Origin of the sequence: Caballeronia pedi (assembly GCF_001544915.2) — a bacterium.
GTDB classification, from domain to species: Bacteria; Pseudomonadota; Gammaproteobacteria; order Burkholderiales; family Burkholderiaceae; genus Caballeronia; species Caballeronia pedi.
The window spans coordinates 57,672-113,917 of sequence record NZ_FCOE02000024.1 but is presented as its reverse complement, the minus strand read 5'-3'; the positions used below and the strand labels follow the sequence as shown (position 1 = coordinate 113,917).

The 56,246-nt window shown below is 64.4% G+C and carries 53 protein-coding genes, 1 tRNA gene and 2 pseudogenes (2 of these 56 cut by a window edge); 37 read left to right on the top strand and 19 right to left on the bottom strand.

Annotated features, from left to right (window positions below; genetic code table 11):
• Positions 1–163: the 5' portion of a glucose 1-dehydrogenase gene (locus tag AWB80_RS28450; RefSeq protein ID WP_061178010.1), read on the bottom strand. Its footprint begins 611 nt before the window's first position; 163 of the gene's 774 nt are visible here — the first part of the coding sequence; the start codon lies at positions 161–163; the stop codon falls past the left edge of the window.
• A gap of 150 nt (positions 164–313) precedes the next feature.
• On the opposite strand from AWB80_RS28450, the gene AWB80_RS28445 reads away from it, so the two are divergent.
• Positions 314–1,198 (top strand): LysR substrate-binding domain-containing protein, encoded by an 885-nt coding sequence (locus AWB80_RS28445; RefSeq protein WP_061178009.1) that lies wholly within the window; start codon positions 314–316, stop codon positions 1,196–1,198.
• Positions 1,199–1,220: 22 nt separating this feature from the next.
• On the opposite strand, the pseudogene AWB80_RS28440 reads toward AWB80_RS28445, so the two are convergent.
• Together AWB80_RS28440 and AWB80_RS28435 are read right to left on the bottom strand one after the other, a co-directional pair.
• Positions 1,221–2,105, bottom strand: a pseudogene (locus AWB80_RS28440) (NAD(P)-dependent oxidoreductase); the annotation flags it as partial.
• A gap of 25 nt (positions 2,106–2,130) precedes the next feature.
• Complete coding sequence (locus AWB80_RS28435) at positions 2,131–3,459, bottom strand: MFS transporter (RefSeq protein WP_061178027.1); 1,329 nt, start codon at positions 3,457–3,459, stop codon at positions 2,131–2,133.
• Positions 3,460–3,689: 230 nt separating this feature from the next.
• On the opposite strand from AWB80_RS28435, the gene AWB80_RS28430 reads away from it, so the two are divergent.
• From AWB80_RS28430 to AWB80_RS28395, 8 genes are all read left to right on the top strand, one after another.
• Positions 3,690–4,610, top strand: a complete 921-nt coding sequence (locus AWB80_RS28430) for a LysR family transcriptional regulator (RefSeq protein ID WP_061178007.1) — start codon at positions 3,690–3,692, stop codon at positions 4,608–4,610.
• Between the two features lie 124 nt (positions 4,611–4,734).
• Complete coding sequence (locus AWB80_RS28425) at positions 4,735–5,838, top strand: tartrate dehydrogenase (RefSeq protein ID WP_061178006.1); 1,104 nt, start codon at positions 4,735–4,737, stop codon at positions 5,836–5,838.
• 2 nt (positions 5,839–5,840) lie between these two features.
• Positions 5,841–7,289 carry an aldehyde dehydrogenase family protein gene (locus AWB80_RS28420; protein WP_061178005.1) on the top strand — a complete coding sequence of 483 codons (1,449 nt, stop codon included), beginning with the start codon at positions 5,841–5,843 and terminating at the stop codon, positions 7,287–7,289.
• Positions 7,289–8,122, top strand: coding sequence for a Rossmann-like and DUF2520 domain-containing protein (locus tag AWB80_RS28415; RefSeq protein ID WP_061178004.1), 834 nt, complete (start codon positions 7,289–7,291; stop codon positions 8,120–8,122). Before AWB80_RS28420 ends, AWB80_RS28415 begins: the two co-directional genes overlap by 1 nt.
• Positions 8,119–9,294 carry an alpha-hydroxy acid oxidase gene (locus AWB80_RS28410; RefSeq protein WP_061178003.1) on the top strand — a complete coding sequence of 392 codons (1,176 nt, stop codon included), beginning with the start codon at positions 8,119–8,121 and terminating at the stop codon, positions 9,292–9,294. The genes AWB80_RS28415 and AWB80_RS28410 overlap by 4 nt, the downstream gene beginning before the upstream one ends.
• 112 nt (positions 9,295–9,406) lie before the next feature.
• On the top strand, positions 9,407–10,462 hold the full coding sequence (locus AWB80_RS28405) for an aromatic ring-hydroxylating oxygenase subunit alpha (RefSeq protein ID WP_061178002.1): 1,056 nt from the start codon (positions 9,407–9,409) through the stop codon (positions 10,460–10,462).
• Positions 10,463–10,484: 22 nt separating this feature from the next.
• On the top strand, positions 10,485–10,655 hold the full coding sequence (locus tag AWB80_RS28400) for a rubredoxin (RefSeq protein WP_061178001.1): 171 nt from the start codon (positions 10,485–10,487) through the stop codon (positions 10,653–10,655).
• On the top strand, positions 10,652–11,821 hold the full coding sequence (locus tag AWB80_RS28395) for an NAD(P)/FAD-dependent oxidoreductase (RefSeq protein WP_061178000.1): 1,170 nt from the start codon (positions 10,652–10,654) through the stop codon (positions 11,819–11,821). Before AWB80_RS28400 ends, AWB80_RS28395 begins: the two co-directional genes overlap by 4 nt.
• A gap of 141 nt (positions 11,822–11,962) precedes the next feature.
• Here AWB80_RS28395 and AWB80_RS28390 read toward each other — a convergent pair whose 3' ends face one another.
• Complete coding sequence (locus AWB80_RS28390; RefSeq protein WP_061177999.1) at positions 11,963–12,892, bottom strand: LysR family transcriptional regulator; 930 nt, start codon at positions 12,890–12,892, stop codon at positions 11,963–11,965.
• A 188-nt stretch (positions 12,893–13,080) separates the two neighbouring features.
• Positions 13,081–13,938, bottom strand: a complete 858-nt coding sequence (locus AWB80_RS28385) for an oxidoreductase (protein WP_061177998.1) — start codon at positions 13,936–13,938, stop codon at positions 13,081–13,083.
• Between the two features lie 120 nt (positions 13,939–14,058).
• On the opposite strand from AWB80_RS28385, the gene AWB80_RS28380 reads away from it, so the two are divergent.
• Both AWB80_RS28380 and AWB80_RS28375 read left to right on the top strand, forming a co-directional pair.
• Positions 14,059–14,994: a LysR family transcriptional regulator gene (locus AWB80_RS28380; protein WP_061177997.1), complete on the top strand. Its 936-nt coding sequence runs from the start codon at positions 14,059–14,061 to the stop codon at positions 14,992–14,994.
• Between the two features lie 91 nt (positions 14,995–15,085).
• Positions 15,086–15,451 (top strand): BON domain-containing protein, encoded by a 366-nt coding sequence (locus AWB80_RS28375; RefSeq protein ID WP_061177996.1) that lies wholly within the window; start codon positions 15,086–15,088, stop codon positions 15,449–15,451.
• A 61-nt stretch (positions 15,452–15,512) separates the two neighbouring features.
• On the opposite strand, the gene AWB80_RS28370 is transcribed toward AWB80_RS28375, so the two are convergent.
• On the bottom strand, positions 15,513–15,875 hold the full coding sequence (locus AWB80_RS28370) for an NUDIX hydrolase (protein ID WP_061177995.1): 363 nt from the start codon (positions 15,873–15,875) through the stop codon (positions 15,513–15,515).
• A 208-nt stretch (positions 15,876–16,083) separates the two neighbouring features.
• On the opposite strand from AWB80_RS28370, the gene AWB80_RS28365 reads away from it, so the two are divergent.
• The 6 genes from AWB80_RS28365 to AWB80_RS28340 all read left to right on the top strand — a co-directional run bounded on the left by AWB80_RS28365 (position 16,084) and on the right by AWB80_RS28340 (position 21,391).
• On the top strand, positions 16,084–16,842 hold the full coding sequence (locus tag AWB80_RS28365) for a DUF2278 family protein (protein WP_061177994.1): 759 nt from the start codon (positions 16,084–16,086) through the stop codon (positions 16,840–16,842).
• Positions 16,843–16,960: 118 nt separating this feature from the next.
• The gene (locus AWB80_RS28360) at positions 16,961–18,199 is read left to right on the top strand and encodes a multidrug effflux MFS transporter (RefSeq protein ID WP_061177993.1); all 1,239 of its coding nucleotides are present in this window, start codon (positions 16,961–16,963) and stop codon (positions 18,197–18,199) included.
• 104 nt (positions 18,200–18,303) lie between these two features.
• Positions 18,304–18,513, top strand: a complete 210-nt coding sequence (locus AWB80_RS28355) for a hypothetical protein (RefSeq protein ID WP_061177992.1) — start codon at positions 18,304–18,306, stop codon at positions 18,511–18,513.
• Between the two features lie 184 nt (positions 18,514–18,697).
• The gene (locus AWB80_RS28350) at positions 18,698–19,615 is read left to right on the top strand and encodes an ABC transporter permease (RefSeq protein ID WP_061177991.1); all 918 of its coding nucleotides are present in this window, start codon (positions 18,698–18,700) and stop codon (positions 19,613–19,615) included.
• Positions 19,602–20,366: an ABC transporter ATP-binding protein gene (locus AWB80_RS28345; protein WP_087131647.1), complete on the top strand. Its 765-nt coding sequence runs from the start codon at positions 19,602–19,604 to the stop codon at positions 20,364–20,366. Before AWB80_RS28350 ends, AWB80_RS28345 begins: the two co-directional genes overlap by 14 nt.
• Positions 20,367–20,443: 77 nt before the next feature.
• The gene (locus AWB80_RS28340) at positions 20,444–21,391 is read left to right on the top strand and encodes an ABC transporter substrate-binding protein (protein WP_244206766.1); all 948 of its coding nucleotides are present in this window, start codon (positions 20,444–20,446) and stop codon (positions 21,389–21,391) included.
• Positions 21,392–21,438: 47 nt separating this feature from the next.
• On the opposite strand, the gene AWB80_RS28335 is transcribed toward AWB80_RS28340, so the two are convergent.
• The 5 genes from AWB80_RS28335 to AWB80_RS28315 are packed head-to-tail and all read right to left on the bottom strand — an operon-like array spanning position 21,439 to position 27,631.
• Positions 21,439–22,653 carry an SfnB family sulfur acquisition oxidoreductase gene (locus tag AWB80_RS28335; protein ID WP_061177989.1) on the bottom strand — a complete coding sequence of 405 codons (1,215 nt, stop codon included), beginning with the start codon at positions 22,651–22,653 and terminating at the stop codon, positions 21,439–21,441.
• Positions 22,654–22,660: 7 nt separating this feature from the next.
• Positions 22,661–23,992 carry an LLM class flavin-dependent oxidoreductase gene (locus AWB80_RS28330; RefSeq protein ID WP_061177988.1) on the bottom strand — a complete coding sequence of 444 codons (1,332 nt, stop codon included), beginning with the start codon at positions 23,990–23,992 and terminating at the stop codon, positions 22,661–22,663.
• Positions 23,989–25,194 (bottom strand): LLM class flavin-dependent oxidoreductase, encoded by a 1,206-nt coding sequence (locus AWB80_RS28325; protein WP_061177987.1) that lies wholly within the window; start codon positions 25,192–25,194, stop codon positions 23,989–23,991. Before AWB80_RS28325 ends, AWB80_RS28330 begins: the two co-directional genes overlap by 4 nt.
• Positions 25,191–26,855: a rhodanese-like domain-containing protein gene (locus AWB80_RS28320; RefSeq protein WP_061177986.1), complete on the bottom strand. Its 1,665-nt coding sequence runs from the start codon at positions 26,853–26,855 to the stop codon at positions 25,191–25,193. Before AWB80_RS28320 ends, AWB80_RS28325 begins: the two co-directional genes overlap by 4 nt.
• 38 nt (positions 26,856–26,893) lie before the next feature.
• Entirely contained in the window at positions 26,894–27,631 is a 738-nt protein-coding gene (locus AWB80_RS28315; RefSeq protein WP_061177985.1) for an SDR family NAD(P)-dependent oxidoreductase, read from the bottom strand.
• 216 nt (positions 27,632–27,847) lie between these two features.
• Here AWB80_RS28315 and AWB80_RS28310 point away from each other — a divergent pair, with 216 nt between their 5' ends.
• Together AWB80_RS28310 and AWB80_RS28305 are read left to right on the top strand one after the other, a co-directional pair.
• A complete protein-coding gene (locus AWB80_RS28310; RefSeq protein WP_061177984.1) occupies positions 27,848–28,105 on the top strand; it encodes a hypothetical protein in 258 nt (85 codons plus the stop codon).
• Entirely contained in the window at positions 28,102–29,076 is a 975-nt protein-coding gene (locus tag AWB80_RS28305; RefSeq protein WP_061177983.1) for an FkbO/Hyg5 family chorismatase, read from the top strand. Before AWB80_RS28310 ends, AWB80_RS28305 begins: the two co-directional genes overlap by 4 nt.
• Here the strand turns inward: AWB80_RS28305 and AWB80_RS28300 are convergent.
• Complete coding sequence (locus AWB80_RS28300) at positions 29,068–29,937, bottom strand: LysR family transcriptional regulator (RefSeq protein WP_061177982.1); 870 nt, start codon at positions 29,935–29,937, stop codon at positions 29,068–29,070. The two genes, AWB80_RS28305 and AWB80_RS28300, sit on opposite strands and share 9 nt — an antisense overlap.
• Before the next feature lie 88 nt (positions 29,938–30,025).
• Between AWB80_RS28300 and AWB80_RS28295 the strand changes: the two genes are divergently transcribed.
• From AWB80_RS28295 to AWB80_RS28285, 3 genes are read left to right on the top strand one after another with little or no spacing between them, the layout of a single operon-like run.
• Complete coding sequence (locus tag AWB80_RS28295; protein WP_087131645.1) at positions 30,026–30,952, top strand: DMT family transporter; 927 nt, start codon at positions 30,026–30,028, stop codon at positions 30,950–30,952.
• Positions 30,953–31,011: 59 nt separating this feature from the next.
• Positions 31,012–31,299 (top strand): type II toxin-antitoxin system CcdA family antitoxin, encoded by a 288-nt coding sequence (locus AWB80_RS28290; RefSeq protein ID WP_061178024.1) that lies wholly within the window; start codon positions 31,012–31,014, stop codon positions 31,297–31,299.
• Positions 31,299–31,619 carry a CcdB family protein gene (locus tag AWB80_RS28285; RefSeq protein WP_061177981.1) on the top strand — a complete coding sequence of 107 codons (321 nt, stop codon included), beginning with the start codon at positions 31,299–31,301 and terminating at the stop codon, positions 31,617–31,619. Before AWB80_RS28290 ends, AWB80_RS28285 begins: the two co-directional genes overlap by 1 nt.
• A gap of 14 nt (positions 31,620–31,633) precedes the next feature.
• On the opposite strand, the gene AWB80_RS28280 is transcribed toward AWB80_RS28285, so the two are convergent.
• Entirely contained in the window at positions 31,634–32,539 is a 906-nt protein-coding gene (locus AWB80_RS28280; protein ID WP_061177980.1) for a LysR family transcriptional regulator, read from the bottom strand.
• A gap of 125 nt (positions 32,540–32,664) precedes the next feature.
• On the opposite strand from AWB80_RS28280, the gene AWB80_RS28275 reads away from it, so the two are divergent.
• The 7 genes from AWB80_RS28275 to AWB80_RS28245 all read left to right on the top strand — a co-directional run bounded on the left by AWB80_RS28275 (position 32,665) and on the right by AWB80_RS28245 (position 40,792).
• Complete coding sequence (locus AWB80_RS28275) at positions 32,665–34,791, top strand: 3-hydroxyacyl-CoA dehydrogenase NAD-binding domain-containing protein (RefSeq protein WP_061177979.1); 2,127 nt, start codon at positions 32,665–32,667, stop codon at positions 34,789–34,791.
• Positions 34,792–34,823: 32 nt separating this feature from the next.
• A complete protein-coding gene (locus AWB80_RS28270; protein ID WP_061177978.1) occupies positions 34,824–36,002 on the top strand; it encodes an acyl-CoA dehydrogenase family protein in 1,179 nt (392 codons plus the stop codon).
• Positions 36,003–36,014: 12 nt separating this feature from the next.
• Positions 36,015–37,154 (top strand): acyl-CoA dehydrogenase family protein, encoded by a 1,140-nt coding sequence (locus AWB80_RS28265; protein WP_061177977.1) that lies wholly within the window; start codon positions 36,015–36,017, stop codon positions 37,152–37,154.
• Positions 37,155–37,170: 16 nt separating this feature from the next.
• Complete coding sequence (locus tag AWB80_RS28260; protein WP_225936682.1) at positions 37,171–37,425, top strand: hypothetical protein; 255 nt, start codon at positions 37,171–37,173, stop codon at positions 37,423–37,425.
• Positions 37,426–37,567: 142 nt separating this feature from the next.
• Complete coding sequence (locus AWB80_RS28255; protein ID WP_061177976.1) at positions 37,568–38,605, top strand: alpha/beta fold hydrolase; 1,038 nt, start codon at positions 37,568–37,570, stop codon at positions 38,603–38,605.
• Positions 38,606–38,630: 25 nt separating this feature from the next.
• Entirely contained in the window at positions 38,631–39,134 is a 504-nt protein-coding gene (locus AWB80_RS28250) for a cytochrome P460 family protein (protein ID WP_061177975.1), read from the top strand.
• A 215-nt stretch (positions 39,135–39,349) separates the two neighbouring features.
• Positions 39,350–40,792 (top strand): sensor domain-containing diguanylate cyclase, encoded by a 1,443-nt coding sequence (locus tag AWB80_RS28245; RefSeq protein ID WP_425266892.1) that lies wholly within the window; start codon positions 39,350–39,352, stop codon positions 40,790–40,792.
• Between the two features lie 7 nt (positions 40,793–40,799).
• On the opposite strand, the gene AWB80_RS28240 is transcribed toward AWB80_RS28245, so the two are convergent.
• The gene (locus AWB80_RS28240) at positions 40,800–41,750 is read right to left on the bottom strand and encodes an amino acid ABC transporter substrate-binding protein (RefSeq protein WP_061177973.1); all 951 of its coding nucleotides are present in this window, start codon (positions 41,748–41,750) and stop codon (positions 40,800–40,802) included.
• A gap of 12 nt (positions 41,751–41,762) precedes the next feature.
• Complete coding sequence (locus tag AWB80_RS28235) at positions 41,763–43,070, bottom strand: dicarboxylate/amino acid:cation symporter (RefSeq protein WP_061177972.1); 1,308 nt, start codon at positions 43,068–43,070, stop codon at positions 41,763–41,765.
• A 210-nt stretch (positions 43,071–43,280) separates the two neighbouring features.
• Between AWB80_RS28235 and AWB80_RS28230 the strand changes: the two genes are divergently transcribed.
• The 3 genes from AWB80_RS28230 (at position 43,281) to AWB80_RS28220 (ending at position 47,859) form a co-directional block, all read left to right on the top strand.
• On the top strand, positions 43,281–44,711 hold the full coding sequence (locus AWB80_RS28230) for a sensor histidine kinase (RefSeq protein ID WP_061177971.1): 1,431 nt from the start codon (positions 43,281–43,283) through the stop codon (positions 44,709–44,711).
• Positions 44,712–44,797: 86 nt separating this feature from the next.
• Complete coding sequence (locus tag AWB80_RS28225) at positions 44,798–46,459, top strand: FAD-dependent oxidoreductase (protein WP_061177970.1); 1,662 nt, start codon at positions 44,798–44,800, stop codon at positions 46,457–46,459.
• Positions 46,456–47,859, top strand: coding sequence for an ATP-binding protein (locus AWB80_RS28220; RefSeq protein ID WP_061177969.1), 1,404 nt, complete (start codon positions 46,456–46,458; stop codon positions 47,857–47,859). Before AWB80_RS28225 ends, AWB80_RS28220 begins: the two co-directional genes overlap by 4 nt.
• A gap of 4 nt (positions 47,860–47,863) precedes the next feature.
• On the opposite strand, the gene AWB80_RS28215 is transcribed toward AWB80_RS28220, so the two are convergent.
• Positions 47,864–49,396, bottom strand: coding sequence for a complex I subunit 4 family protein (locus AWB80_RS28215; protein WP_061177968.1), 1,533 nt, complete (start codon positions 49,394–49,396; stop codon positions 47,864–47,866).
• Between the two features lie 342 nt (positions 49,397–49,738).
• Between AWB80_RS28215 and AWB80_RS28210 the strand changes: the two genes are divergently transcribed.
• A complete protein-coding gene (locus AWB80_RS28210; RefSeq protein WP_061177967.1) occupies positions 49,739–49,987 on the top strand; it encodes a hypothetical protein in 249 nt (82 codons plus the stop codon).
• Between the two features lie 196 nt (positions 49,988–50,183).
• Positions 50,184–51,059 (top strand): glycosyltransferase family 25 protein, encoded by an 876-nt coding sequence (locus tag AWB80_RS28205; RefSeq protein ID WP_061177966.1) that lies wholly within the window; start codon positions 50,184–50,186, stop codon positions 51,057–51,059.
• Positions 51,060–51,068: 9 nt separating this feature from the next.
• Here AWB80_RS28205 and AWB80_RS28200 read toward each other — a convergent pair whose 3' ends face one another.
• Positions 51,069–52,421 carry an NAD(P)/FAD-dependent oxidoreductase gene (locus tag AWB80_RS28200; RefSeq protein WP_061177965.1) on the bottom strand — a complete coding sequence of 451 codons (1,353 nt, stop codon included), beginning with the start codon at positions 52,419–52,421 and terminating at the stop codon, positions 51,069–51,071.
• Between the two features lie 111 nt (positions 52,422–52,532).
• On the opposite strand from AWB80_RS28200, the pseudogene AWB80_RS28195 reads away from it, so the two are divergent.
• Positions 52,533–53,468: pseudogene (locus AWB80_RS28195) on the top strand (LysR family transcriptional regulator); the annotation flags it as partial.
• 44 nt (positions 53,469–53,512) lie between these two features.
• On the opposite strand, the gene AWB80_RS28190 reads toward AWB80_RS28195, so the two are convergent.
• A tRNA-Leu gene (locus AWB80_RS28190) sits at positions 53,513–53,597 on the bottom strand.
• Positions 53,598–53,752: 155 nt separating this feature from the next.
• Between AWB80_RS28190 and AWB80_RS28185 the strand changes: the two genes are divergently transcribed.
• Positions 53,753–54,937, top strand: a complete 1,185-nt coding sequence (locus tag AWB80_RS28185) for a mechanosensitive ion channel family protein (RefSeq protein ID WP_061178022.1) — start codon at positions 53,753–53,755, stop codon at positions 54,935–54,937.
• On the opposite strand, the gene AWB80_RS28180 is transcribed toward AWB80_RS28185, so the two are convergent.
• Complete coding sequence (locus tag AWB80_RS28180) at positions 54,932–55,927, bottom strand: LysR family transcriptional regulator (RefSeq protein WP_061177964.1); 996 nt, start codon at positions 55,925–55,927, stop codon at positions 54,932–54,934. The two genes, AWB80_RS28185 and AWB80_RS28180, sit on opposite strands and share 6 nt — an antisense overlap.
• 96 nt (positions 55,928–56,023) lie before the next feature.
• On the opposite strand from AWB80_RS28180, the gene AWB80_RS28175 reads away from it, so the two are divergent.
• Positions 56,024–56,246: the 5' end (the start) of an oxidoreductase gene (locus tag AWB80_RS28175; RefSeq protein WP_061177963.1), read on the top strand. Its footprint extends 1,805 nt past the window's final position; the window shows 223 of its 2,028 coding nt (coding positions 1–223); it begins with the start codon at positions 56,024–56,026; its stop codon lies beyond the right edge, outside the window.

Below are 56,246 nucleotides of genomic sequence, written 5' to 3'. Positions count from 1 at the left end.
GTGCGGCGATCTCGGCCGCCTTTTGCTCATTGCGATCGTTGATGACGATCGAAGCGCCTGCGCCCGCGAGGCCTCGCGCGAGCGCCAGCCCAATGCCGCGCCCGGAACCGGTGATCAACGCACGTTTTCCGCGCAGGCTGAAGAGTTTGACTGTCTCGTCCATTATTTTGCGACCCATCCTGTGGTGGATGAGCTCTGTCTCCGAATGTGCCTAGTTCACCCGAAGAACCGCGGTTGCGCCAATAGTCTTTCATGACGTTGTTATCATGATTCGTGATGACGGGCTTCACGCGCCCGCGTACTGGGGGATTTCATGGAGCTAAAGCATCTGCGGGCGTTCGTCGCGCTTGCCGAGGAACTGCACTTCGGCAAGGCGGCGCAGCGCCTGTGCATCGTGCAGCCGGCACTCAGCATGCAGATCAAGGCGCTCGAAGAGGACCTGGGCGCGCGGCTGTTCGAACGCGACCGTCACAAGGTCGCCCTCAGCGCGACGGGTCGGTTGTTCTTGCCCGAGGCACGCGCGACGCTGCATCAGGCGGCGCGCGCGGAGCAGACCGCGCGGTTGTCGGCGCGAGGTGAAATCGGCACGTTGCGGATCGCGTTCGTGTCATCGGTTCTGCCGAAACTGCTGCCGGCGCTGATCCGCACGATGCATGCGCGCTATCCGCTCATCACGCTCGAACTGAAGGACATGCCGACGCCCAATCAGATCGCCGCGTTGCAGGACAATCAGCTCGACTTCGGTCTGATACGGCTGCCGGTGAGCGGAAGCGGCCTCGAAATCCGCGTGGTGCTCGAAGAACCCTTCGTCGTCGCGTTGCCGGAAGATCACGCGCTCGCCGAGCTGCCGCTGGTCCGGCCGCCGGATCTTCAGGGCTTTCCCGCGTTCGTGCTTGCGCGGCGTTATGCGCCGGGCTTCCATGACGACATGCTGGTTGCGTTGAAACGGGAAGGTGCGGTTCTGAACATCGCGCAGGAACTCGGCGAGTTCTCGACGATGCTCGCGCTGGTTTCGGCCGGTCTCGGCATCGGCGTGATTCCGGCGGCCGCCGCGACGGCATTGCCGCCGAAGGTCGTGGCGCGGCCGCTGCAGCTTCACGGCCATACGGCGGGCATCGGACTTGCCTATTTGCCGCCGGGCAATGCGCTCAAGCGCGCATTGCTTGATGTGATCGATGTTTGTGGCGGTGGTGCATGACGCTGGGGTGCTGTCGCTTGACTCAAGCACCCAGCAGCTTCGCCAACTCCAGCAACGTCCGATGCGCGCCGCCTTGCTCGACCGCATCCGCATACGTCGCGCGCACGGCGGTGGCGATCGCATCGGCCGCGTTGGTGTCACCGGCCATCGTCACGTAGTAGCCGAGATCCTTCAGCGCGTTCGACATGTGAAACGGCATACCCGTTGGATCGCCCTCCACGAGCGCCGGCCTCAACCGTTCCAGCGCCGCGCCGCCGCCGCCGCCTTTCGCGAGGACATCGACGAAAGTCCGTGCATCGACGCCCGCGCGCTTCGCGCACGCGGCCGCCTCGGAGATCAGCGCGATCGTCCCGAGCGACACGAAGTTGTGCAGCAGCTTCATGCTGTGTCCCGCGCCGAGGCCGCCGACGAGCGTCACGTTCTCCGCATACGTGCGCAACAACGGCTCGATGCGCGCGAACAATTCGGCTGAAGCGCCGACCAGCAGATTCAGCCGCCCTTCATGCGCCTCCTTTGCGGTACGCGTCATCGGCGCATCGACGAAAAGGCCGCCCGCTTCCTCCACGAGCGCCGCCATGCGCGCAGTCGATGCAGGCACGGCTGTCGAGCAGTCGATCACGATCGTTCCGGGCTGCAAGCCCGCGAGCACGCCATCGGGCGCGGTCAATACCGCTTCGACTTCCGGCGAACCCGTCACGCACAGAATGACGATGTCCGCTTCACGCGCAAGCGCCTCGCCATTCGCGACGGTCTTCACGCCGCCCGCGCGCAGTTCGTCGAGCGGCTGGTTGCCGGGATGCTCGACCACCGTCAGCGGATAACCATGCTTCATCACATTGCGTGCGATGCCGTGCCCCATCAGGCCGATACCGATCATGCCGATTCGCTGCTTCATGCTGTCTCTTCGTGTCGTCTTGTTGGTTGAAAAAGGCTCAGCGGTTCACGAGCCGCTTCGGCAGCGACATCGTCAGGACGATGCCGAGCGCGAGGCAGCCGACCATCGAGAAGATCGGCAGCGTCATGCCGCCCGACGCCTGCTTCAGAAAGCCGACCACGTATGGGCCGAAGAAGCCGCCGAGATTGCCGAACGCGCTGATCCATGCGATGCCGACCGCCGCCGCGGCCTGGCCGAGCACGGCCGTCGGCATGCTCCAGAAGAGCGGCGGAAACGACAGCAATCCCGCATTGGCGATGCACAGCGCGATCATGCCGAGCCACAGATTGTCATGCCAGAGCACCGACAGCGACAAGCCGACCGCGCCCATCAACAGCAGCGCGGCGACGTGCAGGCGCCGCTCGCCGCGCCGGTCCGCGCTGCGGCCGAACATCACCATCACGACGACCGCGACCGCGTTGGGCAGCGCCGCGAGCGCGCCGATCGCGAAGTCGCCGGAGATGCCCATCGACTTGATCATCGTCGGGGCCCAGAAGGTGTAGCCGTAGATGCCGAAGACATCGAGAAAATAGATCAGGCAGAACGCCCACACGAGCGCGCTGGAAAACAGGCCCTTGTGATTCGATTCGGCCGTCACCGCGCGATCTTCCGCGAGCACGCGTGACATAAACGCGCGATCGCTTTCGCTGTAGCGCGGGCTTTTCGTAACGTCGTCGTCGAGTCCTCTCCATGTGTAGACCGCCGCGAGAAACGCGGGCAATGCCTCGACGATGAAGATCCACTTCCAGCCCGGCAACTGCATGAGGCCGTCGAAGTACTGCATGATGAAGCCGGTCAACGGCGAGCCGATCAGACCCGCGAGCGCGAGCGCCGCATAGAACATGCTGAGGATGCGCGCCCGCCGGTTGCGCGGAAACGACTGGCCGATATAGAAAACGATCGCCGGAATGAAGCCCGCCTCCGCGACGCCGAGCAGGCAGCGCATCACGTAGAACTGCATCGGCGTGGAAACGAAGGCCGTCAGGCCGGAGACGATGCCCCACGACAGAATGATGCGCGTGATCCATCTGCGCGCGCCGACGCGTTGCAGGATCATGTTGCTCGGCACTTCGAAAACCACGTAGCCGAGAAAGAAGATGCCCGCGCCGAAGCCGAACACGGCGTCCGAAAAGCCGAGTTGCTGCGCCATCTGCAGCTTGGCGAAGCTCACGTTCACGCGATCGATATACGACGTGATGTACGCGAACATCAGAATCGGCAGGATCTGCAGCGCCAGGCGGCGGAAGATCCGGTCCTCCGTCGCGGCGTCGTGTGACGGGGCGGGCGATGCCGCGCCTTGGGGCATGCTGGTCGCATCGATTTCCACGTCTGTCTCCGTATATGTTTTTTTGCGTACCGACTCGCGCAGGACGCGGCGGGACAGAGGAAATGTAGCGGCTGCTGAGCGCGAGAGATATGCGAAATCGCTGAAGCGGGCTTTCGAATAGTTCGAACACGCGCGTCGCGACGTCAGGGTTTTCCAGTATCCCGCCGCGACGCGCCGATCGTGCCCGGATGCCATACTGCGCGGCATGATCTTTTACGGAGCGTCCGGTTTTGTTCGATCTCACGTCGCTGGCTCTTTTTCTGCGCGCAGTCGAAATGGGCAGTCTTTCGAAGGCGGCGCAGCAATCGCATATGTCGCTGTCGACTGCGAGCCGGCGCATCGCGCTGCTCGAACATCACTTTCGCGTCGGCCTGCTGAACCGCACGTCGGCGGGCGTCGAGCCGACGCCGGCGGGCGAAGCGCTCGCGCGTCACGCCACCGAACTGCTGCTCAAGACCGATGCGATCTACAGCGAACTCTCCGATTACACGAAAGGCTCGGTCGGCCGCGTACGCATCTTCGCCAATATCTCCGCGATCAGTCAGGACTTGCCCGATCATCTGCGCGCGTTCTCGCAGCGCTATCAGGACATCAAGCTGCATATCAGCGAATTGCGCAGCATGGACATTCTTCAGGCGTTGCGCGAAGGGCGCGCGGATGTCGGCGTGGTGACTTCGCAGGTCGGCATGGAGGGCATTCGCCTCGCGCCGTATTGCGCGGATCGCATCAGCGTCGTCGTGCCGGAGGATCATGTGCTGCAGGGCGAGCAGATCGAGTTCGCGGCGCTGCTCGAACACGATATCGTCGGGCTCGACGACAAAGCCGAAGTCACCCGCATGCTCGTGAAGGAAGCCGCGCTCGCGGGCCGCACGATCCGCTTTCGCGTGCAGGTGCAAAGCTTCGAGGCGATGTGCAGGCTGATCGCGGCCGGGCAGGGCATCGGCGTGTTGCCCGAAGGCGCGGTGCGGCTGTTTCGTGAGCCGATGCATCTGCGCTTCATCCGCCTGACCAATCCGTGGGCCGAGCGCGTGATGTCGGTCGGGATTCGCGCCGGCGCGGCGCCCTTGCCCGCGCGCAAGCTGTTCGATTTTCTGAGCGCCTTCGCGCCCGCATCGCTCGTCGCGCCGGGCGGCGAACGCTCCGCCGGCTGAACCCCTTGCGGATATTCGAAGACTCCTGTTCCCGGATTCGCACTTCCGCCGCGCCAGAGCGTCCGCTAGATTCCCTTCCTGTATGACGGGCAGTTCCACGTCGAATAACAGGAGACACAGCGCAATGGCAACAACGCATCACATCGCCGTCATTCCGGGCGACGGCATCGGCAAGGAAGTCATGGTCGAAGGCTTGCGCGTGCTGAAGGCCGCCGCCGCGCGCTACGACATCGCGCTCGATTTCGACGAATTCGCATCATGGTGCACCGAGCACTACGTGCAGCACGGCACGATGATGCCCGCCGACTGGGACCGGCAGATCGGCAAGCACGATGCGATCTTCTTCGGCGCGGTCGGCACGCCCGACGTCGTGCCGGACCACACGGCCGTGTGGGAATCGATCATCAGGATTCGCCGCGACTTCGACCAGTACGTGAACCTGCGCCCGGTGCGCCTGATGCCCGGCGTGCCGTCGCCGCTCGCGCACCGCAAACCCGGCGATATTGACTTTCTGGTCGTGCGCGAGAACACCGAAGGCGAATATTCATCGGTCGGCGGACGCATGTTCGAAGGCACCGAGCGCGAGTTCGCGACGCAGCAGTCCGTGTTCACGCGCACGGGCGTCGACCGCATTCTCGACTTCGCGTTCCAGCTCGCGCAGAGCCGCCCGAGGAAGCAACTGACCGCCGCGACCAAATCGAACGGTATCTCGATCACCATGCCGTACTGGGACGAACGGCTCGCGGAAGCGGCGAAGCGCTACCCGGACATCGAGACGCGCAAGTTTCACATCGACATTCTGTGCGCGCATTTCGTGCAGCATCCGGACCGTTTCGATGTCGTGGTCGCGTCCAATCTCTTCGGCGACATTCTTTCGGACCTCGGTCCCGCATGTACCGGCACCATCGGCATCGCGCCTTCGGCGAACCTGAATCCGGAGCGGCGCTTTCCGTCGCTCTTCAAGCCGGTGCATGGCTCGGCGCCGGATATCGCGGGTAAAGGCATCGCCAATCCGATCGGGCAGATCTGGTCGGCGGCGCTGATGCTGCAGCATCTCGGCTGTGGCGAGGCGCGCTACGAAGCGGCGGCGAAGACCATCGTCGCAGCCATCGAAAGCGTGCTCGAAAACGGCCCGCGCACGCCGGACATGGGCGGCACGGCGAACACCATCGAAGTCGGCACGGCGATCGCCGCGGCCGTCACGGAACACGCACTGATCACGGAGTAAGCATGGAATATCGTCACTTCATCGGCAACGCATGGCGCGCGGGCGACAACGGCGAATCGCTCGATGTCATCGACCCGAGCACGGGCGAGCCGTTCGCGGCGATCGCGCGTGGCAATGCCGCCGATATCGATGTCGCGGTGAGCGCCGCGCGCAGCGCGATGGGCGAAGCGCTCGACGGTCCGTGGGCGAAGCTCGCGCCGGTCGAGCGCGCCAATCTGCTGTTTGCGTATGCCGCCGCGGTGCTGCAACACGCCGACGAACTCGCGCAACTCGAAGCGCGCGACACCGGCAAGGCGCTCAAGACCGCGCGCACCGATGCCGCCGTGCTCGCGCGCTATCTGCAGTATTACGCGGGTTGCGTCGACAAGCTGCATGGCGAGACGCTGCCCTATACGACCGGCTTCACCGTGCTGACGGTGCGCGAGCCGATCGGCGTGACGGGGCACATCATTCCGTGGAATTACCCGATGCAGATCTACGGGCGCAGCGTCGGCGCATCGCTCGCAGCGGGCAATGCCTGCGTCGTGAAGCCCGCCGAGGACGCGAGCCTGTCGATCCTGCGTCTCGCTGAAATCGCCGCCGATATCGGTTTTCCTGCGGGCGCGATCAACGTCGTCACGGGTCTGGGCAGCGAGGCGGGCGCGGCGCTGTCGGCGAACGGAGGCATCGGCCATATCTCGTTCACCGGCTCGACCGCGACGGGCGCGCTGGTCGGACGCACGGCGGCGGAACGTCATTGCCCGAGCGTGCTCGAACTCGGCGGCAAGTCGCCGCAACTCGTGTTCGACGATGCCGATCTCGACGAAGCCTTGCCCGTGATTCTCAACGCCATCATTCAGAACGCCGGGCAGACGTGTTCAGCGGGCAGCCGTCTGCTGGTTCAGCGCGGCATCTACGAAACCGTGATCGAACGTCTGGCGCAACGTTTCGAAGCGCTGCGCTCCGGCCCGCCCGCGATGGACCTCGACACGGGCCCGCTCGTCAACGCGAAGCAGCAGGCGCGCGTGCGCAGCATGGTCGAGCAGGCGGAAGGCGAAGGCATTCGCGTGGCGGCGCGCGGCAAGATCGCGGTGGAAGCGTCGCGCAACGGCTTCTTCCACGAAGCGGTCTTGTTCCGCGATGTGCCGCCGCAAAGCCGCATCGCGCAGGAAGAAGTGTTCGGGCCGGTGCTCGCGGTGATGCCCTTCGATGACGAAGCCGAAGCCGTAAAGCTCGCCAACGGCACGAATTACGGCCTCGTCGCGGGCGTGTGGACGCGCGACGGTTCGCGCGGCCTGCGTCTCGCGCGCAAGCTTCAGGCGGGTCAGGTCTTCGTGAACAACTACGGCGCGGGCGGCGGCGTCGAGTTGCCGTTCGGCGGCGTGAAGGCGAGCGGGCATGGACGCGAGAAGGGCTTCGAAGCGCTGTATGGCTTCACGAGCCTGAAGACCATCGCGATCAGGCACGGCTGATGGCGACGCTCAACATCATCGGCGCCGGGCGCGTCGGCGCGACGCTCGGCAATCTGATCGTCGCGAACCGCGTGCTCGCTATCGGCGATGTATGCGACAGCGATGCCGCCCATGCGCGTGACGCGGTCGATTTCATCGGCGCGGGCCGCGCGCTCGACGATATCGCCGCGATGCAGCCCGCCGATATCTGGCTGCTGTCCGTGCCCGACATGCGTATCGCGGACGTGGCGCAGACGCTCGCGCGGAATCGCAAGGACGACGCGCCGTCAATTGCCGTGCATTGCAGCGGCGCGCTCGATACCGATACGCTCGCGCCCTTGCGCGCGATCGGCTGGAACGTCGCGAGCGCGCATCCGATGTTGAGCTTCGCCAATCCCGGCACGGCCGTGTTCCAGTTCGAAGGCACGCCGGTCGGACTCGAAGGCGACCGCGCCGCGCGTGCCGCGTGGAGCGAAATTCTCGCGGCCATCGGCGCGCGCTGCTTCGATATCGAACCGGGCAGCAAGGCGCTGTATCACGCGGCGGCGGTCGTCGCGTCGAACTTTCTGCCGATACTCGCGGCGATGTCCGTCGAGATGTGGCAGGCGGCGGGCATTCCGCAGCCGCTCATCGAAGACATGATGCATACGTTGTCGCGCAACGCGGCGGCCAATATCGTCGCGCTCGGGCCGAAGGATGCGTTGACCGGCCCCGCCGCGCGTGGCGACCGCGCGGTGGTCGAAGCGCAATCGCAGGCGATCGGCGAGTGGGACGCGGTATCGCGCGAAGCCTATGACGCACTCTCGACGCTCGCCACGCGACTCGCGCGCACCGGCAAAGTGCGCGACGCATGACGCATCCGCTCGATCACGCGCTGTCGATCGCCGATCTGCGCGAGCTTGCGCGTCGCGCGTTGCCGCGCTTCGTGTTCGAGTTCATCGACGGCGGTGCGGAAGACGAGATCACGCTCGCGGCGAATCGCGCGGCGTTCGAGCGTGTCGCGCTGGTGCCGCGCGTGCTCAACGACGTTTCTGCGCCCGATCTTTCGGCATCAATATTAGGCATCCGAAGCAATGCGCCATTGCTGATCGCGCCGATGGGTTCGTGCACGCTCGCGCGTCCCGGCGCGGATCTGTCGATCGCGAAGGCCGCCGCAGCACGCGGCATTCCCTACGTGCAATCGACGATGTCCACGACCGCGCTCGAAACGATCGCGCGCAACGTCGATGGCCGTTTGTGGTTCCAGCTCTACACGCTGAAGGACCGCGACTTCATGCGCAAGCTGATCGGGCGCGTGCGCGGCGCGGACTTCGAGGCGCTCGTCGTCACGGTCGATCTGGCTGTCGGCGGCAAGCGCGAGCGCGATCTGCGCAACGGCATCGCGATTCCGTTGAAGCCGCGTCTTTCACATGTGCTCGACGCGCTGCGTCATCCAAGCTGGACGATGCGCTACGCGCGCCACGGTTCGCCGCAATTCGAGAACGTGCGCGACCTCGATCCCGGCGAAGGCGCGGGACTCACGATCGCGCATAAAGTCGGCACGATGCTCGACGCCGCGTTCTCCTTCGACGATCTCGCACGCCTGCGCGATCAATGGGGCAGGCGGATCGTCGTGAAGGGCGTGCAGCATCCCGCCGATGCTGCGCGGCTCGCGTCGCTCGGCATCGACGCGCTCTGGATTTCGAATCACGGCGGGCGTCAGCTCGACGGCGCGCAGTCGAGCCTCGAATCACTGCATGCGGTGCGTCGCGCGCTCGGTTCCGGCGCGGAGCTGATCATCGATTCGGGCGTGCGGCGCGGCGTGGATATCGTGAAGGCGGTGGCGCTCGGCGCGCAGGCCGCGGCGATCGGGCGGCCGGCGCTGTTCGGCGCGGCCGTGGGCGGCGACGAAGGCGCGCTGCGCGCCGTCGATATCCTGCTCGACGAAGCGAAACGTGCGATGGTGCTGTGCGGCACGCCGAACGTCGACGCCATTCGCGCGAGTGACGTGATCGCTCGATCGCGGCCCATTGCCTTCGAAACATAGACTCAATGTTGCCCGAGGGATTGGGCGGCACGCCGCACGCCGATATCGTTGTCTCCACGCGGTCGCATCGGGCAAGACCGCTTCAAGATCCAGCAGACTGGAGACAATCAACATGGCGACCCCCACAGTCGCGCCGCTCACGTTTCAGCGCGCGCCCAACCTTCCTCGCAACTGCACGTTCGATCAGCACGATTGGGAAATCCTGAGCCAGTACTGGCATCCCGTCGCGTTCGCATCGGATATCGCGGACAAGCCGTTCAGAACGCAATTGCTCGATGAATCGCTCGTCGTGTTCCGCTCGCATGGCGCGCTCGTGGCCGCACGCGACGTGTGCCCGCATCGCGGCGCGCCGTTGAGTCAGGGCTGGGTCGAGAACGGCAATCTCGTGTGTCCGTATCACGGCCTTTCGTATGGCGCCGATGGCAAGTGCAACCACATTCCGTCGCAGGAAGGCGGGCCGATTCCGGATCGCCTGTGCCTGACGACCTACGCCGCGCAGGAAGCGTACGGCCTCGTCTGGGTTTCGCTCGGCGGCGGCGGGCAACCGTTGCCCGACTTTCCTGCGTGGAATACCGAAGGCTTCCAGCAGATCCTGCCGCCTTCCATCGACATCAAGGCATCGGCGGGACGTCAGACCGAAGGCTTCATCGATGTCGCGCACTTCGCGTGGATTCATCATCACAGCTTCGCGGACCGGGGCAATCCCGTCGTGCCGAGCTATACGGTCGAGCGGCGCGGCAACGGCATGCGCGCGGAGTACGTCAGCACCGTGAGCAACTTCCCGAAGTCGATGCAGCATCGCGCGCCCGAAGGCTTTCTGTGGCGGCGCGTGTTCGAAGTCGATGTGCCGTTCTTCGCGCGTCTCACCGTGCAGTTTCCCGAAGGCGGACGTCTCGCGATCCTCAACGCGGCAAGCCCGGTTTCCGCGCGCCTCACGCGCCTGTTCGTGCCGATCGCGCGCAACTTCGACAAGGACCTGCCGCTCGACGATGTCTACGCGTTCAACCGGCAGGTGTTCGAAGAAGACCGCGCGATCGTCGAGCTGCAATGCCCCGAAGACTTGCCGATCGATCGTGCCGCCGAAGCGCCGATTCTCGCCGATCGCTCGTCGGGTGCGTATCGCCGCGCGCTCGCCGAGATCGGGCTGGGCCAGCATTACGTCCGCTGAAACGCATACGGAGCACATCATCATGAAGATCTGGGAATGCGTGATTTGCGGCTTTCGTTACGAGGAATCGCAAGGCTTGCCCGAAGCGGGCATCGCGGCGGGCACGCGCTGGGAAGACGTGCCCGATGACTGGCTATGCCCCGATTGCGGCACCGGCAAGCAGGATTTCGACATGCAGGTGGTGACAGCATGAGCACTGATATCGAGGATCGCGTGGTCATCGTCGGCACGGGCATGGCCGGTTATACGGTCGCGCGCGAGTTGCGCAAGCTCGACAAGAATGTGCCCATCGTGCTCATCAGCGAGGATGCCGGCGATTTCTATTCGAAGCCGACGCTGTCCAACGCGCTCGCGATGAAGAAAGCCCCGCACGAACTCGTCACGTTCGACGCCGGCGCGATGCGTGCGCAACTGAACGCGGGCATCATCGCGCATCGGAAAGTGGAGCGCATCGCGGTCGATGCGCATGAGGTGATCATCAACGGCGCGCCGCTTCGTTTCGCGAAGCTCGTGCTCGCGCTGGGCGCGGATGCGCGCCGCATTCCGCTTTCGGGTAGCGGCGCGGCCGACGTGCTTTCGGTGAACAGCCTCGATGATTACGTGCGGTTCAGGGCGCGCATCGAAGGCGCGAAATCGATCGCGTTGCTCGGCGCGGGACTGATCGGCTGCGAGTTCGCCAACGATCTCGCGCTCGCGGGTTATGACGTGACGCTGATCGATCCCGCCGCCACGCCGCTATCGCGATTGCTTCCCGAACTGGCGGGCGATGCGTTCGCGCGCGCGCTGGATCGTCATGGCATTCGCATGCGGCTGGGGCAATCGGTTGCATCTGTCGACAGGCGTGAAGCGGGCTATGACGTCACGCTGAACAATGGCGAAGTCATCGGCGCGGATGTGGTGTTATCGGCGATCGGTCTTGCGCCGCGCACGGCATTGGCGGCGCAGGCGGGACTGGATATCGACATCGGCATTCGCACCGACGCGTGGTGCCGGACCAGCGCGCCCGATATCTACGCATTGGGTGATTGCGCCGCGATCGAAGGCAAGGTGCAGCCGTATGTCCTGCCGATCATGCATGCGGCGCGCGCGCTCGCACGCACGCTCGCCGGCGAGCCGACGCGCGTCGATTTTCCCGTCATGCCGGTCACGGTGAAATCGCCCGCGGCGCCGACGGTCGTCGTGCCGCCGAACGAGACCGGCACATGGCGTTTCGCTCCGGCAAGCGACGATCCGCACGACGGTCTCTCCGCGCTGTGCGAACACGCCGACGACAAGCGCGCGCTCGGCTTCGCTCTGCTCGGCGCGGCGACGCAAGGCAAGGCCGCGCTCATCAAGGCAATGGCGGCGGGGTCCTTCTGAACCGGTCAAACAACGATAACGACGCAGCTTGCATCTGACCGACCAGCGTCGCGTTCGACGATGACGCCATGAGAACCTGTCGCGTAGCATCATCGGATGAACGCATTGACGCCGCGCTTCGCACGCGGCGTCTTTTTGTTTTCAGGCGATGTCGCTTATGAGCGTGCGCGAAACGGTCGTGACGAGCTTGCGCAGCCAGCGCGTCGCGGCGCTGCGATGCGTTCTCTCGTGCCACAACTGATAGTAGGTCAGTGCGTTGGTCGCGCCGGGAATCGGCTCGATGCGCAATGGCAGAATGCGCGCATAGTGCGACGCGAGCGCGCGCGTTGTCGTGAAGAGCAGATCGGAGCGCACGAGCACGTACGGCGCCATGCCGAAGTAAGGCAGTGTGGTCGTCACGGTGCGCGTGAGGCCGTTACGCGCGAGTTCCGTGTCGATGGTGCCCCATGCCGTCGTGTTATAGGTCGTGACGGAAAGATGCTCGGCGCTTTCGTACGCATCGCGCGTGAGTTCGCCGACGCCGACGGGATGATCCGCGCGCATCAGACACACGAGTTCGTCCTTGCACAGCGGCTGCAGATGCAGATGCTCCGGCGGCGTTCGCCAGTTGCCGATGACGAGATCGAGCAGACCCGTTTCGAGGCCGTTCTCGTAGCCGCCGTCCACCATCATCAGATGCTTGAATTCGAGTTTCGCGAGCGGCGCGGCCTGATGAAACGCATCGATGACGGCGGGCACGAAGAACACATCGAGATAATCCGGCGAGCCGATGCGAAACGTGCGCGTGCTCACGACGGGATCGAAGGTGGTGTTCGGATGCAGGATCGCATCGATGTTGCTGAGCGCCTGTGCGGCGGGCTCGATCAGCGTGAGCGCGTGGCTCGTCGGCACCATGCGGCTGCCGCTGCGCACCAGCAAGGGGTCGCCGGTGATTTCACGCAGGCGGCGCAATGCGATGCTCACCGTGGGCTGCGATTGTCCGAGCAGACTGGCTGCGCGCGACACGCTCGACTCGGTAAGGAGCGTATGCAGCACACGAATCATGTGCGAGTCGATGCTTTCCCTGGACATCGTGCGGCTTGACCTCTGGCGTGGGGGGCATCTTATGTTCGTCGTGGCCCTGTGTCGTCGCAATATACGGACGGATATTGCGATGGTCAACGCAGGGCCACTACCGATGCCGCCGCCGAAGCCTTGTGCCGCCTGATTCATGCACGCGCGATTATGGTGAAAATGGTCGCGCTGTTATGTGCAACCGATCAGACCACGAAGTCCGTCGAAGCCGACAACTCGCGCCAGCTTTCCGTTTCCGCCGCGACATACGCGTTCTTTTCCGCGATCGCCTTCAGCGTGTCGGTGCCGAGCGCGAGGCGCAGTGGCGGCGTTTGTGCGTCGGCGAGCGTGAGGAGCGCGGTCGCGAGCTTCGCGGGATCGCCCGGCTGATTGTGATTCATGCCGACAGCGAAGCGCCGCACGTTGCCCGAGGTCGCATCGTAGTCGTCGATGATGTCCTTGCCGACGAGAAGCGACGACGCATCCAGAAAGTCCGTGCGGAAGTAGCCCGGCTCGACGACGGTCGCATGAATGCCGAGCGGTTCGAGTTCCGCATGCATCGCCTCGGTGATGCCCTCGACCGCGAACTTCGTCGCGCAATAGACGCCGAAGCCCGCTGCCGAGCGATAACCGCCGATCGACGACATGTTCACGACGTGCCCGCTCTTCTGCTTGCGCATGACGGGCAGCACGGCGCGCGTCACGTTGAGCAGGCCGAAGACGTTGGTGTCGAACATGCGGCGCACGTCGGCGTCGCTCGATTCCTCGACGGCCGCGAGCAGCCCGAAGCCCGCGTTGTTGACCAGCACGTCGATGCGGCCGAACTTCGCGATGGCGGCGTCGACGGCGGCCTTCGCTTGCGCTTCGTTCGTGACGTCGAGCGCGACCGGCAGCAGCGCGGGCGAGTCGCCCAGACGCTCGACGATCGCCTCGACATTGCGGCCCGCGGCGACGACCGCGTTGCCGTCGTCCAGCGCCGCCTGTGCGATCAATGCGCCCAGGCCGCGCGATGCGCCCGTGATGAACCAGACGCGCTTGTATTGCTGTTGAGTGGCGTTGCTCATGATGTGCTCCGTTTGTGTCGGTGGTGAACGTGACACGAAGCATAGGCCGTCCGATTCGCACGAACTAGCCGTCAAACGCTAGACTGATAATCAACTTTAATTTGCGAATCGAGGCGCTCCATGAACGAGGTCCGCGCGATTTCGATCTTCGTGCGCGCCGCCACGCTCGGCAATCTGCGGCGTGCGGCCATTGATCAGGGGATTTCTCCGCAGGCCGCGAGTCACGCGGTGATGCAGCTCGAAAAGGAGCTTGGCGTGCGGCTCTTTCATCGCACGACGCGTAAGCTCTCCCTGACCGAAGAAGGGCAAAGGCTCCTGCAGAATGTCGAGCCGGCGCTCGCGCTGCTCGCATCGGCGCTTGCGGATGCGCGCAGCGCGAAAGAGCAGATCGCCGGTCCGCTGCGCATCAGCGCGCCAAAAGCGCTCGGTCGTGCGCTTTGGCCATCGGTGCTCGAGTTCGCCGCGCTGTATCCCGATGTCGCGCTGGATGTGCGTTTCGACGATCATTTCACCGATCTCGTCGAGGAACGCGCCGATGTCGGATTGCGTGGCGGCTCGCCGCCCGCCGGCGGCGCGATCGCGCGGCGGCTCGCGCCGATCCAACTGATCGTGTGCGCGTCGCCCGCGTATATCGAACGGCATGGCGCGCCGCGTACCGTCGAGGCGCTCTCGTCGCACCGCTGCACCGGATATCGCCGCGCGAATACCGGCAAGCAGGCGCCGTGGGAATTCATGATCGGCGATGAGATCGTCTATCGCGAGATCGCCGCGACGCTCTGCGCCAACGATATCGATGCGGAAGCCGATGCCGTGCTGGCCGGTCTCGCGATCGGTCAGCTGGGGAGTTTTTCGGCGGTCGGGCATATCCGCGCGGGGCGGCTCGTGCCATTGCTCGCGCGGCATCTGACTCAGCGCGAATCGATCTACATCTACTATCGGCATCGGACCGAGCAGCCGCTGCGCGTGCGAACGTTCATTGACTTCATGATCGGGAAGCTCGCGGATAACGGCGATCTGTTTCTGTCGGCTGCGGAATTGCGCGCGTTCGCGAAATGAATGGCACGATTCCCTGCGCTATGGCGCAGCGCCGACTAGAATGCTTCGGGGCGCCATGTCCCGGCCGACATTCACCAAACTGGAGCAAGCGATGAAGACGATCAATATGCTCAAACTCGCAGCCGTCGCATTGACGGTTTTCTCATCCGTCGCCGCATGGTCGCAAACGAGCGATGCGGCTGCGACTCCGTCCACCACGCCATCGGCAAGTTCGGGTACCTCGAAATCGTCGCTGCGCAAGGCCAACCGCGCGCTCAGCAAGAAGGTGTCTCAGGCGCTGCAGAAGGGCGGTATCGATACCGTGGGCATCAACGTGATCGCGAAGAACGGCGCCATCACGCTCGCGGGCCATGCCGCGGACGGCACGCAGATCGACAAGGCCGCTTCGATCGCGAAGGGCGTGAGTGGCGTCACGTCCGTGAAGAACGTACTGACGATTCAGGAAGGCGGTCAATAACGCACGGACGGCGCGCGCCGCGATGGCGGGCGCGCTGTCCGGATGTCGCGTGAACAAAAGGTCAACGCTTGCCGTTGAGCGCCTTCACGATCGTTTTAGTGGGCGCGCTGGTGGCGATCCGTTGAATATCCGCCACGTGGACCCAGCGGCATCGAACGATCTCATTGCTTGCGCGCGGCTTGGCGCTCTTGGGCACATCGCAGAAAAAGACATGATGATGCTTCTGTCTTCCCCGATGCTGAAACAGAAATTTCGCCGACTTGCCGAGCAGGCGGGTCTCTTCCTTGAGTTCACGTAGCGCGGCTTCCGGCAAGTGCTCGCCTCGCTTGAGCATGCCGCCGGGCAGTGCCCATTTGGTGCGACGTCGCGCAACCAGCAGGATCCGGTTGCCTCGTCGGCAGATGACCGTGGCTCGCTTCCTCAAACTGGCTCCGAATATCTGGTTCTCTGCGTGGATGCGCAGGACGCGTCCTGCGGGCGGGTCTAAGTGTACTCAACACTTGCCTGATTGTGGAGCGCGCGATGACAGCGGCATTTCCCGGATTGCGCATTCGGCAACATGTGTTCCGCGTGTTTCGTGCAAGTGTCACACTGGTCGCATCAAATGATCGCTCACTTCATGGAGCAGCATCATGGCGCGCAACGAATACGTTCTCTTCAAAGGCAAGCTCAGCCTCGGCGTTCCTTTTCTCGACGGCTACAAAGGCGACCCGCATTATGTGATCGTCAGCGAGGACACGAATGGCAAGCCGTTCGCCATCGTCACCAATGTGAAATCCGACAGCTCGTTGGCGGGGCCAGCGGGCTATCTCGTGCTGTATCTCTGGGACCAGTACTTCGACCATCCGATGACCGCCGATCTCGGCAAATTGCCGGCGGGCGTTGCCACGTCGGACTTCCCGAAGCTCGACTACGTGCACGACAAACGCCTGCTCGATCTCAACGCGATGCGCCCGATCGCGCTCGACACGAAGAACGAGCGCAACGATATCAACGCGCTCCTCAACGAGATGTTGCAGCTCGATATGTCGGCGGACGGCGTCGACTACGTCTACAAGACGCCCGGTTATAGCGACAATCGTCTCGGTTGGAAGCCTGCCAAGGACGTCACCGTCTACGGCTTCGGCTTCCTGTTCGAACCGGGCAAGGACGGCCTGCACGAAACGCATATGAATCAGGGCAACCCGAAACCGGGCAAGGGATCGCATGTGAAAGACCACTCGAACGAAAACGGCGTGTTTCAGGACGGCGCGGTGATGGTCGAAGTGGACGGCAAGTTTCAGGCGCTGTTCGTCGCGTTCCAGACGCAACTCGTGCCGACCGATAATCGCGGCCGGCCGATTCCGGGGCAGTCTCACCCGATTCTGAACGGCGTGTCGGCGACGTCATGAAACGACGCACACGACGATGACTTCATGTCGATCCGCACGATGACAGGCACAATACGATGAATCCGCCATCCGTGCGGGTCCGACAGAGATCGCCGGGACCCGTCCATTCATCGTCGTCATGACCCACACCGATCCCACGAAGAATTCCCCGCGCTTCCTGTTGTTTCTGGTTTGCCTGTTCGCTTCGGCCGGACAACTCGCCATCGACATCTACGTGCCCGCGCTGCCCGCGATGGCGCGTTACTTCGCCACCTCGCCCCAGGCGATCCAGTCGAGCGTGTCCAGCTATATGGCGGCCTATGCGATCGGCCAGCTGGTGTTCGGCCCCATTGCCGATGCTTATGGACGCAAGAAGGTGCTGGCGTTCGGGCTCGTCGTCTTCACGCTCGGCTGCCTGCTGTCGCTCGCGGCGACGAGCCTCGAAACCTTTTTGCTCGCGCGCTGCCTGCAGGGCTTCGGCATTGCCGCGACGAACCTGCTCGCGAAGACCATCATCACCGATTCGTTCAAGGGCGAGGCGCTGCTGCACGCGTTCACGTACATGGCGATCGCGTGGGGACTCGCGCCGATCGTCGCGCCCGTGATCGGCGCGCATCTGCAGACATGGTTCGGCTGGAAAGCGTGTCTGGTGTTCCTGCTGATCTACTCGATCGTGATGTGGACGCTCGTGTGGCGCTACCGCGAGACCTTGCCGAAGCCCGTGCATCTCGAACTGGGCACGCTGATTTCGAACGCGGGCAAGGTGTTGTCGAGCCGCGTGTTTCAAAGCTGCTTTCTCGCGCAGGGTTTGTGCTACAGCATTCTGCTCGTGTTCAACATCGTCGGCCCCTTCATGGTGCAGAACACGCTGCACAAACCGCCGACCTATTTCGGCTATCTGGCGCTCGCCATCGGCATGATGTACTTTCTCGGCGGCCTGTCGAACCGCGTGTATCACGTGCGTCTGCCGAGCGCGGAGCAACGGTTGCGTATCGGTGCGCGCGTGATGGCGGGAGCATCGGTCGTCATGCTGCTGCTTTCGCTGACGATCGGTCTGACCATCTGGACGCTTGCCGCGCCCGTGCTCGTGATGGGCTTTTGCGCCGGCGCGATGTACCCGACGCTGATGGCGAAGGGAAATTCGCTCTTTCCGCATATCGCGGGCCTCACGGCGGCGATCCTGGGCTGCGCGCTGTTGCTGGTGTCGTCGGTGATGATGGCGCTGGCGGGCTTCGTTTCGGTGCAGATTCTGGCGCCGCTCGCGGTGTTTTTCGTGATTCTCGCGTTCACGGTGGTCGCGATGGTCACGCTGCTGCTGCGGCATCTGGAACAATCGCAGGCCACGCGCACGATGCGCGGCAGTACCGACGCGGCCTGATGCTTCACGGCGGTGCGCTCTGCAATGCATTGCAGAAAAGCTTGTTTGCCGACGCCTTTTTGACGGACTAGATTTGATCTGTCCACGCATCGAGGAGGCGAGCCATGCCGCACTTCCTGACTCATTACTGGCAGGCGATATCAGCCCCGGCGGGGCGCGTGCGTAAGCACTTCACGAACGAAGCAGCAGTGCCGGACGAAACCACGCGCGCGGAAAAGCTCGAACACATTTCCGTCTACGCGCGCGCGGGCTATTTCAACATGGGCTACACCGTCGACGCATTCCAGTTGCCCGGCGAATCGCCGCTGCACTGAAGCGAGCGGGCGCGACCAGGGCGCCTGATGCGGTGCGCTTCACGCACGGTCGTGCCTTTGTAGAATCTCAGGAATCCAAATCACGCGCTGCGCGCATAGCATCTCGCAAAGCCTTGGTTTGATGCGAGGACAGGCAACCGTACCATCGGAAGTTCCACTCTCTTCCGATTTACGTCGAATGCCCATGAACGTTCCTCGCTTTCCATCCGCCGCGCTCGGGATCGACCCCGGCGCGGCGCAAGATCGCACCACGGCCGCCGCCGCGCGCGTCAGCGATCCGCGCGCGCTCATCGATCTGCCGACGCGCGAGGTGCGCCGCCGCACCCCGTTCCAATGGTCCGCGCTGCGCTCGCGCGCGTTGCGTGTGGGCGTGCCGCTCGCGCTCATCTCACTGTGGCAACTCGCGTCGTCGCTGCAACTCGTCGCGCCTGAAACCTTGCCGCCGCCGACGGTCATCGTCGCCGCGCTGAAGGAACTGATCGCCGATGGCGAATTGCAAAGCGCGATCGGCGTGTCGCTGATGCGTGCGGCGACGGGCCTCGCGATCGGCGGCGGTATCGGCTTGTTCGCGGGGCTGTTCGCGGGACTGTGGCGCGTGGGCGAGGAGGTCGTCGATGCGCCTTTGCAGATGCTGCGCACGATTCCATTCATCGCACTGATCCCGCTTTTCATTACATGGTTCGGCATCGGCGAGGGCGCGAAGGTCGCGGTGATTCTCGCGGCCACGATCTTCCCGATGTATCTCAACACGTATGCGGGCGTGCGCGGCGTCGATCCGAAGTTGCTCGAAGCGGCGAGCGTGTTCGGCCTGTCGAACCGGCAGATCGCGCTGCGCATCATTCTGCCGACGGCGCTGCCTTCGATACTCGTGGGCGTGCGCTATTCATCGGCGGTGGCGCTTCTCGCGCTCGTCGTCGCGGAGCAGATCAACGCGCAGAACGGCATCGGCTACATCCTCGTGAACGCGAACCAGAATCAGCGCGCGGACATCATCATCGCGGGCATTCTGGTTTATGCGGCGCTCGGCATCGTGACCGATCTCATCATGCGCGCGCTCGAACATCTCGCTCTTCCGTGGAGGCCGCGCTTTGAACTCGCCTGATATCGCATTCGCCCGGTCCGTGCGCGACGAACGCGAGACCGCCCTCGAACTCGACAGCGTGAGCCGCGTATTCGACGGCCGCGCCGTGCTGAAGGACGTCTCGCTGAAGGTGAAGCGCGGCGAGTTCGTGTCGATGCTCGGCGCCTCGGGCGCGGGCAAGACGACGCTCTTGCGCATTCTCGCCGGACTCGATCAGGCCGATAGCGGGCGCGTGCGCGTGGCGGGCGCGCGCTCCGTCGTATTTCAGGAGCCGCGTCTCGTGCCCGCGAAACGCGTGTGGGAGAACGTCGTGATCGGTCATGACCGGCTCAACGCGGCGAAGCCGTCGGCGCTTGCGGCACTCGATGAAGTGGGCCTGACACGTAATGCAGATGGCTGGCCGAAGACGCTCTCGGGCGGCGAGGCGCAGCGTGTCGCGCTGGCGCGTGCGCTCGTGCGCGAGCCGAAGCTGTTGCTGCTCGATGAACCGTTCGCCGCGCTCGATGCGCTCACACGCATCCGCATGTATGAACTCGTCGCGCGTTTGTGGCGCGCGCATACGCCGGCTGTGGTGCTGGTCACGCATGACATCGACGAGGCGATTCTTCTGTCGGACCGCATCGTCGTGCTGTCGCAAGGAGAAATCAGCGCGGATGTCGTCGTCGATTTTCCGCGACCGCGCTCGCGCAGCGACGAAGCGGCCATCGCGCTCAGAACACGGCTGCTCGCCGAACTCGGCGTGACGCAGGATGCGCCGCAGAAGGCGGCATAACTCTTTCATTCACTCATCACACACTCATGCGCATCAGGAAACGTTTTACCGCTCTATTCGTTGCGAGTCTGTTCGCTGTGTCGGCCTCTGCCTTCGCCGATGAACCGCTCACCTTGACGATCGGCACGCAGGATGCCGCGTGGCCGCTCATCGTCGAAGCATCGCATGTGCTCGACGGCGCGCCGTACAAAGTGAAATGGGCCGTGCTCACCGGGCCCGCCGCGCAACTGTCCGCGCTCTATTCGAAAGTGCTCGACGTGGGGCTGATGGGCGATACGTCGCTCATCATCGAGCAGGGCAATGCGCGCGCGCCGTGGACGCCCGAGACCGCGCCCTTGCAGATCATCGCGGGATGGCGCAATCCGGACAGCAGCTATCCGCCGATCGTCACGGTCGTGCGCAAGGATGCGGATGTCAAGAATCTCGCCGATCTGCGCGGCAAGACGTGGGGCTATAACTTCGGCGGCTTCAACTATCTGCAATACGTGCTGTCGTATAACAAGGCCGATCTGAAGCCGAAGGATTTCCAGGGTGTGAAGTTCGGCGATGGCAACGTGTCGGCGTCGGCGTTCAATGCGGGGCAGGTCGCGGTGTATTCGGGCGGCTATGGGCCTGTGAAGGAAACGGTCGACAAGGGCGATGCGCGCGTCGTCATCAAGAGCGACGAGCTCGATATTCCGGCGTTGTCCGTCTTCACCGCGCGCACGGAAGTGCTGCGCGATCCGGCGAAGAGCCGCGCGCTCGGCGATTTTCTCGGGCGTCTGAAGAACTCCTGGACCTGGTGGGCGCAGAACGTGCCGGCTGTCGAGAAGATCTATCTGGAGAAGATGAAGCAGAGCCCGGCGCGGGCGAAGTTCTCGGCGGAGAATGGGCGCTCGGTGTTTTATCCGCTCGACAAGACACTCGTCGCGCGCGAGCAGCGCATTGCCGATGCGCTATATCGGTCGGGGGATATCAAGAACAAGATCGCGGTCGATATCGAGTTCAATCCGGTGTTCGATGCGCAGGCGGTGGCGGCGCGGTGATCCACATCGGCTCATGCGAACAGGCGCGCCGTGGAGCGCGCCTTTTTTCACTCATCGATCGCTGAATAAGGATGCGCATACGTGAACGGATCACACAGCAGCTCATTCAACGCAAACTGTCCTACGGCGTGATACTTCCAGCGCACGCTATCGTGCAACGTGTGCGTTCTTGCATTGCGCCAGTGCCGGTCCAGGTTATGCGTTTCCAATGTCGATTGCGTGCCCGCCAGTTCGAAGAGCTTGTTGGCCGCATCGAGCGCAAACTGCGTCGTGAGTATCTTCGCCTCGGCCGTAGCGACGATCGCCGCAGCGACATCGGCACGTGCTGCTTCGTCACGCGCGGCGTCGATCAAACCCGCGGCACGCGCCGTCAATGCCTGCGCCGCGTGATAGTCGACGGTCAACGATCCGATGTCGCGCAACGTGTACGGGTCCTCGACCGCGCGCGTCGCGCCACTGCCACGCGCCGGATGCGATAACTCCTTCAGGAATCGCTTCGTATCGTCGAGCGCCGCGCGCCCGATGCCAAGATCGATCGCCGCATGAATGAGCTGCGATACCGCGTTCGCCGCATCGATGTGTCCGCTTCGGCCACGCTTCACGATCTGCAATGCATCGAGCTCGACGTGATCGAGCCGCACCTGGCCGCTCGCCGTCGTGCGCTGACCGAAGCCGGACCAATCGTCGATGACCTCGACGCCGCGCGCATGCCGTGCGACGAACGCCGTGACGGGAAGACCATCGTCGTCAAGCGCCGCGACGGGAATCCAGTCCGCGAACAGCGCGCCCGTCGAATAGACCTTGCGGCCGGAGAGCACGAAACCACTTTCGCCGCGATGCACGCGCGTCTCATGCTCGGAAGGCAAACGATCGCCCGGCTCGGCGGTGGCGTTGCCGAAACGCTCTCCCGCGAGCGCGCGGGAAAAGAAGAAGTCCTGCTGGCTCGCCGTGCCGTCATGCCGAAGCCGTTCGAGCGTGGCGAAATGATTCTGCGGAATCTGCCCGAGCGACGAATCCGCCGCCGATATCAGTTCGAACACGTCAGCGATCGTGCGCACTGAAACATCCGCGCCGCCGAACGCGCGCGGCACGCTGATGCCCCACAATCCCGACGCGCTGAATGCCTCGACTTCGTTCACAGGCAAATTCCGCTCACGGTCGCGATGCGATGCTTCCACGGCAAATTCACGCGCAAGCCGACGCGCGATCTCGATTGATTCGTTATCCGATTTGATGATGCTGGCGCGATGAATGTAGGTCATGATTGCCTCACGCCGCACGCGCCGCGCGCGCGTACTGACTGTCGGGCCGCGGCAAGCCCAGATGTTCCCGCAATGTCGTGCCTTCGTAATCGCGCCGGAAGATGCCCTTCTTCTGCAGCAGCGGCACGACATGGTCGACGAACGCCGCAAGCCCGGAAGGGAACACATCCGCGTTCAGGTTGAAGCCGTCCGCGCCGCGCTCGTTGAACCAGCGCGCGATATCGTCGGCGATCTGCTCCGGCGTGCCCACGATGATCCGATGCGCGCCCGGATTGCGATCCAGCAGATCGCGCACGGTGAGGTTTTCGCTTTTGGCAAGCGCAACCGTCGAATCGATGAAGCCGCGCGAGAGATCCGAGCGCGCAACCTTTCCGATCCGCTCATAAGGCAGCGGCGCATCGATATGCAGATCATCCGGCGCGAGGCCCAGCGCGCCCGCAAGACGCGCGACTTCGCGATCGGTATCGAGCAGCGCATCGAGTTCGGCCTTGCGTTCGCGCGCTTCGCGCTCGGTGCCGCCGATCACCGGGTACAAACCGGGCAGCAGCAGAAAATGATCGGGATTGCGTCCATGCAGACGCACGCGCTCTTTCATCTCCGCATAGAAAGCCTGCGCAGTCGGCAAGGTGGTTTGCGCGGTGAACACGGCATCGGCGAAACGCGCGGCCAGCGCACGTCCGCCTTCGGACGAACCCGCCTGCACGAGCACCGGCCGTCCCTGCGGACTGCGCGGCACGGTCAGCGGACCGCGCACCGAAAAGTATGTCCCGCGATGCTCGATCGCATGCACGCGCGATGGATCGGCATAGCGGCCCGTCGCCCGATCGGCGACGAAGGCATCGTCTTCCCAGCTATCCCACAGCTTCGTCACCACTTCGACGAACTCCTGCGCGCGCGCATAGCGCTCGTCGGTGGTGAGCGGCACGTCGTGGCTGAAGTTCGCGGCGGCGGCGGCATCGTAAGTCGTGACCGCATTGAAGGCGACCCGCCCGCCGCTCAGATGATCGACGGATGCGAAGCGCCGCGCGAGATTGAAGGGATCGTTGAAGGTCGTCGACGCAGTGCCGATCAGGCCGACATGCGTCGTCGCGCCCGCGAGCGCGGTCAGCAGCACGGTCGGTTCCAGCGCCTGCGACGGCCCTTCGGCGTGATTGCGCAGCGCGAGCAGATCGGAGAGAAACACCGCATCGAGCTTGCCGCGCTCGGCGATCGTGGCGATCTCCTTGAAGAAGTTCAGATCGATGATCGAGCGCGGATTGTCGAGCGTGCGCCATCCGGCGGGATGGCGTCCGACGCCGGTGATGTTGGTGTTCAGATGCAGTTGGCGCGTGTGGCTCATGACGTCGTATGAAGAAACGGTTGATGGAACGACTGGTCCGATGCGGGAACGCGCAAGCCTGCTTCGACGAGCAGCGGCAGTACCGCATCGCCGAAGTACGCGAGATCGGGTTCGAAGTCGAAGAAGGTGAGTTGCACGCCGTCGCATCCGGCGCGCTTCAATGCGAGCAATTGCTCGACGATCTGTTCGGGCGAGCCGATCAGATGCAGATTGCCGCCGAGAATGCGCTGCTCGCGCTTGTGCTGCGCCCACGCTTTCGCGTCGCTCTTGCCGTGCATGCCGACAAATCCATCTAGCGCGCCTTCGTCGGCATGCGCGACGATCGCATCGTGATATTCGCGCGCCTCGCGCTCGGTCGGCCGGCATACGATGGTCGGATTGATCAGCGTGCGCACGCGTCGGTTCACGCGCCGCGCGCTCTCGCGAATCGTCGCGGTATGCGCGGGCAAGGCCGCGATGGCGTCATCGAAGGCCGCGCCCGCCGGGCTCGTGATGAAGATGAGGTCCGAATGCCGCACGGCGTAATCGATGCCCGCCGCCGATCCCGTCGCATTCACCAGCACAGGGCGATGAAAGCGCGGTCGCGGACTCACGAACGCATCGTTCAGTTGCCAGTGTTTGGTCCTGATGTGCTGGTTCGCGTCGCTGCGCCAGAGCGTATCGAGCACGCCGACGAACTCCGCCGCGCGCACATAGCGCTCGTCGTGCTCGATCATCGGCTGGCCGAACATCGCCCATTCGCTCGCCACATGTCCCGTCACCAGATTGATGCCCCAGCGCCCGCCCGAGATGTGATCGAGCGTCGCGCCGAACTTGGCGAGATGCAGCGGATGCCACGGCCCGTAGAGCGCATGCACGGTCGAGATCAGCAGGATGCGCTCGGTGATCGCGGCGAGCGCGCTGGTCGCGATGAACGCATCGAGCGATTGCTCGCGATACTTGAGCGCGCCGCCGTGCCCGTTCTTGCCGAGCCATTGCGCGAGACCGAACACGAGATCGAAACCGAGCGCTTCGGCCTTTTGCGTGAGGCGCGCGTTGTAGTCGAAGCGCCAGTCGGTGCCGCGCGGCAGCGTCGAGATCGACCAGCCGCCGTTCTGGATCGGCAGGAACAGGCCGAGCATCAGCGGTTGCTGAAACGCGGCATGCAACGGGCTGCCGGGGATGTCGGCGGGGCTCGTGGCGCCGTCGAACGCGGCTGTCATACGGTGCTCTCCTTCAGCGCGCTCAGACGCGCGTGGCTGCGCTGCGCCGTCGCCGTGCCGAAGTCGAGCACGTCGATCGAGGCGATCGCGTCGCGCTCCAGTTGCGCGACGAGTTGCAGTTCCCACGCGAGATACGCGTTCATCTGTTCGGCGACGCGGCCCGGTTCGGCGTGATAGGGGCTGTACCAGGCGTCGTCGTCGCCGGTGAGGTTGTGCGCATCGCCTGCATCGAGCGGCAGGCCGAGCGCGCTCCAGCGGCGCGTGCCGCCGCTCAGCGCGGCGATCTCCGGCCGATGCTGCGCAAGTTCAGCGGCGACGAGACCGGCGAGCACGCCATCCTCCGACGTGAGCACGAGTTGCGTGCCGTGCGCGAAGTCGTTCAGACGCGCGAGCAGTTCGCTCGCCGCGATGAAGCGCGCGCCGCTCACGTGGCCGCGCCTGAACGCGAGACTGCTGTCGATATCGATCGCCTGCGCCTTGCCTGCTTCGATCGCTTCGCGCAACCGGTCCGGCTCGACCCAGCGCGTGCGCGCGCCATGCGGCCGCACGGCGAGCGGCTCGGGACCGGCTTCGAGCGCGTCGGCGGTGAGCGCGGCGCTGGCGGTGTCGTCGAGCACGCGCACGTCGAGATAGCCGAGCTGCTTCAGCCACGATGCGCTCATGCGGGCGCGTACGCCGTCATCGTCGCGCAGCACCACGCGCGCGTGCAGCGTGCCGATGTATTCGTCGGTGGCCTGCACGAGCTGGCCGCCCGGCGCCGAGCGCCAGCCCGACGGATGGCCCGCTTCGTATTCGAGCGGATCGCGCACGTCGAAGCGATACAGCGTGCGCTCGCCGCTTTCGCGCTCCAGCGCGGCGAGCGTCTCGCGATCGATCACCGGCACGCCAGCCTTGCGCGCGGCGGCGCTCGCGAGTTCACGCGCGGCGGCGAGCGTGGCCGCATCGGGACGCGGCGCGGTGCGGATGTTGCCGTGCTCGAGTTCGAGACCCGCGAGCAGCCACGACATCGAGCCGCCCGTCAGCGCCGCGACCGGATTCGGCACGCCCGCATTGATGAGCGACTGCGCGCCGAGGATGCTGCGCGTGCGGCCCGCGCAATTCACGACGATCAGCGTCTCGGGCGACGGCGCCGCCGCGAGCGCGCGATAGACGAGCTCCGCACCCGCGCAGTCGATGCCGCCGGGAATGTTCATCGTGTTGAATTCGCCGAAGGGACGCGAGTCGAGCACGACGAGATCATCGCCCGCATCCTGTCGCGCCTTCAGTGTGTCGGCGTCGATGTTGGGCGTGTGCAGTTCGTGTTCGATGACTTCGCCGAAGGCCTTGCCGGGCACGTTGGTGCCGCTGAAAACCTCGAAGCCCGCGTTCGCCCAGCCGTCGATGCCGCCTTCGAGTATCGACACATCCGTATAGCCCCAGCGCGCGAGCAGGGCGGCGGCGCGCGGCGTGTGCTCGCCGTGCGTATCGACGAGGACGATGGGCGTGCCGCGCCTCGGCACGAGCCGCGCGATCACGAGCCCGAGCCGTCCGACCGGCGCGACCGACGAATAGAACAGCCGCCTTCGCGCAGACACGCCTTCCTCGCGGACATCGAGCACGGCGAGTTCGGAACGTTGAGCAATGAGCGTGCGCAATTGCGCGGGAGACACGAAGCGGGACATGGGCGATGAATCCTGTGCAGGTTGTCGAAAATGAGGCATCACGCGTAGGGCGGGCCGCCGCCGTCGACGTACAGCCGCGTTCCGGTGACGAAGCGCGCATCGTCGGAAAGCAGATACGTCACCGCTGCCGCGACGTCTTCCGGCGTACCGGGACCGTCGAGCGCGGTGAGGCGCGTCGGTTCGTCGCCGGCTTGCGTGGTGGCCATCGCATCGAAGCGCGGCGAGCGGATCGGGCCGGGCGCGACCGCGTTCACGCGCACGCCCTGCGGACCGTACTTGCGGCCGAGCCCTTGCACGAGCAGATCGAGCGCGGCGTTCACGCTCGAACCGGGAAAGTGATTCGGCGGCGGCGCGATGCCGCCGCGCCCGCTGATCACGACGATCGCACCACGCCCCTGCGCGATGAAGCGCGGCAGCGCGGCGCGGATCGGTCGCACGGAGCCGAGCAGCTTGGCGTCGATGACGCGTTGCCAGTCGTCGTCGGTGAGATCGAGGAAATCGCCGAACGCGGCGACGTTCGTGCTCGTGACGAGCCCGTCGAGACGCCCGAAACGCTCTTCGATCTGCGCGAACGCGGTGCGCACGCTGCGATCGTCGGCGACATCGACGGATAGCGGCAGTACGCTCGGCAAGTCCGCGAAGCGCTGCGCATCGACATTGCGCGACGACGCGATCACATGCGCGCCCGCCTGCGCGAGCCGTGTCACGGTCGCCGCGCCCAATGCGCCAAATGCGCCCGTCACCCAGAACACGCGGTCTTCGAAGGTCGAACTCATGGTGTGCTCCAACTGCCGTCGACGACGGTCGTGCGGAAAAAAAGGATCATCTTCGTCGCGCAGTCCGGCATCACAAACCGATCATTTCACGGATGCTTTTGAATGAATCGATGCTTTGAATAGCTGCGTATCTGCGAACGTCGCACACGCGTGTGGTATAAGCACCGCATGCGCGCGCCCGCTCGCGGCGCGCAACGAACGTGACAGGAGCATGCAGTGAGAAGGACCGCCGAAAACAAGTTGAAGGTGGTCGCAGTGCGGGTCGATCCACAATTCGAGCAACGGCTGCGACTATTGGCAGAGGTGACGGGGCGCAAGCAATCGTTCTTTCTTCAGCAGATGATCGAGAACGGCATCGGCGCTCTGGAAGAGACCTGGCTGCCGGCCGACGTGCTCGAACAGGTCCGCAGCGGTGCGCTGCCGGTAAGGGACGAGAGCGTGGGCACCGCCGATCTCTTCGGTGACGAGGCATGATCGAATCGCGCTTCGCCGCTCCCGACGCGCCATCCGGCGATGGCGCGCTCGCGCGCATCGTCTTCGGCGCGACGAGCGGGCGGCCGGTCATCGAGGACGGCGTGCCGACGCTGCATCTCAGGATGACCGACGACGCGCGCGAAGGCTTCGCCGAAATCTGGCGCAGCGCCGGGCCGGTCCGCAGCGGCGCCTTCAACGATCTGGTCTTCGCTCACGACGACGCATTCCTCTTTTGCGCCGGCTACATCCCGTCGTCCGGCCGATACACCGAAGCCACGCGTAAAGCCTATGCCGACGCGTTCGCGCTCGTCGGCGAACTGAACTTCCCGAAGATCTTTCGCATGTGGAACTTCATTCCCCACATCAATGGCGAGAATGGGGAAGGGCTCGAGGTGTATCGCGACTTTTGCCGTGGCCGCGCCGTCGCATTCGAGCAGGATTACGCGCACGCATCGGGCATGCCGGCGGCGACGGGCATCGGTACATGGGGCAACGGCGTCGGCTTCTACTTTCTCGCATGCCGCGAAGGCGCGGTGCGGCATATCGAGAATTCGCGTCAGACGCCCGCGTATGAGTACCCGCAGCGTTACGGTCCGAAGTCGCCGAGCTTCGCGCGCGGCACGCTGCTGGGCGATACGCTGTTCGTATCGGGCACGGCCAGCATTCTCGGACACGAGACGATGCACGAGGGCGATCTCGAACGCCAGTGGAGTGTCGCGATCAGCAACATCGCGCATCTGATCGGCGCGGACAATCTCGGCGCGCAAGGCGTGGACGGCGGCTACACGCTGCGCGATCTCGACCAGATCAAGGTGTATTACCGGCATGCAGCGGATCTGCCTGCCGTGACGAAACTGGCGCAGGCCGCGTTTCATCCGGATGCGAGCATCCGCTATCTGCAAGTGGATATCTGCCGCGCCGATCTGCTCGTCGAGATGGAAGGCATCGCGTTACATCGGCGCTCAGACTGAGGCCGATTGCCTGAGCGTCTTCACGAGCAGGCTGTGCAGGCTATCAACAGCTTTCGAGCCGCGCGAGTCGCGGCTTCGATATACCGCCACTTCCATCGGTTCGAGCGGCCCGAGACCTTCGTCGCTGCCCAGAATGCGCAGATGTCCTGGCGCGCTGCATTGTGTCAGCGCCGCGACCGCCAGACCGCTTTCGACGGCGGCGATCTGCCCGGCCAGACTCGAACTGTTGTAGACCACCTTGTAGCGGCGTCCTTGCTGCGCGAGCGAATTGATCGCGCCGCGCCGCGCGAGGCTCGCGCTTTCGTAGACGGCGATCGGCAACGGATCGCGCCGCCATAGCTCGAATTGCGCCGCGCCGACCCACACCAGCGGTTCATGGAACAGCAGCGTGCCGCGACGGCCGTGGTCGCGCGACACGAGCGCGATATCGAGTTCGCCATTCGCAACGCGCGGAATGAGCGAGGTCGATTGCTCGCAGATCAGTTCGATCTCGACGCCGCTATGGCGCGGCGCGAAGCGTTTGAGCACGGGCGTCAGATATTTCGCCGCGTAGTCGTCGGGCACGCCTAGCCGCACGCGGCCGGTGAGTTGCTCGCCTTGCAGCGCGACGTGCGCTTCCGCATGCAGATCAAGAATGCGGCGTGCGTAGCCGAGCAGCGTCTGCCCGTCATGCGTGAGTTCCAGCGTGCGCGCGCCGCGCTCGATGAGCCGCAGTCCCAGCGCGCTTTCGAGCTTCTTCAACTGCATGCTCACCGCCGATTGCGAGCGATGCACTTCGCCCGCCGCGCTCGACAGCGAACCCGCGTCGACGACCGCGACGAAGCACTTGAGCCAGTCCGTTTGCAGATCGTGTCGTTTCATCGGTTTCAGAAGTTGCTTTCGATAATCGAATGGATAGTGTTCGAATTATGCGCTTTTCGTTGAATCGGATGCGGCACACACTGCGTCCATGAATACGAACCCGACATCGCCCCAGACGGCATCGCGCTTTGCAGCGCGTGCGCAATCCCACAGTGCGGCGGGCGCATGGCCTTTTCTGCTCGGCTGCGCGCTGCTCGGCACGATCGGCATTTTTCTGCACGAAGCCAAAGCCGATCCGTTGACGGCGACGTGGTTTCGCTGCGCATTCGGCTTGCTGGGAATGAGCGTCTGGGTCGTGCTGCGCGGACAAACACGGTTTCTGCGCCTGACGCGCACGACGGGTCCGTGGGTGCTCGCCGCCAGCGTGCTGATGGTCTTGAGCTGGTCGCTGTTCTTCAGCGCAGTCGAGCGGATTTCGGCGGGCGTGGCCATCGTGCTGTTCCATGTTCAGCCGATGTGGGTGCTGGTGCTCGCATCGTGCCTGCTGAAGGAGGCGATCGGCAGGCAGCGCATCGCGGCGGTATCGGTCGCGATGATCGGCCTCGTCATGGCGACGGGCATCGTCGAGCACGGCGCGAGCGGCACGTTCGAGCCGGGCTACTGGATCGGCGTCGGCGCGTGCCTGGCGGGGTCGTTGTGCATGGCGTGCGTGACCATCATCGCGAAACGCTTGCGTGAACTGCCCGCTGGCACGCTCGCGTGGTGGCAATGCGCGGTCGGCACGTTGCTCCTGTGGGTCTGGCCGATGCAGCAGGGCTGGCCCGCGTGGGGCGTGTCCTGGGCGTGGCTCGCGGGGCTCGGGCTGATTCACACGGGCCTCGCGTACACGCTGATGTATATCGGCATGGCGCGACTCGATACGGCGCGTGTCGCGGTGTTCCAGTTCGTTTATCCGGCGATGGCGATCGTCATCGACTGGCTGTATTTCGATCAGCGTCTGAGTGGGGTGCAACTTGCGGGCGTCGTGTCGATGTCGGTGGCGATCTGGTTCGCGGAGCGGGGGCGGGGTGGGTGACGCAAGCAGTCGTCTGTGTGCGATACTATGAACATTGTTTATGCACATAGGGGATGCACATGGCCCACGCTTTCGTTACGCGCGCGGACCTTCAGTCGACAGTCCAGCCCGAGAGGGGCGCCAGAGTTACACGCAAGCCAACCAACGTTTCTCTGCCGTCGGATCTGCTGGAGCGCGCCAGGGAACTCAACGTCAATGTTTCGCGTGCGAGCGAACGCGGGTTGCGTGAAGAGGTTCAGGAAGTCGAGGCCCGCCAGTGGGCCGAGCAAAACGCCGAACTCGTGAAGGCCTACACCGCGATGGTGGAACGGGAAGGCCTGCCTTTGGCGAAATATCGGACGTTCTGATGGCTCGTTTTGACCTCTATCTCAACCCCAACGAAGATTCGCGAAACAGCACGCCCTACGTGGTCGATGTACAAAGCGATCATGTCGGCAGTCTGCCGACTCGCGTGGTGATTCCCCTACGGCGTTCGAACCTTCTGGGCTACACGGGCGCGCCATCCGATCTGCTCCCGAGCTTCGTGATCGACGGCGAAGACTGTTTCCTGGACACGCCTGCGATGGCCGCCGTTCCGGCCGGTGTGCTTGGCAAAAGGATCGGATCGCTTGGTGAATTCCGTGGCCTGATTGCTGACGCGCGAGATCGACTCTTCGGCGGATACTGACGAAGCACGCCCCTTCAACGCCGCCCGCGTCCCGCCTTCTGCGCGCGATCCAGCATGAACTCGATGAACGCCAGCGTCGCGCGCGTGTGGTGCCGATTCGGCATGTACAGCATGTACATGTGCGTGCCGAAGATACTAAGCCGCCATTCATCGAGCGCCGTGACGACCTCACCGCGCCGCATGTCTTCCATCACGACGTAATCCGGTACGATCCCCACGCCCAGCCCCGCGAGAATCGCCTCGCGCAGAAACAGAAAATTCTCCGAGATCAGGCTCGGCTCCAGCATCACCTCATGACGTTCGTCGTCGAGATAGGCGGCGACGCGCGTCTGCTTGCCCACCACCGTCGCGGTGATCACCGGCGCGACGCGCAGTTCTTCGAGCCGCGTCGGCATGCCTTGCTCCCCGGCATACGCCGACGACGCGCACGCGACATACCGCACCGGCCCCATGTCGCGCGCGACGAGGCTCGGCGGCGGCTCCGGCATCACGCGCACGGCGATATCGACTTCGTCGCGCATCAGGTCTTCGACGCGGTTCTCGAACATTACGTCGAGCACGATATCCGGATACTCGCGCTTGAACGCGATCAGCCATTCCGACATCACGAGCTGCCCGTAACCGCTCGGCACCGATAGCCGCACGCGTCCCTGCAGCCGCTGCCCGAGCGTCGACACCGATTCCTGCGCCGCCAGCAGCGCGTTCTGGATCGAGCGGCCGTGCTCGTAGAGCTTGAGGCCGAGTTCCGTCGGCTCGACGCGGCGCGTGGTGCGCCGCACGAGCTGCAAACCGACCGACTTTTCGAGCTGATTCAGGTGATAGCTCACATTGGCGCGGCTCATTTTGAGGCGGCGCGCGGCTTCGCTCAGATTGCCTGCATCGAGGATTTCGACCAGCAGCGTGAGTTCGTTGACATCCACGGCAAACTCGATTGTCAAATGCGATTTGACAGTCTGTCAACGAGCGCTGTAATTGTCAAGGATGCCTTTCCCCGCGAGAATGCTTGCACGCCAAACTGTAAAAATCGGATCAGGAGACTTCCTTCATGACGCTTTCGAGCGCGCCGGAAACCATCGCTGTTCAACACGCATTGCGTGGCAGCGTCCTCGTCGTGACGATCGATCACGCGCCCGTCAACGCGCTCAATGCCGCTGTGCGGCGCGGCCTGATCGACGCGATGGAAGCCGCCGACGCCAACCCGTCCGTGCGCGCCGTGCTGATCGTCGGCGCGGGGCGCAACTTCATCGCGGGCGCGGATATCCGCGAGTTCGGTAAGCCCGCGGTGCCGCCGTCGCTGCCCGAGGTGTGCAACCGCATCGAGGCGTGCGCGAAGCCGGTCGTCGCGGCGATTCACGGCGCGGCGCTCGGCGGCGGGCTGGAGGTCGCGCTGGCGTCGCATTACCGGATCGCGGTCGACGGCGCGAAGCTCGGTCTGCCCGAAGTGCAACTGGGCCTGTTGCCCGGCGCGGGCGGCACGCAGCGTTCGGCGCGTCTGATCGGCGCGCAGGCCGCGTTGTCGCTGATGCTGAGCGGGCGTCATGTCGGCGCAGAGGAGGCGCTGCGGCTCGGTCTCGTCGATCGCGTCGGCCAGAGCGATGACGTGTTCGCCGAAGGACTCGCCTATGCACACGAACTGATCGCGACGCACGCCGCGCCACGCCGCACGCGAAACGCGCGCGGTCTCGCGGACAAGGAAGCCAGCGCCGCCGCGATCGCCGCCGCGCGCGCGGAGACGCAAAAGAAATCGCGCGGCTTGCTGTCGCCGCTGAAGATCGTCGAGTGCGTGGAAGCGGCCCTGAACCTGCCGTTCGACGAAGGTCTGCGCTTCGAGCGCGAGCAGTTTCTCGAATGCCGTGAAAGTCCGCAGCGCGCGGGACTCGTGCATGCGTTCTTCGCCGAGCGCGAGGCGCAGAAGTCGCCGGAAACGCGTGACGCGCAGGCGCGCGCGCTTCGCTCGGTCGGCGTGATCGGCGGCGGGACGATGGGCGCGGGCATCGCCGTCGCGCTGCTCGATGCGGGCCTCGCGGTGACGATGATCGAACGCGACGATGCATCGCTCGAACGCGGCCGCGCGCACGTCGAAAAGGTCTACGACGGTCTCATCGCGAAGGGCCGCCTGACGCTCGAAGGCAAGGCGCAGGAGCTGAAAAATTTCCACGGCGACACGACCTACGACGCGCTCGCCGACGCCGATCTCGTCATCGAAGCGGTGTTCGAGGACATGGCGGTGAAGAAGGCCGTGTTCGCGCAACTCGATCGCGTGTGCAAGCCGGGCGCGGTGATCGCGACCAACACGTCGTATCTCGACATCGACGAGATCGCGGCAAGCATCTCGCGTCCGCAAGACGTGCTCGGGCTGCACTTCTTTTCTCCCGCGAACATCATGAAGCTGCTCGAAGTGGTCGTGCCCGCGCGCGTTGCCGCCGATGCCGTCGCGACCGGCTTCGAGCTGGCGAAGAAGCTGAAGAAGGTCGCGGTGCGCGCAGGCGTGTGCGACGGCTTCATCGGCAACCGCATGCTCGCCGTGTACCGCGCGGCGGCGGATCATCTGATGGAAGACGGCGCATCGCCGTATCAGATCGATCAGGCCGTGCGCGACTTCGGCTTTCCGATGGGACCGTATCAAGTGATCGATCTCGCAGGCGGCGATATCGGCTGGGCGGCGCGCAAACGCCGCGCCCCGATGCGCGATCCGAACGCGCGCTACGTGCGCATCGGCGACGAATTGTGCGAGCGCGGCTGGTTCGGCCAGAAGACGGGGCGCGGTTTCTATCGATACGAAGACGGCGCGCGCGTGGGCAAGCCCGATGCGGAAGTCGAATCGATCATCGACGCCGAACGCAAGCGCGCGGGCGTGACGCCGCGTGCATTCAGCGACGAGCAGATCGTGCGCCGCTACATGGCCGCGATGATCAACGAAGGCGCGAATATCGTCCACGAAGGCATCGCGCAGCGTCCGCTCGATGTCGACGCCACACTGATGCACGGCTTCGGCTTTCCGCGCTATCGCGGCGGCCCGATGCATTACGCGGATAGCATCGGCTTGGCGAACGTGCTCGCCGATATCCGCGCATTCGCGCAGGACGATCCGCTCTTCTGGCGCGCGTCGCCGCTGCTCGTCGATCTCGTCGAACGCGGCACGAACTTCGCAAGCCTGAATCAGTCGGCCTGAGGCCTTCGTCGAACTCATACGGAACAGCAATCATGGATCTGAAATTCACCGCAGACGAAGAGGCGTTTCGCGCCGACGTGCTGGACTTTCTGCGCACGTCGCTGCCGGAGCGCATCGCGCACAAGGCGCGCACGGGCGAGCACCTCACGCGCGACGACATGGCGCAATGGCACGGCATTCTCAACGCGAAAGGCTGGCTCGCGAATCACTGGCCGCAGCAATACGGCGGTCCCGGCTGGAGCGCGGTGCAGAAGTTCATCTTCGAGAACGAATGCGCGATTGCAGGCGCGCCGCGCATCGTGCCCTTCGGCGTGAACATGCTCGGGCCGGTGCTCATCAAATACGGCAGCGAGGCGCAGAAACGTCACTGGCTGCCGCGCATTCTCGACGGCACCGACTGGTGGTGCCAGGGCTATTCGGAACCGGGCGCGGGCTCCGATCTCGCGTCGGTGCGCACGACGGCCGTGCGCGCGATGGAGAACGGTGAGGAGCATTACATCGTCAACGGTCAGAAGACGTGGACCACGCTCGCTCAATACGCGAACATGATCTTCTGTCTCGTTCGCACGTCGCAGGATGTGCGCAAGCAGGAAGGCATCAGCTTCCTGTTGATCGACATGAACACGCCCGGCGTCGAAGTGCGGCCGATCATCACGCTCGATGGCGAACACGAAGTCAACGAAGTGTTCTTCACCGATGTGCGCGTGCCCGTTGCGAATCTCGTCGGCGAGGAGAACAAGGGCTGGACCTATGCGAAGTATCTGCTGACCTACGAGCGCACGAACATCGCGGGCGTGGGCTTTTCGGTCGCGGCGCTGGGCCGTCTGAAAGCGGCGGCGGGCAAGGCGCAGTGCAACGGCCGCGCGCTCATCGACGATCCCTTGTTCGCGGCGCGGCTCGCGCGTGTCGAGATCGATCTGGAGAACATGAAGACGACGAATCTGCGTGTGCTCGCGGCGGTTGCGGGCGGCGGCGCGCCGGGCGCGGAAAGCTCGATGCTGAAGATTCGCGGCACGGAGATCCGCCAGGAAATCTCGTCGCTGATGCGTCGCGCGATGGGTCCATATGCGCAGCCCTTCTTCGACGACGACGGCGACGCCGAGGCGTCGAACGCGGCGGCGCAGTACTTCAATAATCGCAAGCTGTCGATCTTCGGTGGCTCCAACGAGATTCAGAAGAACATCATCGCGAAGATGATGCTCGGCCTTTAAAGGATTCGCACGATGAATTTCCAGCATACTGACGACCGGCGCATGCTCGCGGACTCGCTGAACCGCTTCGTCGCCGAGCAATACGGGTTCGAGGCGCGGGACAAAATCGCGCGCTCGGATGAAGGTTTCAGCCGCGACATGTGGCAACGGTTCTGCGAGCTCGGCATCGTCGGCGCGTTCTTCGATGAAGCGGCTGGCGGCTTCGGCGGCGATGGCTTCGATGTCGCCGTCGTGTTCGAGGCGCTCGGTCGCGGGCTCGTCGTCGAGCCGTTTCTCGATGCGCTGATTGTCGGGCGCGCGCTCGCGCATGCGGGCAATGACGCGCAGCGCGCGCTCATCGCGAAGATGATCGACGGCGCCGCGATCGCGTCGTTCGCGCACGACGAACCCGGCTCGCACTATGAGTCTGCGCGTGTGAGCACGCGCGCCACGCGCCACGGCGACGGCTGGAAGCTGAACGGCGCGAAGGGCGTCGTGCAGCAGGCCGGGCATGCGGACGTGCTGCTCGTGTCGGCGCGTACGTCGGGTGGTGAGTACGACACGGCTGGCATTTCGCTTTTCATCGTGCCGCGCGACGCGCAAGGCGTGAGCGTGCGCGATCATCGCAAGATCGATGGCGGACGCGTGGCCGAGGTGTCGCTCGATGACGTCACGCTCGCCGCCGATGCGCTCGTCGGCAACGAAGGCGATGGACACGCGACGCTCACGCATGCCATCGGTTACGGACTCGTAGCGCTCGCCTCCGAAGCCGTCGGCGCGATGGATGTCGCGAAGGAACATACGCTCGAGTATCTGCGCACGCGCAAGCAGTTCGGCGTGCCTATCGGCGCGTTTCAGGCGTTGCAGCATCGCATGGCCGATGTCCTGCTCGAAATCGAGCAGGCGCGCTCCGCTGCGATCAATGCGGCGGCGGCGGTCGGCGAAGCGGGTGTCGCGCGCGAGCGTGCGTTGTCGGCGGCGAAGGTTTCGATCGGGCGCATCGGCGCGCGCGTCGCGGAAGAGTCGATTCAGTTGCACGGCGGCATCGGCATGACGTGGGAATTGCCGCTTTCTCATTACGCGAAGCGGCTCGTGATGATCGACCATCAACTGGGCGATGAAGATCATCATCTCGCGCGCTATATCGAACTGGGGCGCGCGGCGTCGAAGTGACCTGAGGACGACGACCATGCTGGCGATCATCGACAACAAGCTTCGGAGCGACGCGGCCAAACTCGCCGACAGGGACGATGCCACGCTCTGGCGCTGGTTCTCCGAACTCTACGAAGAAGGACGCATCCGCTGGTGCCGCTCGGCGCAAGGATGGCTCGTCAGCGTGGATCACAAGCATCTCGCGACGGAGCCGGACTTCGACAGCGCGATCCGCGCTTCGCGCGAGCGCTATTACAGCGGCAGACTCAAGCGGGCCGAGCCACGCGGCTGAAACGCGCTCGTTTGTATCGCAGTGTATCCACGCCGCGCGCCGATACATTGCGATTCGCCGGCGCGCGCATTCGACATCAGCGAGATACGTCCACCGGTTCAAATATTCCCAAGCCAACGTTGCATAACAAGGGGATATCACCATGTCGGACACGATCAATCTTCGCCGCCGCCGTTTGCTGGGCACCACTGTTGCCGGCATCGGCCTGCTCGAACTCGGCCTGAGCGGCCTCGCGGATGCGCAGACGGCAGGTACCACGCGCGGTGCTGCCACGCCTCCCGCTGCGTTCCCGGACCTCAGGCACGTCGAGACCGCGACGCTCAGCATCGGGTATGCGCAAGCGGGGCCATCGAACGGGCCGGTCGTGATCCTCGTGCACGGCTGGCCCTACGACATCCACAGCTTCGCCGAAGTCACGCCAATGCTCGCGGCGGCGGGCTATCGCGTCATCGTGCCGTATCTGCGCGGCTACGGCGGGACCCGCATTCTCTCCGCCGACACGCCGCGCAACGGACAGCAGGCGGTGATCGCACGCGACATCATCGAAATGATGGACGCGCTCAAGATCGACAAGGCGATTCTCGGCGGCTTCGACTGGGGCGCGCGCACGGTCAATATCATCGCCGCGTTGTGGCCGGAGCGCTGCAAGGCGATGGTCTCGGTGAGCGGCTATCTCATCGGCAGCCAGAAGGCCAACGAGACGCCGTTGCCGCCCAAGGCCGAACTCGCGTGGTGGTATCAGTTCTACTTCGCGACCGAGCGTGGCCGCGCGGGCTATGAAGCGAATCGCCACGAATTCAACAAGCTGATCTGGCGTCTCGCATCACCGCAATGGCGCTTCGACGACGCGACGTATGATCGCTCGGCCGTATCGTTCGACAATCCGGATCACGTCGCCATCGTGATTCACAACTATCGCTGGCGGCTCGGGCTGGCTCAGGGCGAGCCGCAATTCGACGCGCTCGAAGCGCGTCTCGCCGCCGCGCCGGCGATCGCCGTGCCGACCATCACGATGGAAGGCGACGCGAACGGCGCGCCGCATCCCGAGCCTGCCGCCTATGCGAAGAAGTTCACGGGCAAGTATCAGCATCGGAATATCGGCGGGGGTGTCGGGCATAACCTGCCGCAGGAAGCGCCGCGCGCTTTCGCCGATGCGATCATCGACGTCGCGCGCTTTTAACGCTTGGTCAACGGAGTCGAACGAGATGATGCGAAGAACCATCGGACGTGCCGTGCTGTGCCTGCCGTTGCTGTTGTGTGGAATCGCGCAGCATGCGCGGGCGGAACCATCGAAGGCGTCGCCTATTTATGGCGTCACGATTCCCGAGGGATACCGGAAGTGGGAACTGATCGCGCCGGCCGAAGAAGCCGCGCCGCTCGATGAATTGCGCGTCGTGCTCGGCAATCCTGCCGCGATCAAGGCGATAGAAAGCGCGACACAACCGTATCCCGACGGCACCATCCTCGTGAAGCTCGCGTACAAGCGCAAGCAATCGCCCGACTTCGAACCCGCAACGGTGCCCGGCGCGCCCACGACCTTGCAGGTGATGGTGAAGGACTCGCGCCGCTATGCATCGACGGGCGGCTGGGGTTTCGGGCGCTTTGTCGACGGACAGCCGGTGGACGCGGCGCAACATCAGACGTGCTTCGCGTGCCATGCCGCGCGGGTGAAAGACCGGGATTATGTTTTTACGCGCTTTGCGCCCTGAGGGCGATAACCCGCTCTCTACACTCGAATTGATCAAATAGGAGACAATATCGCCCGAGCTCGCTGACCGAGGACCGTGCCGAGCAACCATAAACTCGCGAGCCAGCATTCCGGGATATCCAAATAGTGGCAACCGAAAATCGCTTCTCCCCGAGTCTGACTACCCCGACGCCATCGCGCCAGCGATTCTCCGCGCCGAACACGCCGAACATCATCGTGCTGTGCGGCACGCTCATCGCGCTCGTGATGGTCGCGCTCTGCGCGCTGGTCCTGTATCAGGGCCGACTCGACGCGCTCGACCGCGCGCGCGACACGTCGCGCAATCTGGCCTTGCTCGCCGAGCGCGATATCGAGCGCAATTTCGAGTTGTACGAGCTGTCCCTGCAGGCCGTCGTGGAAGGCGTGCAACGCGCCGATGTCATCGCGTTGCCGCCGCAACTGCGCAACGATGTCCTGTTCGATCGCGCCGCCACCGCCCGCGACCTCGGATCGATTCTCGTGCTCGACGCGAACGGACAGATCGTCATCGATTCCGGCAGCCTCCCGCCACGACAAGGCAACTTCGCGGACCGCCGCTATTTCACGGTGCAGCGGGACCATCCCGATACCGGCCTCTACATCAGCAGCCCCTACAAGTCGCGTCTGCGCGGCGGTGCGCCCAGCATCGCGTTGAGCCGCAGGCTGTCGCATCCGGATGGATCGTTCGCGGGCGTCGCGATGATCGCGGTGAACCTCGAATACTTTCGCAATCTTTTCGCGGGCCTTTCGCTCGGGCCGCACGGCGCGGTGTCGCTGATCGGCCAGGACGGCGTGATGATCATGCGTCAACCTTTCGATGCGAACGTGATCGGCCGCGACATCAGCCATGCCGATACCTTCAGGCACTTTCGCGCGGCCGAACAGGGCAGTTTCAGCGAGATTTCGTCGATCGACGGCAGGCGGCGTCTCTACTATTTCCGCAATTTTCCGAAGCTGCCGCTCATCATCATGGTGGCCGAGGGCGAAGACGACATCTACGCGGCATGGCATCGGCGCGCGATCATCATCGGCTCGTCCATGGGCGTGCTCGCCGCCGGTTTCATCGCGTTGTCGTTCGTGCTCGCCGCGCAATTCAGGCGGCGCATGCGCGCGGAATCGGAGCTGCAGTTGCTCGCGCGCACCGATGGCCTGACCGGGCTTCACAATCGCCGCACGCTGGGCGAGATTCTCGATCAGGAATGGCGCAGGGCGTGCCGCACGCGCAGTCTGTTCTCCTTGCTGTTCGTCGATATCGATCGCTTCAAGGCCTACAACGATGCCTACGGCCATCAGGCGGGCGACGACGCGCTCGCGGCCGTGGCACGCTGTATCGGCGACAACATCCGGCGGCCCGGCGATACCGCTGCGCGCTATGGCGGCGAAGAGTTCGTCGTCGTGTTGCCCGACACGCCGCCCGAGGGCGCGGCGCACATCGCGGAGCAGATTCGCGCGGCCATCAGCGATCTTTCGATCGAGCACGCGGGCAGCGAATTCGGCCGCGTCACGGCGAGCATCGGCCTCGCGAGCTGGCGTCCCGAACGCGACGACGACGTGCGCTCGCTGATCCGCGCCGCCGACGAAGCGCTCTACGATGCGAAGGCGTCCGGACGAAACCGCGTCATGCGGGCGAGTCCGGCCTGAAGCGCGTCTACTGCGCCGCGCCGCCCGCCATCGTCTCGATGATGCTTTCGAGCTGCGCGCTCATCGGCATGTCGAGGCTCGTGCCGGACGGCAGGCGCTGAAGGAACCAGCGTTTGTACTGCCGTTCGATTTCGCCATCGGCGGCGAGCGTCTGGAACGTGTCTCTTACGACCTGCGCGAGTTGCGGATCGTTCTTGCGGAACATGATGCCGTACGGGTCATACGACAGATAATCGCCGATCACCTGATACGCGCCGCCCTTCGCGCGATTCTCGGCGATGAGACCGTACAGCAGCACGTCGTCGGTGGCGAACGCATCGGCCTGGCCGTTCGCGACGCGCGCGAAGCCTTCCGCGTGATCGGGCACGACCTGCAACTGCAGGCCGAGGGCGAACTTCTTGTCGAGATCGCGCAAGGCCTTTTCATTCGTGGTGCCGGCTGTCACCGCGACCTTCTTTCCCGCGAGATCGCGAAACGAGCGGATCGGCGAGCCTTGCTTGACCATTACCTTGGTGCCGGCGACGAAGAAAATCGGCGAAAAGGCCACGCGTTTCTGGCGTTCGAGATTGCTCGTCGTCGAGCCGCATTCCAGATCGACCTTGCCATCGACGACCGCATCGATGCGATTCTCCGACGTGACCGGCACCCACTGGATATTCAGGCGCTTGTGGATGGCGTCGCCGATCGCCGCGACGAGCGACTTGCACAGTTCGATGGAATAGCCGATGGGCTCCTTGCGCGCGCCCAGATACGAAAACGGCACCGACGCGTCGCGGTAGCCGAGCGCGATCGTGCCCGTGTCGCGCGCCTTGGCGAGCGTGCCGGTCAGTGTCGCGGGGGCGTAGGCGTCGGCGTTCGGCGGCGGGGTCTGCACGTCGTCGTCGGCCGCGCGCGCGCCGCACGCCATGGCGATCAGGCTGGCCGAAGCCAGCGCCGCCCAGAAGCGCTGCATCTTCATGACTCGCCTCCGTCAGACCTGTGCCGGATGCGCGAGCGAGGCGTCCTGTTCGGCCTCGATGCGCGCCGCATTCGCCGCCGCGTCCTGCTCCGACAACAACTCGCCTTCCCACTTGGCGACCACCGCGCTCGCGATGGAGTTACCCACGGCGTTCGTGGCGGACCGGCCCATGTCGAGGAAGGTGTCCACGCCGAGGATCAGCAGCAGGCCCGCCTCGGGAATGTTGAAGTGATTGAGCGTGGCCGCGATCACGACAAGCGACGCGCGCGGCACGCCCGCCATGCCCTTCGAGGTCAGCATCAGAATCAGCAGCATCGTGATCTGCGTGCTGATCGACAGATGAATGTTGTACGCCTGCGCGATGAACAGCGTCGCGAACGTGCAGTACATCATCGAGCCGTCGAGGTTGAACGAGTAGCCCATCGGCATCACGAAGCTGGAGATCTTGCGCTTCACGCCGAAGCGGTCGAGCGCGTCGAGGATCTTCGGATACGCGGCCTCGGAACTGGCGGTCGCGAACGACAGCATGAACGCTTCCTTGATGAGCGACAGCAGCCTGAAGACGCGTCGTTTGAGAAACACGAAACCCGCGAGGACGAGCAGTCCCCACAGCAGAAACAGGCTCAGGTAGAAGTCGGCCATGAAGACGGCGAACTTCAGCAGGATCGTGAGCCCGTTGACCGCGACGGTGGCGGCCATCGCGGCGAGCACGGCGAGCGGCGCGAGCTTCATCACGTAGCCGGTGATCTTGAGCATCACGTGCGAGAGCTGATCGATCGCGGCGAGCAGCACCTTGCCTTTCTCGCCGAGCGCGGCGAGCGCGACGCCGAAGAACATCGAGAACACGACGATCTGCAGGATCTCGTTGTTGGCCATCGATTCGGCGAAGGAGCGCGGCACCATATGGCCGACGAAGTCCTTCAGCGTGAATTTCGATGTCGCGAGATTCGCCGACGCGCCGATGTCGGGCAGCGGCAAGCCGAGGTTGTCGCCGGGCCTGAGCAGATTCGACATCACCAGCCCGAGCAGCAGCGAAACGAGCGACGCGGTGACGAACCAGCCGAGCGCCTTGGCGAACACGCGTCCGACCGAGGCCGCGTCGCCCATGTGCGCAATGCCGACGACCAGCGTGGAAAACACGAGCGGACCGATCAGCATCTTGATGAGCCGCAGAAAGACGTCGGACACGAGCGAGATGTAACCGGCGATCTCGGTGGCGGCTTTCTTGTCGGGGAAGCTCATGAAGATCATGTAGCCGAGCCCGATGCCTAAGACCATCGCGCCCAGGATCCAGATGGCTGCGGAATTCTTCTTGTTCATCTCCAGGCCTCCAGTGACTGCATATCGAACGATTGCGTGTGGAATTTCGGATGGAACAGGCGAAGCGGGGCGGGCGCGGTCCGGCGCGTGTCCGCGACAGTCAGATGGTAACGTCGCGCCCCGATCTCTGCTGGCAGTGTAAACGCGGTTACGGAACTCGCGCACGAATTGCCTAAACTGAACTGAATCGACAGGTTCGGGCCGCGGACCATGATCGAACTCGACAGACTCGCCCAGATCCGTATCTTCGCCGATCTCCCGCAAGACCGGCTGGCATGGTTGAGCGATCGCGTCAGCGAATTTTCGATAGCGGCGGGCGACGTGGTGCTGCGCGAGGGCGACATGGCCACGAGCCTGACGATCCTTCTCGACGGCGAACTCGTCGCGACGCAAAGCGCCGGCGGAGAGCACGATGTCGAACGCTATGTCAGGCCGGAAGCGTTCGGCACACCCTGCGTGATGGCGTCGATACCCTATCCGGTGACGCTCACCGCGACGCGCGATTGCCGGCTCGCGCGCCTGCCGGAAGCGGCGTTCCGTGAACTGTTCGTGTCATGCGGCTCGTTCAGCCAGGCCGTCGCGCGCGTGATGAGCGACTGGCTGACCGCGCTCGAAACCGCCGCGCTCAATCGCAGCCGGCTCGCCGCGCTGGGCAAGCTCGCTGCGGGACTCGCGCATGAGATGAACAATCCGGCATCGGCGTTGACGAGCGGGCTTGCCTACGTGCGCCGCGAGTTGGACGCGCTCGAAGCGTCGGCGCTCGCGCTCGGCCGGCACGCGGTATCGAAGGAAATGCTCGATCGGCTCGGCGCACTTGTCGCCCGCGGGGCCGCAGAGACGGCGGGTCCGGTTTGCCAGAGCGAGCGCGAGTCGCGCCTGGCCGACTGGCTCGCCGCGCGCGGCGTGTCTCAGCCGTGGCGGGTTGCACCGGCGCTCGCGGCCCGTGGCGTCGCGCCGGACGACCTCGCGCCGCTCGCGGACGAACTGAGCCCGGCGCAACTCGATGCGGCCATCGGCTGGATCGCGCGCGTGCTGGATCTTCGCTGCGTGGTGGATGACGCGGCGCAAGGCGCGCAGCGCATCTTCGATATCGTCGCGGCGATGAAATCCTATTCGTTCATGGATCAGGGGCCGCAACAGGAAATCGATCTGCACGATGGCATCGACAACACGCTGATGGTGATGACGCACGAGACGCAGCGCGGCATCGCGATCACGCGCGCATACGATCGCAGCCTGCCGCGCATCCAGGCCTACGGCAGCGAGCTCAATCAGGTCTGGACGAGCATCGTCGAGAATGCGATCGAGGCGATGGACGGGCAGGGCACCCTCGCGATCCGCACGCGCCGTGACGGCGACGACGCCGTCGTCGAAATCGCCGATAACGGCCCGGGCATTCCACCCGACGCGCTGGAGCACGTGTTCGAGCCGTTCTACACGTCGAAGTACGCGCTCCATGCACACGGCCCGAGCCTCGGGCTCGGTTTGCATATCGCGTACCGCATCGTGGTGAACCGGCACGGCGGAACGATCGGCGCGCGGTCGGATGCCAACGGCACGGTCTTTCGCGTCACGCTGCCGCTCGCGGGAAGACGCGCCGAAGCCCATGAAAACGGGCGGCTCGCGGGCCCGGTGCTGTGATGAAAGGTGCCCGAAACCTCGTCGCCATAGCGTCTACAATGTCTGCAACGCATGCCGCGCCCGCAGTCGTAGGCGCCTGAGCCGCCATGGACAAGCCCGTGATTCTCGCCGTGGACGACGACCCGATCGTGGCCGGCGCGGTCGCGCGTGACTTGCAGATCGCATACGGCGAGCACTATCAGATCGTGCGCATGGATTCGGGCCCGGCGGCGCTGGAAGCGGCGCAGCATTTGCGCCTGCAGAACCGGTCCGTGGCGCTTTTCATCGCGGATCAGCGCATGCCGAAGATGAGCGGCATCGAGTTCCTCGAACAGGCCATCGAACTGTTTCCCGAAGCCAAGCGCGTGCTGCTCACCGCTTACGCCGACACCGACGCCGCCATCCGCGCGATCAACACGGTGCATCTCGATCAGTATCTGCTCAAGCCCTGGCATCCACCCGAGCAAAACTTCTATCCGGCGCTCGACGATCTGCTCGCCGACTGGCACGCGTCGTCGCGTTCGGCGTTTCAGGGCATTCGCATTCTCGATCACCGCTGGTCGCCGCAAGGGCATCAACTGCGCGACTTCATGGCGCGCAATCACATTCCGTTTCGCTGGCTCGATGTCGAGCGGCACGCCGAGGCCGAGCCGCTCCTGAGCGCGCTCGCGCCGGGGCAGCGTCATCTGCCGGTGGTCGTGTTCGAGGACGGCAGCGTGCAGAGCCGGCCCACGACCGCGCACATCGCCGAAAAGGTCGGGCTGCACACGCGCTCGACGACGCCGTTCCACGATCTCGTGATCGTCGGCGGCGGGCCGGCCGGACTGGCCGCGGCCGTGTACGGCGCATCGGAAGGGCTGCATGTCGCGATCATCGAGTGCGACGCGCCCGGCGGGCAGGCCGGCACGAGTTCGCATATCGACAACTATCTCGGCTTTCCGTCCGGCGTGAGCGGCGCGGACCTGTCGCGGCGCGCGCTCGCGCAGGCGCGGCGCTTCGGCGCGGAGATGATCCTCACGCAGCACGCGGTGGGGCTGCGCATCGAGCCGCCATACAAGTTCGTCAGGCTATCGGATGGATCGGAAGTGAGCTGTCTCGCGCTGATGGTCGCGAGCGGCGTGTCGTATCGCAAGCTGGAAGCGCGCGGGGTGCAGGAACTGACGGGCGCCGGCGTGTATTACGGCGCGGCGCTGGTGGAAGCCGTCGCGTGCGCGAATCAGGACTTGTATATCGTCGGCGGCGCCAATTCTGCCGGCCAGGGCGCGATGTTTCTGTCGAAGTACGCGCGTTCGGTCACGATCCTGTGCCGCGGGCCATCGTTGAGCGCGGGCATGTCGCACTATCTCGTCGAGCAGATTCACGAGACCGAGAACATTCGCGTGCGCCCACATACGGAAGTCGAGAGCGTGAGCGGCGACGGCCATCTCGCGGAAATCACGCTGCGCGACCTGCAGACCGGAGATTCGGAAACCGTTCCGGCGAGCGGCCTGTTCGTGTTCATCGGCGCGGCGCCGTGCACGGAATGGCTGCGCGGCGTGGTCGAGCGCGACGAGCACGGCTTTCTGCTGACGGGCCGCGCGCTCGTCAAAGGCGGCCGCGCGCCGGCGGGATGGGAGTCCGGGCGCGATCCGTTCCTGCTCGAAACGAGCGTCCCCGGCATTTTCGCGGCGGGCGACGTGCGCGCCGATTCGGTCAAGCGCGTCGCGGCGGCGGTGGGCGAAGGTTCGATCGCCGTGCATTTCATCCATCAATATCTCGCGAATCCATGAGCGATCCGTCGATGCTCTTCGAGATGCCGCTCTTCGCGGTCTTGTCCGCCGAGCGCAAGCAGTGGCTCAGCGCGAATCTGAGCGAGCATCGCCTGAAGCGTGGCGAAATTTTGATGCGCGAAGGGCAGACCGTGACGCATCAGTTCATCCTGCTCGAAGGCGAGCTGCTGACGGAAAAGCTCGTAGCGGGCCGCCAGGTGATCGACGACACGCGCCTCGCGCCGGTTTCGGTCGCGGAGGCTTCGTTGCTCGCGGGCATGCCGCTGCCGCTGACCTTCAGCGCGAACACGGACTGCTATCTCGTCTCGCTGACCGAGAGCGTCGTGCGTACGCTGTTGAGCGAATGCGAGTCCTTCAGCAAGCAGATTTTCCGTTCGATGTACGGCCGCATCAGCGCCTACGACAGCTTCATTCTCAGCGGCGAGAAGCTGGCCGCGCTCGGACGCCTGTCGGCGGGGCTCGCGCATGAGCTGAACAATCCGGCGGCGGCCGTGGCGCGCGCGGCGGACGGCATGCGCGACGCGCTCGACAGCCTGCATCGGGCGACGCGCGCGCTCGTCCTGTGCGCGATGCCCGCCGACATCATGGACACGCTCGACGTCTGGGCGAGCCGCGCGCCGCCCGTTGTCGACGCGACGCCGCAGGGCGCGTTGCGGCAGAGCGAAGCGGAGGAAAGCTTCGCGCAGTGGCTTTCGTCACACGGTTTCGCGAAGCCCTGGCTCATCGCGCCCCGGCTCGTGGCGGCCGGCTTTGCGCCGGAAGAATTCGAGTCCGTAGCGGCGCGCGTGACCCGCGAGCAATTCGGCGCGGCTGTCCGCTGGCTCGCCGCGACATTCGAGATGCGCTTTCTGTCGGAGCAGACGTGGGTCGGTGCCGGACGCATCTCGGAGATCGTCAAGGCGATGAAGTCGTACTCCTACATGGATCAGGCGCCGCTGCAGGAAGTCGATATTCACAATGGTATCGAAGATACGTTGACCATCATGCAGCATCGGTTGAAGCACGGCGTGGTCGTCACGCGGGACTACGATCGCGCGTTGCCGCCCGTGCCGGTGTACGGCAGCGAGCTGAATCAGGTGTGGACCAATCTGATCGACAACGCCATCGACGCCATGGAAGAAAAGGGCGAGCTGACGATCCGCTCGCATCGGGAAGGCAACTGCGCGGTGATCGAGATATCCGACACGGGCCACGGCATACCGGCCGATATCCTGCCGCGCCTGTTCGAGCCGTTTTTCACGACCAAGCCGCCCGGCAAGGGCAACGGGCTGGGGCTGCACATCGCGTATCGCACGGTGGTGCTTCGGCACGATGGCCGGCTCAACGTGGTCGCGAACGAAGGCGGAACCACGTTTCAGGTGCGGCTGCCGCTCGAGCATCGGCACGCCGCGGCGCGCTGAGCGCTCAGCCGGGCGCGCGCTCCGACACCGTCTCGCGATGCGCGTCGTACGAAGGCGCGCTGGCGTCGGCGGGCAACGACGAGCCGAGCGCTGCCGACAGCAAACCTTCGACCGACGGGCCCATCGCGTCCGTGAAGGTCTTCGGGTGCACACCGATCGCGAGCACCAGCACGGCCATCGCCCCGAACAACGCGAACTCGCGCTTGCCCAGATCGCGCAGCGTGGCCACGCGTTCGTTCTTCACCGCGCCGAAGAGCACGCGCTTGACCATCCACAGCGTGTAGGCGGCGCTCAGGATCAGCGACGTGGCGGCGATCGCGCCGATCCAGAAATTCACGCGAATCGCGCCCATCAGCACCAGAAACTCGCCGACGAAACCCGACGTGCCCGGCAGGCCGACATTGGCCATCGAGAACAGCATCGCGCAGACGGCGAAGCGGGGCATCGTGTTGGCGACGCCGCCGTAGGCATCGATCGAGCCGTTTTTGGTGCGCTCGACCAGCACGCCGGTGCACAGCAGCATCGCGCCCGAGACGATGCCGTACGACAGCATCTGCACGACCGCGCCTTCGGTGCCCATGCGGTCGAACGTGAACAGGCCCAGCGTCACGAGACCCATGTGCGCGACCGCCGAGTACGCGAGCAGCTTGCGCATGTCCGTCTGCACGAGCGCGACGAGACTGCCGTAGATGACGGCGACCAGCGCCAGCGCGATCATCGCCGGGGCGAAGAAGTGAGAGGCGTCGGGCACGATCGGCAGTACGTAGCGCAGCATGCCGTAGCCGCCGATCTTCAGCATGCCGAGCAGGATCGCCGCGCCGGTTGGGCCTTCCGCGTTGACGTCGGGCAGCCACGTGTGGACCGGCCACATCGGCACCTTGACCGAGAACGCCGCGAGGAAGCAGACGAACACCACGATCTGCGGCGTGAAGCCGAGCTTCAGATGGCGCCACGCGTCGATGTCGAAGGTATGCGCCTGCGTCCACAGGTAGATCAGCGCGGCCAGCATCGCGAGCGAGCCGAGCAGCGAGAAAAAGAAGAAGCGGATCGCCGCGTACACGCGCCGCTCGGCGCCCCACGTGCCGATCAGCAGATACAGCGGAATCAGCGACGCCTCGAAGAACACGAAGAACAGCATACCGTCGAGCGAGGCGAACACGCCCTGCATGCAGCCCGAGAGCACGAGAAACGCGCCGTAGTACTGCGCGACCTGCTTCGTGACCGCCTGCCACGACGCGATGAAGACGATGAGCGTCGTCACGGCCGTGAGCACGGTGAACCACAGCGAAATGCCATCGACGCCCAGGTGATACGAGATGCCGAACTGCGGCAGCCATTCGACGCGCTCGACAAACTGCATCGCGCCCGACGACGCATCGAAGCGCGCCAGCAGCGGCACGACCGGCAGCAGGCTGAGGATCGCGCCGAACATCGCGACGGCGCGCGCGAGCGTCGCCGATGCGCTGAACGTCAGCACGAAGATGCCTGACACCACGGGAATCCAGATAAGAAAGCTGAGAACGGACGGCAGATGCATGGGCTTTTTTGAATCGAACGCAAGGCGCGGCGCGCACGCGATGGACGTGCTCGCTGGAACAGCGCGAATGACAGTGGACTGTAAGGCGGGGCGGGTGCGCGGAGGGTTCGGTGTGACTCGAACGTATTCAGCGTAGGCCTAAGGGTTAACGAGAATAACTCAAAAGAAAAGACTTTGGGGGATTTGCCGAGGATCAAATTCATTGCGTCCAGCGGCATTGACATTTTTACCGATTGGCTGTTCGGCGGACGGCGCAATGAATAAACCGTCCGTTCGCTCCGGGCTTGCCCTGATTTGCCCGGAGCCGTCTGGCCCTTAGCCTAGATAGCAAGGAGACTCAGCATGCGAAAAGTATTCAAGGCCGTCGTATTCGCGCTCGTCGCTTACCTCGTCGCGGATCGCGCCATGCTTCACGCGCAGGGACGCGATCTGACGGCGGCTGCGTGCGTCCAGAGCGCCGCGCAGGTCGAATTCGACGCACTAAGCAAGGGCTTCAGTCAGGCCGCCGCGAGTAGCCAGCGCGACGCGTTCAGGTCGCAATGTCTGGTGTCGGGCCGCGGGCAGAACGGCGAAGCCGTCGCGATGCGTTGAAACGGCAATCCGTTCAGTCGAAAAAGTCGCGAACGACTTTGCCGCGGCGGGTTCCGGTTTTTTGATAATTTACATAATCGAAAGACGCTTTTTTACGTATTTTGCTCTGCCGCGCTGGACGTGTTGCCGAGAAAACGGATAAGCTGCCGTTCGGCAATTTTATGCCGGACAGTGATTCGAGCGGAACGGTAAAAGCGTGGTCAAATTAAACGGTTATGTTATTAATCTGGATCGAAGTGAGAATCGACTTGCTTCAATAACCTCGCAACTCGCGGAAATCGGATGGTTCGACCGTTTTCAGCGCTTTCGCGCGGTGGACGGGAAATTCGAGGGCCCTTTCGATAACGTTGGCGAAAATTGCGTCTGGGCGTGTCGCCGCTCGCATGAACGGATCATCATGGAATCCGATCAGGACGCCGCGACCATTATTCTGGAAGACGACGTCGAACTCAGTCGATATCTTCCGGAAGTAGTCAACGAAGGGATGATCGAACACATAATTGGGAATCATCCGGGAATCGACATGTTCTTCCTGGACTGCGCTCCTTTTTATGACCAGGTACCCCAACTCATCAGGGCCGCCGAGCGAGGCTTGTCCAATCGGGCAAAGGCAGACTCGAACAGCGCTGACCGGCACGCCGTAACAGGACTGTCGTTCCCCAATGCGCAGACAATCTATGCCTTTTGCGCTGCGGCTTATGTGGTGACACCAAAAGGAAAGGCAACGCTACGCAAACTCTTTGAAGCCGGACACGACGCCAGATACCCAATCGATATTCTGTATCGGGACTGGATCGCTTCCGGTGCGTTAAAAGCCAATATCACAGTGCCGTTTCTTGCTACGGCCCGATACATGAGCCCCTCGACGATCGCATATCAGGAACTCGATCAGTCGCAACAATTGAATCAACGGAGCGTCATGCTCACCAGTGCAATTCGACGGCTCCTGTTTGCGGGAAATCCAGCTTTAGACGTGAACGCGATCGAGCCGCTCCTGTGTGAATCCCGCGATTCATCGGAGTATCGGCTCGGCATGCGTATTTACGAGTCTTTGTGGTCCGATCCTCAATAATCCGCTGCCTCAATTCAGCTTCACGGTAGGCCGCACGCGTTCGCGAAGCCATTGGCTCGCGGCGTACATCACTGCTCGCCTGATGCCGGTCAGCCCCATGATGTGCCGGCGATACAGATGCCGGTAACACGACGCCGCGAACCATCCGTCGATGAAAAGCGGCTGCCTCAGCAATTCGCTCATCAGCGCGCCCGCCGCGCCCGCGCGTCCGAAGGAAATCAGCGTGCCCTGATCGCGGTAGGCGAATAACGGCACGGGGCGATCGTCGAGGCGGCGCGTGATCGCATCGGCGAGATAGACGGCCTGCTGAAAGGCCGCCTGCGCGCGCGGCGGCACGAGCGCATCGCCTTTCGCTGCAGCGCACGCCGCGCAATCTCCCATTGCGTGGATGCCCGAACCGGGTTCGATCTGCAACGTGCCGTCGACGATCACCTGTCCGAGCCGGTTCAGCGGCAAGCCTTCGAGCGTGCGCAACACGGGCGGCCCTTCCACGCCGGCGGCCCAGATGGTGATGTCGCTCGCGAGGGTTTCGCCATCGGCGGTCTGTACGGCGTTCGCATCGACCGCGCGCACGCGGCAACCCAGTTTCACTTCCACGCCGATTCCGGCGAGCACGTCCTGAGCGCGCGTCGAGATGCGCTCGGGCAGCGCGGGCAGCACGCGCGGCGCGCCTTCCAGCAGACGAATGCGGATGTCGTCGGCCGGATCGAGCGATGCGAGGTGATAGTCGCGCAGCATTTCCGCCGAGCCGCGCAGCGCGGCGGCCAGTTCGACGCCCGTCGCGCCGCCGCCGATCACCGTCACTGAAACGGGCGTCCTGGCCGCGCCGGGCGCCGCCTGCCGCGCATGGCCCGAGCGCAGCAGGCTCGACAGCAGACGCCGCCTGAACGTCTCAGCCTGCTCCACCGTTTCGAGCGTCAGCGCATGCTGTTCGGCGCCCGGAATCGCGAAGAAGTTCGTCACGCTGCCGAGCGCGAGCACGAGCGTATCGAACGCGAGCGTGCGCTTCGGCATGAGCGGGCGGCCATCGATATCGGTCGTCTCGTCGATGACGATCTCGCGCCGACCCCGGTCGATGCTCGCGAGCGCACCCTGTTCGAAGCGGAAGTGATTCCACTTCGCGTGAGCGGCGTAGTCGATCTGATGGCTCGATGCATCGATCTGGCCCGCCGCGACTTCGTGCAGCAGCGGCTTCCAGAAGTGCGTCGGAAAACGGTCGATGAGGATCACTTCGGCGCGGCGACGCTTGCCGACGCCGTTGCCGAGACGCGTCGCGAGTTCCAGCCCGGCCGCGCCGCCGCCCACGATGACGATGCGATGCGGAGAATCGGCCTGGCGTTGCGCATAAGGATTCAACATCATGGTTCTCCTGGAATGACGATTGGATGCTTGACGACCTCGTTGGAAAAAATATAAGGTCGCGAAAACATTTGCGCTATTTAGTATTTATCGCCGACCCATAAGTTTTCACTAATGTTAAAAACGACGACCTTCCGCCAGTTGCGCACGCTGCAGACCGTCGCGCGCGTGGGCAGCATCTCGGGCGCGGCCGATGAACTGCATCTCACGCAACCGGCGGTGTCGCTGCAAATTTCGCTGCTAGGCGAGGCCGCAGGCACGCCGCTGTTGCGCCGCGTGGGACGTGAGGTTCAGCTCACCGCCGCGGGCGAGGTGATGGCGCGCTACGCGAACGAGATCCTGAGTCTATGGAACGAAGCCGGCGAAGAAGTCGCGGCGCTGCGTGGCGAACTGGGCGGCACCTTGCGTATCGGCGCGATCACGACGGCGGAGTATCTCGTGCCGCCGCTGCTCGTGCGATTCACGAAGGAACGGCCCGGCGTGAAGCTGCAGTTTCGCATCGGCAATCGCGATGACATCGTGCGGATGCTCGCGACCAATGAAATCGATCTCGCGATCATGGGACGGCAACCGCGCGAACTGCGCACGAGCGCGGCCGCATTCGCCAAGCATCCGATGGCTTTCGTCGCCGCGCCGACACATCCGCTGATGCACGCGAAGCGCCTGCAGCTGACCGATCTCGAGGCGGCGAATCTGCTCGTCAGGGAGCGCGGCTCGGGCACGCGTGTCGCGATCGAAGGCCTGTTCAAGGAAGCGGGATTGAAGCTGCACGCGGCGTCGGAGCTATCGAGCAACGAAGCGATCAAGCAGCTCGTCGAAGCGGGACTCGGCGTCGCGTTTCTATCGCTGCACGCGTGCGCGCTGGAGATGCAGGCGGGCTTGCTCGCGACGCTGCCGTTTCCATCCACGCCGATCGAGCGTGCGTGGCATGTCGTGCATATGTCGGAGCGGCGCTTGCCTCAGGTCGCCGATGCGTTTCGCGAGTTCCTGATGCATTCGGGTGCGGCCGCGGCGGGCCTGACTGCGCCGCCGGAGATGCAAAAGGCGCGCGCGGGGCGCAAGGAGAAGAAAACGGAAGTGATCGCTGATGCGACTGGTGCCCAGGGCGGGACTCGAACCCGCACGCCTCGCGGCGCTACCCCCTCAAGATAGTGCGTCTACCAATTCCGCCACCTGGGCAAGGGGACCGAATTGTAGCGGGAAATTCGTCAGATGCGAAGTGCCTGCGCGCATCGTTCGACGGCGCGCGTTCGCCACTACAATAACCAGCGCAGCAAGTGTCACGTCCGATTCGGCTGATCAATCTCGTCGGTTCGCCCGCGTCAGGAGCGTTCATGTTCGGCAACAGCTTGCGATTCGAAGTCGGACCGGACTGGCAAGTCCACGTCGCCACGGACAGCTGGGCGGTCGCCACGCTTCTGGTCGTCGCATTGCTGGTTGCGATTCTGCTCGCGAGCGTGATCTGCTACTACGCGACGCGCGCGGTCATGCTGATGATCGTCAGCCGGCTCGCACGCAAGGAAGGGCGCAAATGGCTGATCGCCGCGGAGCGTCATCATGTGTTTCACCGGCTCGCGCCGCTCGTGCCCGCGGCAATCGTCTACGCATCCGCGCCGCTGCTCTCCGGCCTCACGTTTCCGGTGATCCCGGCGCTCGGCCATCCGCTGGCCATTCTCGCGGCCTGCTACATGGTCTACACGCTCATGCGCGCGGCGCTCGCGCTGCGCGACAGCATCGAAGAACGCTACAGCCATTTTCCGTCCGCGAGCGAGCGGCCGATCAAGAGCTTCCTGCAAATCGCCACCATCGTTGCGTATCTGGTCGCGCTGATCGCGGTGGTGTCGGTGTTGCTGGAGCGCTCGCCGCTCTATCTGCTCACCGGTCTCTCCGCCATCACTGCGCTGCTCATCATCATCTTCCGCGACTCGCTGCTGGGTTTCGTCGCGAGTATTCAGCTCGCGGCCTACGACATGCTGCGCGTGGGCGACTGGATCGAGGTGCCGGGATTCGTCGCCGATGGCGTCGTGATCGATATCGCACTGAACACCATCAAGGTACGCAACTTCGACAACACCATCGTCATGTTGCCGAGCCAGCTTCTCTTGTCGAACAGCGTGAAGAACTGGCGCGGCATGTTCGAATCGGGCGCGCGGCGTCTGCGTCATGCGATTCACTTCGATGTGGACACCATCCGTTTCCCCGACGACGCATTGCTCGCGCGTCTGCCGTTCGCGCCGCCCGAAGGCGAGCGCCGCACGAACCTCGGTCTGTACCGGCTCTATCTCAGCGGCTATTTTCGCGAGCATCCGGCGGTGCGCCGCGACATGCCGTTCGTGATCCGGCATGTGCAGTCGGCCGCGCCCATCGTGGCGCTGGAGATCTGCGTGTATCTCAACGAGATACGCTGGGAGCGCTACGAAAACCTGCAATCGGACATGCTCGATCACGCCTACGGCGTCGTGCCGCTATTCGGCCTGCGCTGCTGGCAGCGGGAGCGATCGTCGGCCGCCGCATCATGACGGCGTTGGCGCCGTAGTCTCTGCATCGACGCGGCGCGCGGCATGGTCCGCGCGGTTCTTCGGCACCGCGCTCAACGGCGCGAGCACGCGTCGTGCGTCGTCGAGTTCCTTCTTCATCTCGTCGATGAGCCATTGCGCCACCGCGCGCGTACTCTCCGACGGATTCGACGAGCGATGTTCTAGCACGTAATTGCAGCCCGTTGCGATATAGCGATCCCACGCGGGGATCACCTTGCCTTCGTTGAGCGGCGCCGCGATCGCGAGCAGCCAGCCGAGCACGACGCCCTGGCCGAGCATCGCGCATTGCACGGCGAGCCCGGGGTCCGTGTGATGCACGGCCTCGCCGATGCCTTTGTCCGACAGTCCCGTCGCGCGATGAAAATCGGCCCATGAAAGCGTGGTCACGTCGAGATGAATGTAGGCGTGACCTTCGATGCTCGCCGGTGCGTCGAGCGGACCGAACTCCGCCAGATAGTTCGGACTACAGACAGGAACGATGATCTCCGGACACAGCAGGAACGGGTCGTCGTCCGAGCCGGGCCCGTGCAGCCGGATGCCGAGGTCCGCATCTTCGAGCGGTCCATACAGACGGCCGGCCATCACCTGCAAACGCAAATTGATGGACGGAAACGCACGGCGAAATTCCGCATAACGCGGCAGAAGCCACAACGCGGCGAAACCGCTGGCGAGCGACAGCGTAACGATCTCGCCTTGCGCATGATCGCGCTTGAGTTCATCGATGGTGTCGCCGATCTGCCCGAAGCCGGACGCGACGGCGCGCTGCAATGTTGCGCCGCGATGCGTCAGGGTTAGCCCTGACTTCGTGCGCTCGAAGAGCCTGAGGCCGAGCGCGTCTTCAAGCCGCGCCACCATGCGGCTCACCGCCACGGGCGTCACGTTGAGCTCGCCGGCGGCCTTGGTGAAGCTCAAGAGACGCGCGGATGTTTCGAAGACGAGCAGTGCCTGAAGTGAAGGAAGTCGCAGACTCATACAACACCATGTTATGGGGCATGCATCGATTTGTAATTTGACGGCGCATATTGACCTCCTTACCTTGAGTCCGACGCCCACTTCATCTGGCAGGCCATGACTACTGCTTCGTCGGACCCCTTGCTTCAACCCTTCACGCTCAAGCATCTGCAGTTCAGGAACCGCGTGATGAGCACGAGTCACGCAAGCCGTCTCACGCGCGACGAATTCCCGCAGGAGGTCTATCAACGGTATCACGAGGAAAAGGCGAAAGGGGGTATCGCGCTGACGATGTTCGGCGGCTCGTCCAACGTGAGCATCGACAGTCCGAACACGTTCC

Bases quoted from the DNA above. Each gene is read 5' to 3' on its own strand.
- AWB80_RS28330 (WP_061177988.1), bottom strand. From the start codon at position 23,992: ATGAGCCACACGCGCCAACTGCATCTGAACACCAACATCACCGGCGTC.
- AWB80_RS28215 (WP_061177968.1), bottom strand. From the start codon at position 49,396: ATGCATCTGCCGTCCGTTCTCAGCTTTCTTATCTGGATTCCCGTGGTG.
- AWB80_RS28295 (WP_087131645.1), top strand. From the start codon at position 30,026: ATGAATACGAACCCGACATCGCCCCAGACGGCATCGCGCTTTGCAGCG.
- AWB80_RS28290 (WP_061178024.1), top strand. From the start codon at position 31,012: ATGGCCCACGCTTTCGTTACGCGCGCGGACCTTCAGTCGACAGTCCAG.
- AWB80_RS28425 (WP_061178006.1), top strand. From the start codon at position 4,735: ATGGCAACAACGCATCACATCGCCGTCATTCCGGGCGACGGCATCGGC.
- AWB80_RS28270 (WP_061177978.1), top strand. From the start codon at position 34,824: ATGGATCTGAAATTCACCGCAGACGAAGAGGCGTTTCGCGCCGACGTG.
- AWB80_RS28395 (WP_061178000.1), top strand. From the start codon at position 10,652: ATGAGCACTGATATCGAGGATCGCGTGGTCATCGTCGGCACGGGCATG.
- AWB80_RS28320 (WP_061177986.1), bottom strand. From the start codon at position 26,855: ATGTCCCGCTTCGTGTCTCCCGCGCAATTGCGCACGCTCATTGCTCAA.
- AWB80_RS28375 (WP_061177996.1), top strand. From the start codon at position 15,086: ATGAAGACGATCAATATGCTCAAACTCGCAGCCGTCGCATTGACGGTT.
- AWB80_RS28285 (WP_061177981.1), top strand. From the start codon at position 31,299: ATGGCTCGTTTTGACCTCTATCTCAACCCCAACGAAGATTCGCGAAAC.
- AWB80_RS28305 (WP_061177983.1), top strand. From the start codon at position 28,102: ATGATCGAATCGCGCTTCGCCGCTCCCGACGCGCCATCCGGCGATGGC.
- AWB80_RS28415 (WP_061178004.1), top strand. From the start codon at position 7,289: ATGGCGACGCTCAACATCATCGGCGCCGGGCGCGTCGGCGCGACGCTC.
- AWB80_RS28275 (WP_061177979.1), top strand. From the start codon at position 32,665: ATGACGCTTTCGAGCGCGCCGGAAACCATCGCTGTTCAACACGCATTG.
- AWB80_RS28200 (WP_061177965.1), bottom strand. From the start codon at position 52,421: ATGATGTTGAATCCTTATGCGCAACGCCAGGCCGATTCTCCGCATCGC.
- AWB80_RS28335 (WP_061177989.1), bottom strand. From the start codon at position 22,653: ATGACCTACATTCATCGCGCCAGCATCATCAAATCGGATAACGAATCA.
- AWB80_RS28300 (WP_061177982.1), bottom strand. From the start codon at position 29,937: ATGAAACGACACGATCTGCAAACGGACTGGCTCAAGTGCTTCGTCGCG.
- AWB80_RS28400 (WP_061178001.1), top strand. From the start codon at position 10,485: ATGAAGATCTGGGAATGCGTGATTTGCGGCTTTCGTTACGAGGAATCG.
- AWB80_RS28315 (WP_061177985.1), bottom strand. From the start codon at position 27,631: ATGAGTTCGACCTTCGAAGACCGCGTGTTCTGGGTGACGGGCGCATTT.
- AWB80_RS28180 (WP_061177964.1), bottom strand. From the start codon at position 55,927: ATGAGTCTGCGACTTCCTTCACTTCAGGCACTGCTCGTCTTCGAAACA.
- AWB80_RS28230 (WP_061177971.1), top strand. From the start codon at position 43,281: ATGATCGAACTCGACAGACTCGCCCAGATCCGTATCTTCGCCGATCTC.
- AWB80_RS28420 (WP_061178005.1), top strand. From the start codon at position 5,841: ATGGAATATCGTCACTTCATCGGCAACGCATGGCGCGCGGGCGACAAC.
- AWB80_RS28380 (WP_061177997.1), top strand. From the start codon at position 14,059: ATGAACGAGGTCCGCGCGATTTCGATCTTCGTGCGCGCCGCCACGCTC.
- AWB80_RS28385 (WP_061177998.1), bottom strand. From the start codon at position 13,938: ATGAGCAACGCCACTCAACAGCAATACAAGCGCGTCTGGTTCATCACG.
- AWB80_RS28405 (WP_061178002.1), top strand. From the start codon at position 9,407: ATGGCGACCCCCACAGTCGCGCCGCTCACGTTTCAGCGCGCGCCCAAC.
- AWB80_RS28210 (WP_061177967.1), top strand. From the start codon at position 49,739: ATGCGAAAAGTATTCAAGGCCGTCGTATTCGCGCTCGTCGCTTACCTC.
- AWB80_RS28325 (WP_061177987.1), bottom strand. From the start codon at position 25,194: ATGACAGCCGCGTTCGACGGCGCCACGAGCCCCGCCGACATCCCCGGC.
- AWB80_RS28390 (WP_061177999.1), bottom strand. From the start codon at position 12,892: ATGTCCAGGGAAAGCATCGACTCGCACATGATTCGTGTGCTGCATACG.
- AWB80_RS28445 (WP_061178009.1), top strand. From the start codon at position 314: ATGGAGCTAAAGCATCTGCGGGCGTTCGTCGCGCTTGCCGAGGAACTG.
- AWB80_RS28365 (WP_061177994.1), top strand. From the start codon at position 16,084: ATGGCGCGCAACGAATACGTTCTCTTCAAAGGCAAGCTCAGCCTCGGC.
- AWB80_RS28260 (WP_225936682.1), top strand. From the start codon at position 37,171: ATGCTGGCGATCATCGACAACAAGCTTCGGAGCGACGCGGCCAAACTC.
- AWB80_RS28360 (WP_061177993.1), top strand. From the start codon at position 16,961: ATGACCCACACCGATCCCACGAAGAATTCCCCGCGCTTCCTGTTGTTT.
- AWB80_RS28410 (WP_061178003.1), top strand. From the start codon at position 8,119: ATGACGCATCCGCTCGATCACGCGCTGTCGATCGCCGATCTGCGCGAG.
- AWB80_RS28250 (WP_061177975.1), top strand. From the start codon at position 38,631: ATGATGCGAAGAACCATCGGACGTGCCGTGCTGTGCCTGCCGTTGCTG.
- AWB80_RS28235 (WP_061177972.1), bottom strand. From the start codon at position 43,070: ATGAACAAGAAGAATTCCGCAGCCATCTGGATCCTGGGCGCGATGGTC.
- AWB80_RS28350 (WP_061177991.1), top strand. From the start codon at position 18,698: ATGAACGTTCCTCGCTTTCCATCCGCCGCGCTCGGGATCGACCCCGGC.
- AWB80_RS28355 (WP_061177992.1), top strand. From the start codon at position 18,304: ATGCCGCACTTCCTGACTCATTACTGGCAGGCGATATCAGCCCCGGCG.
- AWB80_RS28220 (WP_061177969.1), top strand. From the start codon at position 46,456: ATGAGCGATCCGTCGATGCTCTTCGAGATGCCGCTCTTCGCGGTCTTG.
- AWB80_RS28185 (WP_061178022.1), top strand. From the start codon at position 53,753: ATGTTCGGCAACAGCTTGCGATTCGAAGTCGGACCGGACTGGCAAGTC.
- AWB80_RS28240 (WP_061177973.1), bottom strand. From the start codon at position 41,750: ATGAAGATGCAGCGCTTCTGGGCGGCGCTGGCTTCGGCCAGCCTGATC.
- AWB80_RS28265 (WP_061177977.1), top strand. From the start codon at position 36,015: ATGAATTTCCAGCATACTGACGACCGGCGCATGCTCGCGGACTCGCTG.
- AWB80_RS28255 (WP_061177976.1), top strand. From the start codon at position 37,568: ATGTCGGACACGATCAATCTTCGCCGCCGCCGTTTGCTGGGCACCACT.
- AWB80_RS28225 (WP_061177970.1), top strand. From the start codon at position 44,798: ATGGACAAGCCCGTGATTCTCGCCGTGGACGACGACCCGATCGTGGCC.